The organism is Clostridium sp. AF27-2AA (assembly GCF_003478505.1).
GTDB lineage: Bacteria > Bacillota > Clostridia > Lachnospirales > Lachnospiraceae > Brotaphodocola.
This window is the reverse complement of sequence record NZ_QUFI01000007.1, coordinates 57,672-115,342: the sequence shown is the minus strand read 5'-3', so window position 1 is coordinate 115,342 and position 57,671 is coordinate 57,672. Positions and strand designations below refer to the sequence as shown.

The following is a 57,671-nucleotide window of genomic DNA, read 5'->3' as shown; positions in this document are numbered from 1 at the left end:
ATACTACCTGAACTGCTCTGAGTACAGCCAGTACAAAGCAGATGGTCATAATCCAGTAGAAGTTTGCTACTGGAATCTGTAAAGCCGGGCTGCGCTGTCCGGTCTTTGCGGTAACAGCAATCAGATCAAATCCGCCCTTTACCAGAAGTACAGTGAACGCACCCACGATTACCGTACATACAATGGTGATGATCTTCTGCACCGGTTTGCTGAGCATGGTGGTAAAAGTATCCACACGGATCATAGATCTGTTCCGGATTGTTGCCGGCAAGGAAAGAAATGCGCTGATTGCCAGGCAGTAACAGCAGACCTCATCCGACCAGCTTAACGCATTATTGAAGCAATAACGCATCACAACATTTGTGAATGAAAGGACTGTCATAATTGCCAGTAACACAGACATACAGCAGATTTCAAAATTCTTGTCGAGCCATTTTAAAGCTACCATTTTTTCCCCTCCTTAAGTAGTATTAAAACTGCTTTTTCTCACTTGACTGCATTCTATCATGCGAGTTAAAATAAGTAAAACAGCTAATAACGATACAGTCCAGAAGTTTTTCTTCTTTTTTGTTCATCTTATGAAAATATATTGAGAATTTTTGTGCATCTTGTCTGAAAACAGATCATATTGTAGCATTTGCCAGAAACTTTCAGGAGGGAATTTATTATGAACTTTAAAATACTGGAATACATTGTCGCGATCGCAGAAACCGGAAATGTCACCAAGGCAGCTGAACGCCTGTTCATCTCACAGTCCGGCTTAAACCAGCAGCTTATCAAGCTCGAAACAGAGCTTGGCACCCCTCTCTTTCACCGCTCCAAAAAAGAAATGCGCCCGACTCATGCCGGGCGTATTTATATCGAAAACGCAAGACGAATTTTAAAGATGGCACAGAACTGCGTCAGCCAGATCAATGATCTGTCCGACAATCCCCGCGGCACCATTTCCTTTGGACTTCCCTATGAGCACGGAGCTGACCTATTCATTAATATTGCAAAGGATTTCAGCCATGCTTTTCCCAACGTAGCCATCACTCTGACTGAGCAAAATGTACGGGAGATGGAGGAAAATGTCCAGACTGACCGGCTAGATCTGGCCTTTGTCATGATAAAAGACAAGCCTTCTTCCCGCCATTTTGACTATGTACACCTCTGCACGGAACGGCTGGTTCTCGGCATTCCGCGTAAACATCCCATGGCACAATATGCCGCCCCCACGGGGAAACCATTAAACACAATGGACTTAAAACACTTTAAAAATGATCCCTTTGCCTTCATGTTCTCCGGTTCCACTATGCGAAACGTCATTGATCCGCTGTTTGAGGATGCTGGATATCTCCCGAAGATCCGCTACGAAACCCATATGAACAATGTGCTGTACCGACTGGTCAGCAACGGACTGTGCTGCACCATTATGCCACAGTCCTATGTACAAAATGGCAGCGGCTCCGTCTGGTTTTATCCGGAACAGGAACCATCCTGGGACTGGTATATCATCTTCTCCAAAGATCGTATGCTGACCTCAGCGGACAGGTACCTGATCCAGCTTTCTCAGAATTATGCACAGAAAATAAAGGATTTCTGGGATCACTACGGTGTCGGCTTTCCGCCTGCTCTTCTGCCAGACACTGACTGCAGATGAAAAATGCGGCCTGCCAGCTTTCCCATCGTGAAAGCTGGCAGGCCGCATTTACCATCTGTTTTTATTTCTCATTTGTCTTCACTAGACGGAACTGCGAATAGCTTTTTCCCGGTATCATACCGCCCCGGTAGGATGACAGCTCGCTGACCGTCACCAGCTGGAACCCACGCTTTACCAGTTCCGGGATGATCGTCTCACTGGCATCGCCAGTCGCATCGTAAAGGTCATGCATCAGAATGATATCCCCGTCCTTTACCTTCTCAAGCACTGTCTGGATCGTCTGGGACGCGTCCCGGGTCTTCCAGTCCAGCGTATCAACACTCCAGAGAATCGCCGGCATGGAAATCGCGCCTGCAATGTTCATGCCTTCCACGGTCTTTGCGCCGCCGCAGGGACGCATCAGCACCGGAGAGATGCCGCAGGCATCGGAAACCACCTGGTTTGTCGCCACCAGCTGATTTGCCAGCTCCACCGGTGCCACCTTTGTCATGAGGGTATGGTCGTAGGTGTGGTTAGCCACCTCGCAGCCCTGAGCCACCATCTGTTTTAAGACATCCGGACTTTTGATAACCTGCTTTCCCACCATAAAAAAGGTAGCCCGGCCTCCGTTATCCTGCAGGCACTTTAATATCCGCGGCGTGACTGTCGGCGACGGACCGTCATCATAGGTCAGGGCCACCATGGGCCGGTTCGGATCAATATTTCCCGCGTAAGCCTCGCCTCCGGTCCGCTTCACCACAGAAATCCGCACACCGTCCACATGGAGACCCACGCCAACCGCTCCGGCCTCCGCGCCGTCTGAAGCCCATTCCGTCCACTGGGAATCCTGCAATACACTGTAAAGCACCTCATAATAAGTTGCCAGATCTCCGGTCAGTTCCATGGCAATGCCTTCAAGGGGCATACTACCGGCAGAATCTCCTGCCTCATTGCCATTCTCCTGCCAGTCCAGCCATCCGGTTCCGCTTAAGTTCACCCGGTAGCGGATGGTTCCGCTCATGCCCTCTGGCTGCCCGTTTAAGGTTGCGCGGAGCGCTGTGATGTAGGAATTTGCCGGTGCCATGCTGTAGGAATTGTCCGCAAAGAAATGGCTCCAGCCAACTCCGTTTACGGCAATTCCGTAAATAGCTCCCATATCCGGCAGATTTGCCCGGTACTGCTCAGCCTCCGCTGCTGCCAGGCTTTCTGCCTCTGCCGCGGACGCGCTCATGCTCTCCTGCATTGCCGCTGCCTGTACAGCTGCCTTCTCTGCCTTCCAGCTTCGCACACGTCTGGAAACCGCAGCCACCAGCACACCGGTCAGAACGCAGACCGCAAGCAGGCCCAGAAGCAGAATCCGTCTGCGGCGGCGCATCAGCTTCATCTTCCGTGCCTTCCTCGCCCGCATCTCCCGGATTTCCCGCTCCGAAAGCGGCCGCCCCGCCCTCCGGTCAGGGCGCTGCGGTGCGTTTCCACCTGTATTTCTTCCAGAATCCCTGTTCAAATTCGAATTCTCTCCCCCACGTAACTGACTCATACAATACCCATACTTTCTACAAAACTACTGGATGTTATTTACATATTGCGCAAACAGCACCGCGCATTTGCACCCCAAATCTTCACACAGCCAATACCGCAGGGCATGTAAGAAAACGACTTCCAGTATTTTCAGCATATCAGGTGTTTGCATCTTGAACACAGATGTCCGAATGCAGCGGATGCAAATCCGATGCAGGCGAACATCTGTTGTGAAAGCAAGCAAATAACGATATGTGAAAATATAGGAAGTCGTTTTCTTACATGCCCGGACCTTCTGCTATTACGGTCAGGCTATATTATTTTTTACTCTTCGCTGTCGTCGATGTCAAACACTTCCGGAGCCTCGTCCGCCATGTCGCCATCCTCATTGTCTCCAGACAGCAGGATCTCATCGTCATCCTCCAGAGCAATCTCGTCCTGTGGCTCTACATCTGTGTTGAGCTTTACAGAACGGTAACGCTTCATACCGGTACCAGCCGGAATCAGCTTACCAATGATTACGTTCTCCTTCAGACCGATCAGATGGTCAACCTTACCATTGATAGCCGCCTCGGTCAGAACCTTGGTGGTCTCCTGGAAGGATGCTGCAGACAGGAAGGAATCAGTAGCCAGGGATGCCTTGGTAATACCAAGCATAACCTGCTTGCCCTCTGCCGGCTGCTTGCCCTCTGCGATCAAAGCCTCGTTCATCTCGTTGAAATCCAGAACATCCATGGATACGCCCGGCAGCACATCGCTGTCGCCGCTCTCCTCGATGCGGATCTTCTTTAACATCTGACGAACGATCATCTCAACGTGCTTATCGTTGATTTCTACACCCTGCAGACGGTATACACGCTGTACTTCCTGGATCATGTAATCCTGTACGGCGCGGACGCCCTTGATCTTTAAGATGTCGTGCGGGTTTACGCTACCTTCGGTCAGCTCGTCACCGGCCTCGATCACCTGCTCGTCCTGAACCTTGATTCTGGATCCGTACGGGATCAGATAGGTCTTGGAGTTGCCGGTCTCCGGATCAGTAACCACGATCTCACGTTTCTTCTTTGTATCTTTCAGGGTTACAACACCGCCGAACTCGGTGATGATTGCAAGACCCTTCGGCTTACGTGCCTCAAACAGCTCCTCTACTCGAGGAAGACCCTGTGTAATATCTCCACCTGCTACACCGCCGGTATGGAAGGTACGCATGGTCAGCTGGGTACCCGGCTCACCGATAGACTGTGCCGCAATAATGCCGACTGCCTCACCAACCTGTACCGGCTGGCCAGTTGCCATGTTGGCACCGTAACATTTTGCGCAGACACCGATGTGAGACTTACAGCTTAAGACGGTACGGATCTTTACAGAATCACGGCCCATCTTGTTCAGCGCCTTCATAACAGCAGCTGCACGCTTCGGAGTACACATATGGTTTGCCTTTACAACCACTTCTCCGGTCTCCGGATCGGTAATGGTCTCAGCGATGTAACGGCCGGTGATACGCTCCTCCAGGCTCTCGATGGTCTCTTTGCCATCGGTAAATGCCTTGATCTCCATATACGGGATATCCTTGCCTTCGCAGCAGTCTACCTCACGCACGATCAGATCCTGGGATACGTCTACCAGACGACGGGTAAGGTAACCGGAGTCTGCGGTACGCAGCGCGGTATCGGACATACCCTTTCGTGCACCATGAGCGGAGATGAAGTACTCCAGTACATCAAGACCCTCACGGAAGTTGGATTTGATAGGAAGCTCGATGGTGTGACCGGTTGTATCTGCCATAAGTCCACGCATACCTGCCAGCTGCTTGATCTGCTTATCAGATCCTCGCGCACCGGAGTCTGCCATCATGAAGATGTTGTTGTACTTATCCAGACCGCCTAACAGGTCTTTGGTCAGCTGGTCATCGGTAGTCTTCCAGGTATCGATAACCTCTTTATAACGCTCTTCCTCAGTGATCAGACCACGGCGGAAGTTCTTTGCGATGCGGTCTACAGTTGCCTGCGCGTCTTCCAGAAGCTGCGGCTTGGATGCCGGCACGGTCATATCCGCGATGGATACGGTCATGGCTGCTCTGGTAGAATACTTGTAACCGATAGCCTTGATATCATCCAGGGTAACAGCAGTCTGGGTAGCGCCATGCACGTTGATGACCTTCTCCAGAATCTTCTTTAACTGTTTCTTTCCCACATGGAAATCAACCTCAAGTACCAGCTCGTTGCCCGGAACGCTTCTGTCAACGAAGCCCAGATCCTGCGGGATGATCTCGTTGAAGATAAAACGGCCAAGGGTGGACTCTACAACACCGGTTTTCTCGGTGCCGTCCGGCATGGTCTTGGTTACTCTTACTTTGATGCGGGAGTGCAGGGTCACAGCAGCGTTCTCGTATGCAAGAATTGCCTCGTTCACGCTCTTGAAGATCATGCCCTCGCCGGTTGCGCCCGGGCGCTCCTGGGTCAGATAGTAGATACCAAGTACCATATCCTGGGAAGGAACGGCTACCGGACCACCATCAGACGGCTTTAACAGGTTGTTCGGAGACAGGAGCAGGAAACGGCACTCAGCCTGTGCTTCCTGGGAAAGCGGAAGATGTACTGCCATCTGGTCTCCATCGAAGTCTGCGTTGAACGCGGTACATACCAGCGGATGCAGCTTGATTGCCTTACCTTCTACCAGGATCGGCTCGAAGGCCTGAATACCCAGTCTGTGCAGGGTAGGTGCACGGTTTAACATAACCGGATGCTCTTTGATGACATCCTCAAGTACGTCCCATACCTCGGACTGCAGACGTTCCACCATCTTCTTCGCGCTCTTGATGTTGTGCGCGGTTCCGTTCTGTACAAGCTCCTTCATAACGAACGGCTTGAACAGCTCGATGGCCATCTCCTTCGGAAGACCACACTGGTAGATTTTCAGCTCCGGTCCAACGACGATAACGGAACGTCCGGAGTAGTCAACTCGTTTACCAAGCAGGTTCTGACGGAAACGTCCCTGCTTACCTTTCAGCATATCGGAAAGGGATTTCAGCGCACGGTTGCCAGGACCGGTTACCGGTCTGCCGCGGCGTCCATTATCAATCAGGGCATCGACTGCCTCCTGCAGCATACGCTTCTCGTTGCGGACGATGATGTCCGGAGCGCCAAGCTCAAGCAGGCGGGCAAGACGGTTGTTACGGTTGATGATTCTTCTGTATAAATCATTTAAGTCAGAGGTTGCGAAACGGCCGCCGTCCAGCTGTACCATAGGACGGATATCCGGCGGAATAACCGGAATCACGGTCATGATCATCCACTCCGGCTTGTTTCCGGAATTTCTGAATGCCTCTACAACTTCCAGTCTCTTGATGATTCTTGCACGTTTCTGGCCGCTGGACTCTTTTAACTCACGTTTGAGCATCTCAGACTCTTTTTCCAGATCAATGCTCTTAAGAAGTTCAAGAACTGCCTCGGCACCCATTCCGACACGGAAGTTGCCGTAGCCCCACTTCTCAACCTCTTCACGGTACTCTTTCTCAGAAAGTACCTGCTTATACTGCAGGCTGGTCTGACCTGCGTCCAGAACAATGTAGGACGCAAAGTACAGAACCTTTTCCAGCACTCTCGGAGAGATATCCAGGATGAGACCCATACGGCTCGGGATACCCTTGAAGTACCAGATATGAGATACAGGAGCAGCCAGCTGAATGTGGCCGATACGCTCTCTGCGGACACTGGACTTGGTTACCTCAACGCCACAGCGGTCGCAGATTACGCCTTTGTATCTGATTTTTTTATATTTACCACAATGACATTCCCAGTCCTTGCTCGGTCCGAAGATGCGCTCACAGAACAGACCGTCGCGCTCCGGCTTTAAGGTACGATAGTTGATGGTCTCCGGCTTCTTTACCTCGCCGTGTGACCACTCCAGAATCTTCTCCGGGGAAGCCAGGCCAATCTTGATGGCATCAAATGTCAATGGCTGATAAGTTTCATTTGTCTCAGGCATGAGCGTTACTCCCTTCTATTATTCTTCATCAAAGGAATCATCGGTGTAGTCATCAGATTCCCCTTCGAAATCATCGCTGCTGTCATCGTCGCTCTCGACGCCAACCAGCTCTCCATCCTTGAACTCCTGCTGCTGATAGCCGTAGTCGCCAAAGGACTCGTCACGGTTGTAGCGGCTGTCGCCCTCAATGATGTGACGCAGATCGGTCTCGCCGTAATCTACGTTCTCACCGATTTCAACCTCGGTTCCGTCGTCACGCAGTACGCTTACATCCAGGCCCAGGGACTGCAGCTCTTTTAACAGTACCTTGAAGGACTCCGGAATGCCCGGCTCAGGGATGTTCTCGCCCTTGATGATCGCCTCGTAGGTCTTCACACGTCCGACAACATCATCGGACTTCACGGTCAGGATCTCCTGCAGAGTGTAGGACGCGCCATACGCCTCCAGAGCCCAAACCTCCATCTCACCGAAACGCTGTCCGCCGAACTGTGCCTTACCACCCAGAGGCTGCTGGGTAACAAGGGAGTATGGGCCGGTGGAACGTGCATGGATCTTATCGTCAACCAGGTGATGCAGCTTCAGGTAGTGCATGTGGCCGATGGTTACCGGGCTGTCGAAGTACTCTCCGGTACGTCCGTCACGCAGTCTTACCTTACCGTCACGCTGGAGCGGAACGCCCTTCCACAGCTCACGGTGCTCCAGATGGGAGCCTAAGTAATCCATAACTTCCGGTTTCAGGGTATCTTTGTATTTCTCTTCAAACTCCTCCCAGGAGGTGTTTACGTAATCGTTGGCAATTTCCAGGGTATCCATAATATCTACCTCGTTCGCGCCCTCGAATACCGGGGTGGAAATGTTGAAGCCCAGTGCCTTACATGCAAGGCTTAAGTGCATCTCCAGGACCTGTCCGATGTTCATTCGGGAAGGTACGCCCAGCGGGTTCAGCACGATATCCAGCGGACGTCCGTTCGGCAGGAACGGCATATCCTCTACCGGAAGTACGCGGGAAACGACACCCTTGTTACCATGACGTCCTGCCATCTTATCACCTACAGAAATCTTACGTTTCTGGGCAATGTAAATGCGGACAGTCTGGTTTACGCCAGGAGCCAGCTCGTCGCCGTTCTCTCTGGTAAATACTTTTGCGTCGATGATGACGCCGTAAGCACCGTGCGGTACTTTTAAGGAGGTATCTCTTACCTCTCTTGCCTTCTCACCGAAGATGGCACGCAGCAGTCTCTCCTCTGCGGTCAGCTCGGTCTCACCCTTCGGGGTAACCTTACCAACCAGGATATCACCGGCACGAACCTCAGCACCGATACGGATGATGCCTCTCTCGTCCAGGTCCTTTAACGCGTCGTCGCCGACACCCGGAACGTCGCGGGTAATCTCTTCCGGTCCGAGCTTGGTATCACGGGCTTCTGCCTCATACTCCTCGATATGAACGGAGGTGTAGACATCTTCCATAACCAGTCTCTCACTTAAGAGAACCGCATCCTCGTAGTTGTAACCCTCCCAGGTCATGAATCCGATCAGCGGGTTCTTACCGAGAGCGATCTCACCGTTGCTGGTGGACGGACCGTCCGCGATAACCTCGCCTGCCTCAACATGGTCGTTCTTGTAAACGAGCGGCTTCTGGTTGTAGCAGTTGGACTGGTTACTTCGTGAGAATTTGATCAGATGATAAACATCCTTTGCGCCGTTGTCATCTCTCTTGATGATGATCTCGTTGGAGGCGGAGCGCTCAACAACGCCGGCATGTTTTGCGACAACGCAGACACCAGAGTCAACAGCAGCTTTGCCCTCGATACCGGTACCTACTGCAGGTGCCTCAGTTCTTAAAAGCGGAACGGCCTGACGCTGCATGTTGGATCCCATCAGAGCACGGTTTGCATCGTCATTCTGAAGGAACGGGATCATGGAGGTTGCTACGGAGAATACCATCTTAGGAGATACGTCCATTAAGTCGATGGCTCTCTTCTGGAACTCGGAAGTCTCCTCACGGAAACGGCCGGCTACGTTATTGTTCACGAAATGGCCTTCCTCGTCGAGCAGGGTATTTGCCTGTGCTACGACGAAGTTATCCTCTTCGTCCGCGGTCAGGTATACAACCTCGTCGGTTACACGCGGGTTGGCCGGATCGGATTTATCTACAACACGGTACGGAGCCTCAATGAAGCCGTACTCGTTGACCTTTGCGTAGGTTGCAAGGGAGTTGATCAGACCGATGTTCGGTCCCTCAGGAGTCTCGATCGGGCACATACGTCCGTAATGGGTGTAGTGTACATCTCGAACCTCGAATCCGGCACGGTCACGGGACAGACCGCCAGGTCCCAGTGCGGAGAGACGTCTCTTGTGAGTCAGCTCAGACAGCGGGTTGTTCTGGTCCATGAACTGGGACAGCTGGGAGCTTCCGAAGAACTCCTTCACCGCTGCGGTAACCGGCTTAATGTTGATTAAGGACTGCGGAGTAATGCCGTCCATATCCTGGGTGGTCATACGTTCTCTTACCACACGCTCCATACGGGACAGACCGATGCGGTACTGGTTCTGTAAGAGTTCACCAACGGCACGGATACGACGGTTGCCCAGATGGTCGATATCGTCCGGGGTACCGATGCCGCCTTCCAGATGCATGTTGTAGTTGATGGAAGCAATGATGTCTTCCTTGGTAATGTGCTTCGGAATCAGCTCGGTGATATTCTTATGAACCAGCTTCTTTAACTCTTCCTGGTCATCACCAGCTTCTTCCAGAATAGTTTTTAATACCGGATAATATACTAATTCCGTAACACCGGCTTCCTTCGGGTCGAAGTCCACGTAAGCAGCCAGGTCAACCATTAAGTTGGAAAGAACCTTGTAGTTGCGCTCCTCAGCCTGGATCATAACATACGGAACAGCTGCGTTCTGCAGGGTGGTCGCAAGGTCTTTGTCGATCTTGGTGCCAGCCTCTGCCAGAATTTCTCCGGTGGTCTCATCTACCACATCCTCAGCCAGAATCTGGCCCTTGATGCGGTTCTTGAAGTGAAGCTTCTTATTAAATTTATATCTGCCGACTTTGGCCAGGTCATAACGACGCGGGTCAAAGAACATGCTGTTTAACAGGCTTTCTGCACTATCAACGGATAACGGCTCGCCCGGACGGATCTTGCGGTAGAGCTCTAACAGACCATCCTGATAGCTCTCTGCAGTATCTTTTCCGAAGCTTGCCAGCAGTTTCGGCTCTTCGCCGAACAGATCAATGATCTCCGCGTTGGTGCCATAGCCCAGTGCACGCACCAGTACGGTTACCGGAACCTTACGGGTACGGTCTACGCGAACGTAGAAGATATCATTGGAGTCGGTCTCATACTCCAGCCATGCGCCACGGTTCGGGATTACGGTACAGGTATACAGCTCCTTACCGATCTTATCGTGTCCGATTCCGTAGTAGATGCCCGGGGAACGAACCAGCTGGCTTACGATAACTCGTTCAGCGCCGTTGATTACGAATGAGCCGGTATCGGTCATGAGCGGAAGATCTCCCATAAAGATTTCGTGCTCGTTGATCTCTTCTTTGTCCTTATTGTAAAGTCTTACCTTTACCTTTAAAGGTGCAGCGTAAGTTGCGTCGCGTTCTTTGCATTCTTCGATGTTGTATTTGACTTCATCTTTACATAATGTAAAATCAACGAATTCGAGGCTTAAATGACCTGCGAAATCGGAGATTGGGGAGATATCTTCAAATACTTCCTTTAATCCTTCATCGAGGAACCACTGATAGGAGTCTTTCTGAATCTCAATCAGGTTTGGCATCTCAAGAACTTCTTTCTGTCTTGAGTAGCTCATTCTAACGCTCTTTCCCGATGTTACCGGGCGCATTCTGCTTTTCTCCATTGACGTTTCACCCCTGTTTTCTAATCTAATTTCTGGCATATTTTTGGGCGCAAAAAGCCCAGGACGCCACAATAGTGCACACTCCATAATATCATACGTCTGTCAAGGTGTCAAGTTTTTCCTTGCTTTTTTTTGCGTAAAATGCTATACTTTTTGTACAGGTTTGTCCTGTTACACAAAAGAACCTAATGGAGGTATGCCCCATGCAGACTTTTTTAAACGTTTTGCTGGTAATTCTGGTGATCGCAGTGATTGCTCTTGCAGTTCTGTACTTCCTGGGAAGACGACTCGAAAAACGTCAGGTTGAGCAGCAGCAGCTTCTGGAGATGTCCAAACAGACCGTTTCCATGCTGGTCATCGACAAAAAGAAAATGAAGATCAAGGATTCCGGTCTTCCAAAAATCGTTTACGAGCAGACTCCAAAGTACATGCGCTGGGCAAAGGTTCCGGTTGTAAAGGCGAAGGTAGGTCCGAAGGTTATGACCCTGATGGCCGACGAGCGTGTATTTGCATCACTCCCGGTTAAGACCGAGGCAAAAGTGGTTGTAAGCGGTCTTTACATCACCGAGATCAAGAGTGTCCGCGGCGGAGCAATCCCGCAGGCACCAAAGAAAAAAGGTTTCTTTGCGAGATTTAAAAAAGAAAATTAAGCTTAGGCAAAAAGAAGAGACAGACGGGCAAATTCGTCTGTCTCTTCTTTTTTAGTTTTCCCCAAGTTCCAGCTTCGCACAGCTCTTTGATGTCACATCCAGAACAATACGGCAGTCAGAAACATGGTCATAGTTAATATCGAGGGAATACTCCACCTCAACCTTCAGGTGGTCATCTTCTTCCTCAAAGCCAATCCGGCTGGTGGTCATCTCCACCAGCAGTTCTCCCATGGGAGTGGCATAGTGGGTCTGGGTCTTTTTGTCCACCTCAAATACCATGCTGGCAGACACCGGCCCGCTCTTTTTGATCTCCAGCTTCTCCGGAGTCAGTTTCATGGTATTGCGGATGGCTCCGTCCAGTCCCTCCATCACCTCATCATAGATCAGATAATGTTTGTTATTCTTCCAGAAGTAATCCCCTGCGGTGATCACTTCCACAACGCCCTCGTCGCCCTCCGTGGCCTGGAGGCCGCTTAAGCGGATCAGTACATCTCTTGTCATAATCCTCAACTCTCTTATGGCATATCTTGTTTTCGTCCTGTCCCGGCGCAGGATCAATACTCTTCGATATTGATTTTCTTGGTTTCCGTTACATCCTCCGGCAGGATGGAGCTTGCGAAATCCGTAAACTTCTCAGCCAGGTCGCTGACGAAAAACTGGTGTTTTTCTCCGGCAAATGGCGCAAAGGGATCACGGCTCAGCCCATTCTCCGCAAGAAGTCCGCGAAGCTCAATGGCAGTTTCGTAAGCCGGATTTACCAGCGTTACATCCTCTCCCATCAGACGCCGCATGGTGGAGCGCAGAAGCGGATAATGCGTGCAGCCCAGCACCAGCGTGTCAATGTATTTTTCTTTCAGCACGCTTAAATAGCGGGACGCGACCTCATCTGTCACCGGATCATGAAGCCAGCCCTCTTCCACCAGCGGACAGAACAGCGGGCAGGACTTCCCAAATACCTGAATGCCCGGTTTCATCTTTTTCATAACCTCGGTATAGATGCCGCTGCCAATAGTAGCCTCCGTTCCGATGACACCGATCCGGCCATTGCGGGTAGACTCTACCGCGGTCCGGGCACCGGCATTGATCACGCCGATGATCGGAATGTCCGATTCTGCTGCCACGGTGTCTAAGGTCAGCGCCGTTGCCGTGTTGCAGGCAATCACAATGGCTTTGACTTCTTTGGTGCGCAGAAAGCGGATGATCTGTCGGGAATAACGCAGGATGGTGTCTCTTGACTTACTTCCGTAGGGTACCCGGGCGGTATCTCCAAAATAAACAATCCGTTCATCCGGCAGCTGCCGCATGATCTCTCTTGCCACCGTCAGGCCGCCCACACCGGAATCAAATACGCCAACCGGCGCGTTTCTGTCACTCATGACTTCCTACCTCTCAAACGCCAGGTCAATGAGGCGGTCTACCAGCTCCGGCTTTGAAATACCGGCTGCCTCCCAGAGCATCGGGTACATACTGATGGCGGTAAAGCCCGGCATAGTATTGATTTCGTTGAAGATCACCTCACCGTCGCTGGTGACAAAGAAGTCTACGCGGGACAGGCCATAGCCGTCTACTGCGTTGAAGATCTTCGCTGCTGCCTCGCGTACGCGCTCTGCGGAATCACCCGGAAGCTCCGGTCCAATGACCGTGCGGGACTCTGCATTGTTGTACTTTGCGTCGAAATCATAAAACTCTGCTGCTGCCAGAATCTCACCGACACCGGACGCCTTTACCGGATTCTGGCCGCCGCCAAGAACCGCGCACTCTACCTCATGGCCCACAATGGTCTCCTCCACCAGGATCTTGCGGTCATGCTTTGCAGCCTCTTTCAGGGCCCCGATCAGTTCTTTTCTGGTTTCTGCCTTGTTCACGCCGCGGGAAGAACCTGCGTTGGACGGCTTCACAAATACCGGATACTGGAAGTGAGTCTCTACTGCCGCAACCGCGATATCCATATCCTTTTCCATCTCCCAGCGCATCACCGGAACATATTTTGCCTGGCGGATGCCCAGGGTATCTACGATGATCTTTGTATACAGCTTATCCATGGATACCGCGGAAGCCAGCACACCACAGCCTACATACGGGATCTTTGCCAGCTCGAACAGGCCCTGAACAGTACCGTCCTCGCCGTAAAGGCCGTGGAGCACCGGAAATGCCACATCGATCCTCTCTTCTCTGGTCACGCCGTTCTCCGTAATGAGAGCGCACTTCTTTGTTGCGTCCGGGGAGATAACAACCTCCACGCTGCTCTCTCTCCAGGCTCCGGAACGGATATCCTCCACGCTCTCTGCCTTCACCCAGTGTCCCTCCTCGGTAATGCCGATGAGGAGCAGGTCATACTTTTCTTTATTTATCTGGTCAATCACATTGGCCGCAGACACGCAGGATACTACATGCTCTGAGGATTGTCCGCCGAACAGGACTGCGATTTTCTTTTTGCTCATAACGATTCCCTCTCTTTTCCAAAATATCTGATTAATTATACCATATCTGTCAACACTTAAGAAGTGACAGGGTATACAAGAATAGATCTTTTCCCCTGGCAGAAGGAGGCTTTTTCCATGAAATCAAAATCCGGCGCCGCCACATGGCCACGCACTCTGGACCATATTCCTGAGATTTACCGTTCCCTGTTTCCAATTCTGCTTCTGCCACTTCTCCTGCTCTGTCTGCTGTTTTCCATGGACAGCCTGCAGAAAAACCGGGAGTCACTGGCAGAGCGTATTGCGCCCTCTATCCTGCGCTTCCATATTCTCGCCAACAGTAATTCCAGAAAAGACCAGAACGTAAAACTGGAGGTGCGCAGCTTTCTCTTAGATTACATCCAGGCCCGGCTGCCTGAAAGCGCAGACAGTAAGGAGGCCATCACCAGCTGGCTTTCCGCTCACAAAAGCAGCCTAGAATCTGTCTCCAGCCAGTTTCTGGCCCAAAAGCAGATGCCCTACTCCGCAAGTCTCTCCCTCGAGCGCGCCTGGTTTCCCACCCGGGTCTACGATAACCTGGTAATTCCCTGCGGTACCTATGACGCAGTCCGAGTCATTCTCGGAAAAGGGAAAGGGCACAACTGGTGGTGTGTCCTCTACCCACGCTTCTGCTTTCTGGATGAGACATGCAAAGAGATCCCGGAGGAGAGCCGGAAAGAGCTTCAGGATCAACTGAATCAGGGCGATTATCCCCTGCTCGAGGATCACCGCCCTGATCTGAATATCCGTTTTTTCTTTTTTCCTGAATTCCGGCCAGTGCTGCCATCACACAGCACCGGCTGATTTTGCTTTGGATGTTTACTCTACAGCCGCCAGCCCTTCAATGCCCCAGTCATAGGCATTCATGGCAGTCCACAGATCCAGCTCCGCGGACTCCTTTGCCGCCTTCTTCTGGTTGTAGCTGATCTGGGTCCCCACATACTGCATCTCGGAAAGCAGACCGTTCTGATACTGTCTCTGGGCAGCTCCATTGCTCTTTTCCGCCGCCTCATAGCCAGTCATGGCTGCCTCATAGGCTGCCTTTTTATCCAGCACATCCTGATACAGGCGCTGCATTTCAATGGTCAGCTTCTGTTCCCCTTCTTCAATGGTATTTAATCGCGCCGCGATCTGGGCATTGGTCTCTCCCTTGGCAGAGGTTCTCTGACCAATGAGTGTATAGTTGTTGCCGATGGCCTTCTTCGTATCTGCCTTCAGATTCATGCCATCCAGGCGGCTCATGTCAAAGTCCGGAAGATTCCGGATCTCCACGCCGCTGTCCGTATCATAGCCCAGAAGCAGGCAAAGGGTACGGTATACACTATCCTGCTGGGACTGCAGGGAAGCCAGCTGAGACTTTGCCCCGATGAGGGAGGTCTGCGCGCTGACTACATCCGTCTGGTTCGCAAGTCCCAGAGCGGCCATCCGCTGGTACATGTCACACTGCTTCTGATACAGGTCTACCATAGTCTCCAGTGTAGCCTTGTTGTCCACAATGGTATTGTAACCGATCATGGCACTCTGGGCACCGGAGATCACCTGTTTTTCATACTGCCGGATCTGGGAAGTATTACGTTTGCTGGTATCCCAGTTCGTCACCGTATCGCGGATTCCCTGAACCAGGCTGTGATAACCGCTCTTTAACGATGACATCTGTTTTACCGTTCCCTTTAACTGCGGCATCAGCTTCTCTGCCTGCTTCAGCGGTTTCAGCACCGCGTCAATATTGTCCATGGAATCATCGTAGGTGCTTTCCAGCTCCGTCAGCATATTCTGGTAGTCTTCCTTGGACTCCCCATATTTTCTCCAGGCCTCTGAGATATTCGGATTATATTCCCGCACCCGCAGGGCAAGCTCGTCGTACTCCAATACGTTATCCTGCAGTTTCGACAGCGTTGCCGCGTCATATTTTTCAGGCTCCGGCTCCGCTCCCGGTCCGGTAGGCGCGTACCCGGCAAAAGCCGGGACCGCGGATGCCGCCGTAAGAACCGCCGCAAGCCCCAGAGCCAGGATCTGATTTTTTCTTCTCATCTCACACGCTCCTTATGAGGTACTTGCAAGGCCATTCACAGCCCAGTCGTAAGTCTCCATGGTCTGGAACAGAGTCAGGTCCGCAGTTTTTAAGGAAAGTTCCGCATTCTCAACGGTAATCTGCTGGTTCTCCAGCTGGTTTCTGCTGGCCTTTCCCTGAGCAAACTGCAGCTGCAGACTGTTCAGATTCCGCTTTGCCAGTTCCAGATTTGCCTCCGCCTGGTCATAGGCCAGCTTCGCGGTCAGCACATTCTGGTAATTGGTCACCAGAGCGGAACCAATCTTTCTCTCATTATCCTCAATGGTTTTCTGCAGGCTTTCTTTGGTGTTATCGCTGGTGGCGTTGGCCAGTTTCTTTTTATTTACTTTCAGCGTATAGTTGTTTTCCAGTGCCTGATCTTTGTCTGCAGCCGGGTCCATTGCCGCGATCCGGCTCATATCCGATGCCGGAACTTCGGTAATCTCCGGGGTATCGTTGTACTTCCAGCCAAGCATGACCTGCAGCTTCTGGCGCACATTTTCAATGGCCGCTTTGGAAGATTCCACGTTTCGGTCCGCGTTCTGAATGCTTTCCTTCGCGTTCAGCACATCCACCTCGGTACTCATGCCAAGAGAGGCATGGGTCTGGGTGGAGGTCAGGGCAATCTCCGCCTGCCGCTTTGCCAGCTCCGCCTGTTTTAAAGCCAGCTGGTCTTTTTCATAACTGATCATATTGGACTGGGCTACCGTTACCAGAGTCTTCTCCGCGGACTTGTAGTTCAGATAGACAATTTCACTGTCCTGCAGGTTATCGTCTGCCTGCTGCTCCATATTTTTTGCCTGAACCTCTGCCATCACCACAGAACCTACCATCATTCCGTAAGTCATTTCATCACTGTCCGGATAGGTAATGCTGGAATAAATCTCATCTGCCATATCACGGTATTTGGAGGAGACATCATCCTTGGTGTCTCCGTATTTGCGCTTGAACTCTGCCAGATCCAGATTGTTGGTCTGGACCGTGGCGTTGTATTCCTGGATCAGGCCTTCCAGTTCATCATACTCAATGGTATTGTCGCGAAGCTTCGCCCACTCCTCTGCACTGCGTGAAAACTCCGGGCTGGCAGCAAACGCCGTGACCGGCGCTGCTGTCATCATCACTCCGGCCATTCCCAGAGATAATGCCTGTTTTAATCGTTTCATCTAACATCCTCCGAAGCCGTCTGGCTTATTAATCGTAATGGGGTTCTGGTTTCTTTTTCGGGCTCATAACCTCATAGTAGATCGGCAGCATTAAGAGTGCCAGCACAGTGGAAGCCACGAGACCTCCCACATCTACCAGGGCCAGGCCCTGCATGCTCTTACCGCTGTCACCGTAGGCCAGCGCCATCGGGATCATGGATACAATGGTCGTTAACGTTGTCATCAGGATCGGGCGCAGACGGGTCGCGCCGGCCTCGATCAGGGCGGTGTCGCGGTCCATCTCAATGCGGTACTGGTTTACGGTATCGACATACAGGATACCGTTGTTTACTACGGTTCCGACTAACATCAGGAATCCCAGCAGGGATACCATACTGATCGGGCAGTCCGCCAGGTATAAAAGTCCGAAGGAACCGATCAGGGAGAACGGAATGGTGGTCATGACCATCAGAGAGAACTTCGGTGACTCGAACTGTGCCGCCATGACTACGAAAATCAGGAAAATTGCCGTGATGATCGCGGTGCCCAGGTTTCCGAACTCCTCCTTCATGCTCTCATCCTGGGAGTTTAATCCGCGGGTGATGGTCGAAGTTAAATGCTTGCTTACTACTTCATTATATAACTTATTCTCGATCGCATCGATCTGGCGGGCATCATCGGTCGGAACATCACCGGTGATGGTTACCTGATACTGCTTATCCTTTCTGGTAATGGTGTTCGGGCTGTCCTGGAAAACAATATCTGCCACATCTGCCAGTGCCACGGAGCCGCCTGCGTTTCCGGTCAGAACAATGCCCTTCAGCTTGTCGATGGTGTCGTACTCATCCTCCGGGTACTCGACCATAACACTGACATCATCGCCATCTACGTTTAAGGTGGTTGCTTCCTTGCCGCCCAGCATGCTGCTGACGGTGCCTGCGATCTGAAGCGGAGTGATATTCTCCGCGTTTGCCTTCACAGCATCAATGTTCAGCTTGACAACCGGCGCCGCATTCTCCAGGGTACTGTGCACCTTGGAAACCTCCGGACGTGCAAGCAGCTCTTTGGTAATCTGGTCAGATGCGCTTTTGAGCTCATCGTACTGGGTACCCTGTAAAATATACTCAATACCGCTGGTGCTGCTAGTCATCGTAGACGAGGACGCGATGTCCATGGAAATGTTTGCGCCTGCGATCTGGTTTAACAGCGGCTTCCACTCCTTGATGACCTCATTGGTCTCACGCTTTCTGTCATCCTTTAAGTAAGCAGTCAGCGTTGCGCCGGAGCTGGTCATGGCAGACATACCGCTTCCACCGGAGGTTAACATATAGGAATCCAGGTCTTCATCTGCGGTAACGATCTTCTCTACCTGCTCGTAAATCCTGTCTTCCTCCTCCAGGGTCAGACCCGGACGGGTTTCAATGCTGACAGAGATCTCACCGGTATCATCGGAAACCATCAGCTCCATGCGCAGCTGAGAAGCCATCCAGAAGGCAGCCACCAGCAATGCAACAGAAGTGAAGAGGACGGTTTTCTTTTTCTTCAGCAGCACCTTCATGATGCTGCGATAGCCATTCTGCATGGCACGGATCAAAGCACCGACCGGAGATTCCTCCTTCTCCTGCGGGCGGTAGAAGCAGTAACAAAGCGGAACGATGGTCATTGCACTGATGAGGGATGCCACCATACAGAAGATGATCGTAAAGCCTAACGGCTTGAACATCTGGCCTGTCAGGCCCTGAAGCAGAGCCAGCGGCAGGAATACAACACAGGTGGTCACGGTACTTCCGATAATGGACTGCAGCACAATGCCGCTTCCCTCCAGGGCAGCCTCCCGGTATCCCACAATGCCTTTTCCCTTGGTGGAACGGAAGCAGCTCTCCAGCACTACAATGGAGTTATCTACCATCATACCTACACCAAGTACCAGGCTCGATAAGGTAACTACGTTTAAGGAGAAGCCCATAACCTGGATCAGGATCAGGGCAGCCAGGATGGAGATCGGGATGGAGGTACCAACGATCAGGGATGCCTTGATCTCACCAAAGAACAGGAAGATGATCAGCATGGAGACCACAACTGCCATCACCATGGTCTGCATAACGCTCTTTAAGGAAGAGTTGATCTCATCACTGGTATCACTTACGGTGATGATCTCCAGATTCTCATCTGCATCGGTCAGATTCTTGATGGTCTTCTTGACTGCCTTAGAAACATCCACCGCAGAAGCGCTCTGCTGCTTCTTGATACCGATGGAAATGGTATCCTCACCGTTATAACGCGCAATACTGCTGGCATCCTCTTTCGCCATCTGAACGTTTGCGACATCAGACAGGTAGATCACATTGCCATTTCCGAGATTTAACGGAATGCTCTTTAATAATTCTTCTGTGTCATACTGGGTTCCGGCACTGACGGAAAGCTTCTGGCCTCCCACAATGGTGTCACCGGCCGGATAGGTAAAGTCTGCGCTGCCGATGGCAGTAGCCACAGAAGAAAGGTTTAAATGATACTGCTCCAGCTTCTCCGGAATCAGCTGTACCTGAATGTACTCCTTCTGTCCGCCGCTGATGCTGACATCGGTAACGGTGGTGATCTTCTCAAACTCCGGAACGATCTTGTTGTTTACATAGTTGTAAAGGTCGGACTGCGCCTTGTTATTGACCGACAGGGACACGGTATCCATCTCGTCAATATTCATCTCCATGATAACCGGGGCATTGCAGTCGTCCGGGAGATCTCCCTCCAGGGCATCCATCTTCTTCTTTAAGTCATCGTATGCTTCATCGATGTCTTTGCCATAATCATACTGGATGATGACCAGAGATACGTTTTCCATGGAGCGGGACTGAATGGTATCAACACCGCTTAAGGAGCCTATCTCTTTCTCGATCTTCGTACTTACCAGATCATTTACATCCTCCGGGCTGGCTCCCGGATATACGGAATACACGATAAGTACCGGCATTTCCATGGTCGGCATCAGCTCCAGCTTTGCGCCAAGAACAGACTGAAGACCGAACACGATCAGGCACAGGATTACCATAACAACGGTAACCGGCCGCTTCAGGACTGATTTTGTTAATCCCATTGATGTTTTCCTCCTTCTGCTCTCACACTAGTTGCCGCTTGTCTCTTCGCCGGAAGCCTCTGTGCTTTCTGCATTGTCTGCGCTCTGCGCATCAGCAGAGGTCTCTGCCGATGCATCTGCTGCCTGGGTATCTGCTGCCGCATTCGGGTCTGCCTTCTGTACCTGGGAACCCTCGTACAGCTCAGAGCTCCAGGTGGTGATCACTTCATCGGATGCATTGATGCCGGAAAGGATCTGTGCCTTCTGGGAATCGTATAAGCCAACCTCCACCGGAACGTAATGAACGGTTCCGTTATCGTATGTATACACATAAGCATCTCCGCCGGAATAGTAAACCGCGTCAACCGGAATGGTCAGCACGTTGTCCGCACGGTCGGAAATAACGGAAAGCTTAGTGGTGGAACCGGTTGGGAGCGCATCGCCGTTCTCCACGGAGGCCTTTACCTTAAAGAGTCCGGTGGAATCGTCGATCATGCTGCTGACCTCATTAATGGTGCCCTGATAATCGGTACCATTCTTATCTACGCTGATCGGATCGCCTACATGCAGCTCGGTTACCACCTTCTCCGGAACAGAAAAGGTGATGGACTTACTGCCAGCGCCGGAAATCACGGCCAGAAGCACCTGGGAAGCCACGTTATCGTGCACCTCAATGTTGCAGGTCTCCACCTTGCCGGAAATCGGTGCAGTCACGTTTGCAAACTCCACCTGATAATCATAGTTCAGCTTTGCGGAATCATAGGCGATCTGGGCATTCTTGGCCTGAGTCTGAGCCTGCTCAAATGCCACACTTGCGATATCACCTGCCGCGAACAGCGCCTGCTGACGTCCCAGATTGGTATTGGCGTCATTCATAGCCTGCTGCGCGGATTCCATCTGGAGTCTTGCTGCCTCTACCTGCTTGGTATCGATCTTGCAGATTGGCTGTCCCTCCTGTACCATATCACCTGCTTTTACGAACACATCGGTGATCTCACCGGCTGCCTTCGGATAAATGTAAACCACATCAGACGGCTCTACCTTGCCCACCAGGCTGCGGTACAGTTCAATACTTCCCATCTGCGGGTTCTCTACATTCACCACCGGAATAAGGGTTTCCTCCTCCACCGGCTTTTTGCGCATTGCGCTGATGCCGGCCGCAACCGCAATCACCGCTACGACCACTCCTGCAATTACCACTTTCTTTTTCATAGCTGTCTCCTCTTATTTTCCACTTTTTATGATCGTGATTCTTTCATACTTATTACGAAATCAGGGCTCCATGCTTAATCACTTCCAGGGAATCCAGATAACGTTTCCGGATCTGATCCAGCTGATCCGGCTGCTCATAGTAAAAGCGCACCGCTAAAATCAGGGATGTAACACCAAGCTGCAGCACAACATCCAGTTCCTCCTCCGAACGTCTTGCAAACCGCTCCATACGGATCCGTTTTGCGAGCCACTGGGTCGTTTTTTCTTTTCCCGGGCTTCCCATGGGCGGTCTGTATCCGATTTCAAAGCCCATGGCCCTGGTATTCTCCTGGTAGGAGCAGACATTACGCACCAGCTGTACCATCTCCTTCGACTCTTCCAGCTTGCGGATCGTAAACTCAAACAGCCATTCCAGCATGTCGAAGAGATTACCGTCATTTTTGTCCAGCTCCCTTTCGCAGCATTCCTGCATCTGTCTCGCATTGTCCTCAAAAATATAGCGGACCACATCCTGCTTATCTTCAAAATAGGTGTAAAAGCTTCCGCGGGAAATATCCGCGTTCTGTATGATCTGGTTGATGGAGGCCTTCTCAAAGGGAACTCGCGCAAATTCCTTGATGGCGGCCTGCCGGATCACCTGCTTTTTCGCTTCCGGAAGACGATAAAATCGTTCCGTAGGCATGTTAAGCACCTCCTTCCCGTTTCTCTTTTGTAAAAATATTTCATTTTGTTTATTTTATGACAATCTGTCACTTTTTAGTGTGACAATGTGTCATATTATAATGACAGCCTGTCACATTGTCAAGTGTTCCGGAAATATTTTATACTTTCTTTACAGTTTTTTAACGCCTTCTGTTAGAGTTCCGTTAAGATTTTACTCTCCCGACGCATTTTCTTATTTTACTGTTACAATAGAATCGGAAATTTATTTCTGAAATGGAAAAATCAGAAGAATAACACACGGAGGATGTCCATGGACACCAGACAAATCGAATATATTCTGCAGATCGCAGAAGAAAACAACATCACCAAAGCAGCAGAAAAGCTGTTCATTACCCAGTCTGCCTTAAACCAGCAGCTGTTAAAGCTGGAACGGGAGCTTGGCACGCCTCTGTTTCAGCGCACCAAAAACAAGTGGTGCCTGACCGATGCCGGGCGCATCTATGTGGAGGGCGCCAGAAAAATGATGCAGATCAAAAAAGATACTTATAATCAGCTCTACGATGTTTCCCTCCTGCGCAAGGGACTTTTAAACATTGGTCTCTGCCCCGGACGCGGGCTTGATATGTTCACCGCCATCTACCCGGAGCTTCACCGCTCCATGCCAAACCTCACCATACGGCCTCTGGAAATGCGGGTAGCCCCCCAGCAGGCTGCCATTGCCGCCGGAGATCTGGATGTCGGCTTTCAGGTCCTTTCCAGATCCGACTGGCAGAAAAACCAGTATGAGGTACTTGGGAGCGAAGAACTGATCGCCATCATCCCGGCCGTCCACCCGGTGGCGCAAAAAGCTGCCCCACCGGGAGAACCCCTGGCCACACTGGATTTAAACGAGATCCGTTACGAGCCCTTTGTACTGATGGACCGCAATTCCACGCTGCGCAGCCTCTGTGACCAGATCTTTGCCCGCAGCGGTTTTCAGCCAAACGTCCTGTTTGAAAGCAACAACACCGCCGGTATTGTATCCCTGGTAAAATCCACCATCTGCTGCGGCATTGTTCCCTGGTACTATACAAGGATCCCATCGGATGAGCTGGCCTGTTTCCGTCTGCCGGGACATCCCTCCTGGGACATTACCGTCAGCTATCCCACCACCGGCTACTTAAGCACCGGCGCCCGGGAATTCATCCGGCTCGCCAGTGAGTGGTGGAAAACGATCCAGCCGGATCAGATCTGAGCCTGATTCTCTTTTAACCATAAAGGCCCCGCAAAAGCCGCCATCTCCGGCGTGCTTTTACGGGACCTTTGCTTCTGTTTTTCTGGATCAGCGGTTACTGGTCGATGCTCTGTTTTTTGATCTTGTAAGCTTTTAATTCCTTCATGACGGTCCATACCAGAACTCCGATGGCAACAAAGAAGAATGCATCAAAGATCGGTCTTGCAAAGAATGCGCCAAAGGACTTGTACTGCATGATACCTCGTCTTAAGTAGGTTTCCAGCATCTCACCGATCAGGAAGCACAGAACAAACGGAGTAGTCGGCAAGCTGAATTTATGATACACATAACCTACGATACCGAAGATCAGGATGGACTGTACATCAAAGATCCGGTTGTTGGTCGCATACGCGCCGACACAGCAAAGAACCAGGATCAGCGGAAGCAGGATGTGCTTCGGAACCTTTAACACCTGAACGAAGCCCTTGATACAGGTCCACTCAACTACCAGCATGATCACGGTACACAGCATGCAGGCTGCGAAGATTCCATATACAACATCTGCATTTTTCACGAAAAGCAGCGGGCCTGCAGACAGGCCATGGATCAGGAAGCCGCCTAACATCATTGCGGTAACGCCGTCACCCGGGATACCAAGTACCAGAAGCGGGATCATAGCGCCTCCGATGGTCGCGTTGTTGGCAGACTCAGTTGCTACAACACCGTCCGGGCAGCCCTTACCAAACTCCTCCGGATGCTTGGACATGTTCTTTGCAGTTACGTAAGACAGCATACCGGAGGTAGAACCGCCGATACCCGGCAGAATACCGATACCGGTACCGATCAGCGCGGAACGGAAGAAGTTCGGCAGATGATACACAAATTCCTGCCAGCTAAAGCCAAAGCCTTTTACCTTCTTGATCGGAATGGTTTCTACACGTCCGCCCTTCATGCTCTCCGCGGTAACCAGGATATCCGCGATCGCAAAGATACCGATCAGAGTCGGAAGAGTGTCAAAGCCTGCCATCAGGTTGTGTGAACCGAAGGTGAATCGCGGTGTTCCGTCAATCGGAGCCATGCCGACCAGGGTAAACATCAGGCCGAACAGACCGGCCAGCAGACCGCGGATCATGTTACCGGAAGAAAGGATCGCTACCATCGTCAGTGCGAAGAAGCAGATACCGAAGTTCTCAGCCGGAGTAAATTTCAGGGCAACATCTGCCAGAAGCGGTGCACAGAAGGTTAAAATCAGGAAAGAGAAAATGGAACCAAGAGCCGAGAACACAATACCAAGTCCCAGAGCCTTCATGGCTTCACCGCGTTTTGCCATCGGATGACCGTCAAAACAGGTCGCAATGGAAGATGCCGTACCCGGCATATTTAACAGGATCGCAGAGATCAGTCCGCCGGAGATACCTCCGATATAAACCGCTACCAGTGTATTAAGTCCCATAGATGGTGTCATACTGAAGGTAAGCGGCAGCATCAGCGCTACTGCCATGGACGCGGACAGTCCCGGGATAGAACCAAATACAATACCAATCGCAACACCGGCAATCATCATAAGGATGGAGGCCGGATGTAAAATACCGACAAACGCACTTCCTAAAAGTCCCAATGCCTGCATAATCTTTTGTCCTCCTTATTATAATCGAATCGTAAAAATACCTGCCGGCAGCACGATCTTGAAGCCATAACGGAACAGGAAAAAGACTGCCAGGGTAAACACTACATTGATCACGGCCAGACGGATGATGTGCTTTCCGTCACGCTCGTCATCCGGTGACAGAACCACCATCTGGAACATCAGATACAGCAGAGTCGAAATGATAAATCCGATCGGCTGAAGGATAAACACATAGATCAGGACCAGAATAATACTGGAGATTACACGCTTGTAATCACAATCCGGGATTTCCGCATGCTCCAGCTCCTTCCCATGCATTTTGAAATTTTTGATACTTAAAAATGTCAGGATTGCTGCCAGGATAAAGGTAACTGAACCAATTACCGTAGGCATGAAATCCGGTCCGATCTCCATGACTTTGGATTTCGGAAGTGCCTGAGCCAGGATGACCAGCAAAGCTCCCAGCACCATGAAAAATACGCCAACTACGATGTCTCCGTACTTTTTAAAAAACATACCTCTCATCTCCTTCTTCTTATTGAACTGCGTTTATTCTCTTTCCCAGCTTCTGTCCGGTACTCGTTTCGCACCTCTTACCCGGATTATAACAACGCATGATTCAAAATGGAAATTCGCCAAACTGCGATTTTATAAAGTTTTTCTAATAGTTTAATTTGTGTTAAGAACCATGAATTTCCATATAATTTTCGTTATCAAAGCGTAAAAAATCCATATAGAAGCAAACAAAAGATGTATATTTTTCTATGCGCATCAAAAAAGGTTTATAAATTCAGAATTCTCTGAATTTATAAACCTTTTATTTTTCTTTTATCTTATCGCTCTTTTTTATCTGGCCTATGCCTGCTCCGGTGCGTCTGCTGCCGGTGTTTTGGCCGCCGGTACCTCTGCTGCAGACGTTTCTGCTTCCGGTACCCCAAGCTCCCCTCGCATGTATTTGTCCATAGCTTCTGCCACCTGCTTCGCATACGCAGTTGCCTGCACTACCGTCTTTGCACCTAATACCACATCACCGGCAGCGAAAATACCAGGATGCGTCGTCTCTCCGAAGCTGTTGGTCACAAGAAGTCCGTTCGCGGAAGCCTTCAGGCCTTCTGTCGTATTGACCAGCTTGCTCTTCGGTCCCTGACTGATCGAGATGATCACACTGTCCGCCTGTACCTGAACCGGAGTCGGATCCATTCCGGTCTGATTTCCATCTTCGTCAAACAGGACTTTTTTAAACATCGGGCCATCATCGTTGATTTCCACCGGCTGCCAGCCAAATGCCAGCTCCGCACCGTCCAGCTTTGCGTAGGCTGTCTCATGCTCACTTGCCTGGCTGGTCAGTCCGCGGGCATACAGCGTTACATGACGGCTGCCCTTGCGCAGAGCAGTTCTTGCCACATCCATGGCAGAATTGCCCATGCCGATGATCGCCACATGATCACCCAGATCATAGGAATCCGGATTTGCCAGATAATCAATCGCAAAGTGTACATTTCCCAGAGACTCACCTTTGATTCCCAGCGTTTTCGGTCTCCATACACCGGTTCCGATGAAAATGCTCTGGTAACCATCCCGGAACAGATCCTTGATCTCCAGCGCGCCGCCGATGGTGGTGTTCGGGCGGATCTTAATACCGATCTCGCGCAGTTTGTTCTTATACCGCTCCAGAATAGACTTCGGCAGACGGAACGCCGGAATACCGTACTGCAGCACACCGCCGATCTTATCCCGGGAATCAAAGATCGTCACGCCATAGCCCTTCTTCGCCAGCAGAATGGCGATGGTAATACCTGCAGGGCCAGCACCGATCACAGCAACCTTCTTGCCATTCTTCGGCTGGCACGGAATCTGCATTTTATCAAAATAAGTATCGGAAACATAATTCTCAATGCTGCTGATATGCACCGGCTCCCCCTTGCGGCCCAGCACGCAATGCCCCTCACACTGGTTCTCATGGTTGCAGACCAGGGAACAGATCATGGACATGGGATTGTTCTCAAACAGCATCTCCCCCGCCTCATTTAAGTTTCCTTCTTTAAATGCCTTGATCATCATAGGGATCGGGGTATGGATCGGACAACCCTGCATACACATCGGTTTCTTGCAATTCAGACAACGGTTTGCTTCATTAATTACATGTACTGCCATAACTTACTCTCCCTTTTTGTTCCGGCCGTTTCTCAGACAGACCGGTTTTCTTGTTTTCATTTCACTTTTTCTCAACTACGACTTTATTTTACATCTGTTGTATGCTGTATACAAGTTAAGTTAAAAAGCAAACAAGTATTTTTAAATTTCGTACAATGTGCGGATTCCCTATACCGGACATGCACGAAAAAATGGCTTAAATCCGTGGGATTCAAGCCATTTTATAAGTTTCTGGTATAACGTGTGGGGTTGTTAATTAACGAACGCGCTTCACTTCCTGCTCTGCCGCATACAGAAGCCCCTTCATATATCCAGTGGAATATCCGTACGCACCCGCCATTCCTCCGAATTCCGGAACGCCGTGGGATGCGTGGTCTACCGAAATCAGGGCGTCGCAGCCGCAGCGCACCAACTGCTTCATGATCTCATACATGTCTGCGTAGCCATCTTCCAGAAGTACTTCCTCAAAATATGGCATCGGAGCACTTAAGTTGCGGAAATGGACAGCCAGCACCTTGCCCTGCTCCACAAAATAACGGATGTCTTCCATCAGGTTGCCAAACTGCTCCCCTGCTTCCAGCCAGCAGCCCACGCAAAGTTTCATGCCCAGATACAGGCTGTTTCCAGCCAGTTCAAATGCACGCTTAAAGCCATCGCTGTTGTAAATGAGGCTCGGTACTCCCATGACACAGGCAGCTGGCGGATCATTCGGGTGAAGCGCCATCTTTACACCGGCTTTCTCACATACCGGGAGTGTCCGGTCCAGAAAATATTTGAAATTATCCCAGATTTCTTCTTCCGAATAAACCCGTCCATGGCTCGCCTCCCGCTTTGCGATCTCCTCCATGTCTACGATCCCGCTGACAGAACCGCGGGTATGTTCTCCTACCCTCTTGTAGGAACGCACTGCACCGTCCGGCTGCCATGCCAGGGAGCAGACCGGAATCTTACACTGTCCCATAACCGTAGTAAACTGGTTATAGCGCGCAATCTGCTCGTCCCGGCCTTCCAGTCCCAGATGAATGATCGGGTTTTTAAACACGGAAAAGCTTCCTGCGTCCGTAATCTTCAGATCAAACTTTGCCATGCGCTCCTGCAGGCGGGACACACGCTCATAATCCCAGTCGTTTTCGTGAAACATGACCGAGATATACTCCACGCCCATCTCCCGGTAAAACTGAAGTTCTGCATCGCTGGCAGTTGACCACATCGGTACCTGTACTTTCATCATATTTCTGATCCTCTTCTTTCTTTTTGGGATTTGCTTTTTTACTCTGTTACAATCTACTTTTTGAAAAAGCCGACTCTGTTGTTTTGTGCAGCAAAGTCGGCTTTGAAACTGTCATGTTTTAGATTTTATTTCAGATTTTTATCAAAGAACGCACAGATAATCTCCTTGGTCTCCGGCTGGAAGAACTCTTTGGTTCCATGTCCGGCGCCTGCAAGAATGTAAAGATCTGCACGGTCCTCCATACCTGCCTCCACGATCTTATCATAGAATTCCTCACTGATGGAGCACGGAACCAGCTTGTCGCAGTCTCCATGCAGGATCAGCATCGGACACATCTCTTTGGTCAGAATGTACGGCGGGCAGAACTCTTTGGAACGCTCTCTTAAGGTTGCCGGGTCTCCGCCCATCAGTGCTCCCTCATGCGTCTCCGCCATGGATTTCCAGCGGAAATTCGGGTTGGTGGCAATCTCATGCTCATCAATCTCAATCAGCTTTAAGAAATCAACCGGTCCGAACATATCGCAGCAAGCCTGCACTTTGGAAGAATAGCCGCTCCACTCTTCACTCTCATACAGATCGGAATTCATGGCAGCCAGTGCAGAAAGATGTCCGCCTGCAGATCTACCGATGATACCGATGCGGTCCGGATCAATCTCATACTCATCTGCATGGGCACGCAGGAAACGGATCGAAGTCTTTACGTCGATGATCTGGGAGGGCATATGTGCTTCGGCACTGCTGCGGTAATACATGGAAGCAACCACGTATCCGGCATCTGCTAAAAATGCCATCTCCGCTACCATCAGGTTCTTATCGCATCCACGGTATCCGCCGCCCGGAACCCACAGAATTGCCGGCTTCGGAGTCTTGTCGTCTGCCTCATCGTCATGTCCGGATGCCAGACGCATCTCGCTGTTTCCGTTCTGCAGCATGATGGACATCTTCAGCTCCATCTCATTGCCTTCGAGGTCTTTCTGTCTGGAATATACGATATTATCAATAAAGTTAATGCTCTTTCTTGCCCTGCCCGGTTTGATTACTTTTTTCATAATTCCGGCTCCTTTCTGCCTGCCTCACTTATGCTTACATCATTTTATAAATCTTAATATTGACACCACGGACTCCGTCTACGGTGCTTCCGGAAAGACTTCCGACATAGACACCATAGTTCAGCCACTCATATTTTCCTCTTGGCGCATGGAAGGATGGACGGGTCTGGATGACGCTGTTCTTCTCCTGGTCTGCATATTTATAGCCAAGGTTTTCGATGGCAATGTAAACACCGTCATCGGTCTGAAGCAAATATTTTGCGAATACGGTTCTGGAGCTTACGGTATCCTCCGTGTCTCCGCCGACTCCCATATTCCAGTCTGCACCGCCCGGTACAACACGACCACGGAGCTTCTCGCCCTCAAAATGGCCGCCTTTGATCTGGATCACCTTTAAATATCCCCAGTCATTGCCTCCGACAACCAGTCTGTCCTCCTCCGGACAATCTGCACGAAGCTCCATAACCAGTTCTGCATCTAACTGAACGTTCATCGATTGTTTCCTCCATTCTACAGGGATGCCTGTTTGATCGTATCAATTACGAGCTGCTGTCCTTCTTCCCACTCATCCGTGCAGTGAACGATGAAGCCGTGGTAAGAATTTAAGAAGCATTTCTGGGTAACTTTTACTCCGGCCAATACCAGACGTCTTGCATAATCCGCATCCTCGAAACGGAAATTATCATGTCCGGCACTGGTGATCAGCGCTTCCGGAAGCCCTTTCAACATCTCATCGGTTGCTAAAAGCGGGCTGCAGTACGGATCCTTTAAGGTTTCCGGATTCCCGTCGGTGTAAGCAAGGCTGAACATTCTGCCACGCTCTACCGGGATCATGTTGGTTGCTGCCTCCGGCTTGTCTGCCGGGTCAGTTACCATATCGAATGCGCCATAATCCAGAACCTGCAGGCAGAACTGGAACTCTTTGGTCTGGTTTGCCTTTAAGCAGACAGCGGCAGTCAGGTTTGCACCTGCGCTGTGTCCTCCCATGGATACGCGTTTGCTGTCCGCATCCCAGTGCTCCAGCATGGAAAATACCCATCTGCATACTTCATAGGTCTCGTTGAATGCCTTCGGGTACGGATACTCCGGAGCCAGGCTGTAATCCACATCCACAACGATTCCCTGGATCGCATCTGCCACCTTTGCAGAGTAGATCTCATCTCTCAGCACATGCGGGCGTACAAATCCGCCGCCGTGTACGTTGATGTGTACCGGACAGTTTTTGGTACGGTTTTTCGCTGTAAAGATATAGCACGGAACCGGTCCCTCGGAAGTCGTCACTTTGACTTCTTCGCGCTCGGCCAGGTCCAGGTTCTTTTTGTATTCCTCGGTAATGTTCTCTTTTGCCACACTCTTGCCGCGGAGTGCCGCGATCATGGTCTCTTTTTGTTCCTGTGTCAGCATCACTTGTCCTCCATTCATGTCATTCAACGTATTCTGATTTCTGATTTATTCTGTCTTTCTCAATTTTTCTAATTTTCTTAACGATTTTCCGATTTTTGGCAGTAAGAAAGCCGAAGCCTATTTCTAGCTCCGGCTTCTCACCTTATCTCACTGCTGTTCTAAAAACAGTTTGGTTTACATCTCTTGTTGCCGACCTATACCGACACCCATTCTGCCTAGTTTGCTGCTGCTTTCCGTTTCTTCAGCATTTTTGTGATGATCGGTCCAACCACACTGTAAACAGCGATCAGGATGAAGATCAGGGAAATCGGACGGGTTACGAAAGAAGTCATATCGCCTCTTGCGTAAGAGCAGCCCATACGGAAGTAACTCTCAATCTTGCTTCCCAGAATGAATGCAAGCATTAACGGGGTACCCGGCATCTTGAAGAACTCCATCAGGATACCAACGGCACCGAATACCAGTACCAGGTAAACACTGAACATCGAGGTAGATGCGGAGTAAGCACCTAAGAAGCAGATCATGAGGATCGCGCTGTAAAGGTAATGGTACGGAGCCTTTAACAGCATTGGGAACCAGCGTTTGGTAAACAGCTCGGTTACAAAGATGAGGATTGCAGATACCAGTACGGTTGCAAAGATCAAGTTTGCAAGGAGCGGGTTGTTCTTAATGAACATCGGGCCTGCCTGCAGTCCGTGAATGGTCATGGCAGACATTAACAGTACGGTGGTTGCATCGCCAGGGATACCAAGAGCGATCATCGGGATGATTGCGCCGCCGACACCTGCGTTGTTTGCAACCTCGGTTGCCCAGATACCTTCATCGATACCGGTACCGAACTTCTCCGGATGTTTGCTCATCTTCTTTGCCTGACCATAAGCGATCAGGTTGGAGATACCGGAACCCATGCCCGGAAGGAAGCCGATCCACAGACCAATGAACAGGGAAGTGATAATAGTCTTTAAGTTTGCTTTGAAATCTTTAAAGCTAAGTCCAAATCCCTTTAAGGAACCTGCATCTACTTCCGGCATATCCAGATTGTTCTTTGCGTAGCTGGTTGCTACCTGCTGCAGTGCGAAAGTACCCATCAGAAGGCAGACAACGTTGATACCGCCATACAGGTTGGTATTCTTAAAGGTGAAACGAAGCTGGTTGGTAACCATATCGGAACCAATGGTAGAAAGCCACAGACCAAAGAATGCAGCTAACAGACCTTTGAAAATGGAACCGTTGCTTAAACCAACTACCATGGTGATTGCCATCAGGCAAAGGCTGAAGTACTCCCACGGTCCAAGCATCAGGGCAACATCTGCAATGAAGGTAGAGCAGAGGGTTGCAACGATGATAGAAACCAGGGTACCGATAAAGGAACCGGTGATACCGATGGTCAGCGCACGTGCTGCCTGACCTTTCTGGGTCATCGGATAACCATCATAACAGGTACCGATGGAAGCTGCGGAACCAGGGATTCCGACTAATACTGCTGCGATGAAAGAACCGGATACACCGCCGACATACATACCAAGCAGCATTGCAAAGCTTAAGTTTGTGTTTAATGCGAACGTCATCGGCAGAATCAGGGTGATACCAAGACCGCCGGAAAGACCAGGGATTGCACCAAGTACACAACCGACCAAGGAACACAGGTACATCATGATGAAGTTCATCGGCTGGAACAAAACGCCAAGTGCTGAAAGATAACTAGCCATTTTCTATTTCCTCCTTCTTGCTTACGGCATCTTAATGCCAAGGGAACTCCAGATCAAACCCTTCGGAAGCGGGATGTTGAAGCCCTTGGTAAATCCGAAGTAGCACAGGCTGCCCAGTGCAATGCTGAATACGATTGCAAATACAAGGTTGATCTTCTTGTCCACTTTCAGGGTCATGATGAACATCATCATGCCAACCATGGCAGTGATCCAAAAACCAATTACGTTCATGGCTACGCAGAATACGATACACTCAACCATGATCAGTGCCAGACGTTTCCATCCTGCTGCATCCAGGTAAGGAGCAGCGCCATTTTTGTTATCTTCTGCTTCTTTTTTACCATCGAAGATCATGGACAGAACTGCCATGACGATCATGCCGATCGCGGAAATGTACGGGAACAGCTTTGGTCCCGGCTCGTTGGAAACCAGTTTTTCCGGAATCTGTGTGGTCTGGAACAGAACCCACAGAGCCAGAATGATAAACACAATACCCATGATATAGGTACGATTCAATTTTTTCATAGGAAATCTCTCCTTAAAAAGAAATCCGGCTGCCCGTAAGGACAGCCGGACATGTTTTTTAGTTTCGTTTCTGTTCGGTTTTTTAGCGAACCTTCAGACCCATGGAAGATACAAGGCCATCCTGGAATGCCCACTCGTCATCCAGAGCTTTCTTGGTATCCTCATAGTTTACAGCTGCAATGTAGGTAGCCATGGAGTTGTTGCCATCGATGAAGGACTGAACTTCGCTGGCTTTGCACAGAGCCTCGTTGATTGCCTCGCAGATCTCATCCGGAGTATCCTTCGGAGCCAGTACATAGTAGTTGGAATCCCAGGTTACATCGATACCCTGCTCCTGGGTAGTAGCGAACTTCTCATCCAGCTCAGTACCAACCAGCTCACTCATGTTCTCAAGGGTTGCTACTTTCGGTCCAAGGCTTCCCAGTACGGTAATCTTGTTGTCAGCATCGTAAGACTCTGCGTTCGGGATAGAGCAGTTTGCAATATCGATAGAACCTGCTGCAACGTTGGTCAGCTTATCAGCCTCGGAAGAGCACTGTACATAGTTTACGGAGTTTGCATCACCGGTCAGAGCCTCAACCAGGGAAGTGAAGAGCACCTGGGTGGTACCGCCTAAGGAACAACCGATAACTACCTGACCTGGGTTAGCTTTGATATAATCAGCCAGCTCTGCAAAGTTTTTGTACGGAGCGCCCGGTTTTGCGATGATGGCCTGCGGACCGCCCTGGTTCATGATACCAACAACCTTTAAGTCATCTTTGATGTTAACTTCAGAAGAACCAGCAAGATACTGGATGATAGCGCCGCCGTGGCAGGTAACCAGGGTTAAGCCGTCTGCTGCTGCGTTCTTGGTGTGCTCCATACCAACTTCACCGGTATCGTAGTTGGTTACAACGAAGTTTACGCCTGGGCAAACCTCGCCAAGAGCCTGGGTTAAATAACGGGTGTACAGGTCAGTACCGCCGCCTGCTTTTGCCGGAACGTCGATGTAAACGTTGTCGCCGGATTTCCACGGACCTACTGCATCGCCTGCTGCTGCGGTATCGCCGCCCTCTGCTTTGCTCTCTGTTGCTGCAGCGGTCGTTGCTGCTGCAGTGGTCTCAGAGCTTGAGGATGATCCGCATCCTGCAAGGCTTACTGCGGTCAGACATGCTGCCATAGCTGCTGCAAATAATCTGTTCTTTTTCATAGTGTTTTCTCCCTCTCCTTTTTTCTAATTCATAACAAATAATTATAGTTTTTCCCGATTACCTGTTATGAAAAAATTTACGATTTTGTTTCTGATGAGTCAATCTGTATTTCTTTTCTCATCTATGTCTGTATTATAATACACAATATGACGATTGACAAACAGGTTAATTTTATATATCATATAAGTAAAAGTTATACATTGTTGCTCCTGCGTTTTGCACACAGCGATGCTTGTTATGGAGGCTGTCACATGAATACCAGACAACTTACTTATGTGCTTTCGATCGCCGAAACCGGCAATCTGTCTGCTGCTGCCAAAGAACTCGGAGTATCCCAGCCGGCGCTCAGCAAATACCTGGCAGAACTGGAAGATGAACTGGGAACGGAATTATTCCTTCGTTATAAAAAACAGCTGTATCCAACCGCTGCAGGGAAAATCTATCTGGAAGCCGCTACCCGTATCATCGGTGTGAAAGAGCAGACATATCAGATTATTTCCGAGCTCTCCAACGGTTACCAGAAAACCTTGCACATTGGCGTGACTCCGCTGCGCGGTTCCATCGCCATCGCCCAGATCTTCAACCAGTTTCACCGCCGTTACCCCAATGTAAAAATCGAGATGAAAGAACGTTATATGGCAGGACTGCGCCGCGCCATCCAGGACCACAGCGTCGAACTGGCACTTGGCACCTGCAACGACCCGGACGAACCCGATATCATCCATACTTCTTTCCATGAAGAAGAACTGGTTCTTTTCGTTCCTTCCTTCCATCCTCTTGCCTACCAGGCAAGCCAGGACCTCGATCACCTGACCGCGATTGATATCCGTAAATTTCAGGACACCCCGTTCCTGCTCGCTACGGAAAATTCAACCATACGGCAGACTGCGGATATGATTTTTCAGCAGAACCAGATGCAGCCGACCGTTGTTTACGAATCCGACAACAACCTGATCTTAAAGCACATGGCAGACCAGGGCGCCGGTGTAGCGCTGCTTGGACGCGGTCATGTGGAGCCTTCCAAAAACCTGGTCTACTTTTCTTTGAAACCGTCTTATTCCGTGCATATGACCATCATGTCCGCTCCCGATCACATTCTGAGCGAGGAAGAACGTTTCCTGATCTATTTAAACTATCTGCAGGAAAGCAAACGGGCAAATTACCGTTTCAATCCGAATGCCAATGCCAAAAGACTTTTAAAAGAATACGAATTATATGATACGGAACGGAGAACCCACACATGGACACCAAAATCTTAGAATATGTCATTGCCATTGCAGAAGAAAAAAGCCTCAGCAAAGCAGCCGAGCGTCTCTATCTTTCCCAGCCAGCACTCAGCCAGCGGTTAAAAAAGCTGGAAGACGAGCTTGGAACCCCGCTGTTTTTGCGGGAAAAAAATGGACTTTCCATCACCGATGCCGGGAGAATCTATATCAATGGGGCACATTCTATCCTGCAGATCAAGCGGGAAGCCTTAAAAAAGATTTCCTCCATGAGTCGCAGTAATAAAAACACGCTCCGTTTTGCCTGCGCGACCTCATCCGCCATCGAATGTCTGCCTGCATTCCGCGAACTATATCCGGACATTGAAATCCTGTCCCAGCGCTGCAACAGCCCAAAGGCCAAGGAAGATCTGATCATGGGCAGGGCAGATCTTGGGATTGTGCTTACGGCCTCCTTAGAGCACACCGTTTTGGAATATCTTCCATTGTGGACCGGAGAACTTCTACTCGCTCTCCCGGATGGTCATCCGGAAGTCTCCCAGGAAGAGATCCATGCCGGTAATTTCGAAAAACTCCGGGATGATTACTTTGTTCTCACCCACGCCCCCTCTTTTGCCCGTGACAGTGAAGAACAGATCCTCCGCGCGATGCAGCTGCAGCCCAACGTCATCTGTGAGGTCGAGGATAATGTTTCCCGCCGCTATATGTTAAACAAAGGACTTGGAAATGCGTTTGTACCAGGCGATTCCCACCACGAGGGGGACACCTTCCGCACGTATTCCCTCAATCCTCCGTTTACCTTTTACATTGTAGCCGCTTACCCAAAGACCTGTACGCTTTCTGAGCCTATGAAGCAGCTGATCCGGCTTCTGCTGACGCATTTTGAACATTCCGCACTGTAAAAAAGATTCCAACGGCTTCTACGTCTATGCCAAACCTAATCTTTGCGATACTAAAACAGTCACCAAATATATCAGCCGCTATCTTGGACGCCCTGTCATTGCCTTAAACCGCATTGATTCTTATGATGGTAAAAATGTTACTTTCCATTATCATCGCCATGAAGACAATGCTTTTGTTAAAAAATGTATCCCTGCACTGGATTTTATTTCTTTGCTCATCCACCAGAAGGTATGACAGCAAAACTCGTTAAGAACATGTCGGATTCAGACCTTTTGGATATGCACTATTTTCTAACTGAAGATGATGACTGGGATGGTGAAGAACCCGAAGAAGGTTTCTATATCGACTTCTTTCAGTAATCGTCTTGTTTTGGTGCCCGCATAAAAGCGGGCATTTTTAGTATGACTTCCTCCGAGTGGAGGAATTTCCTATCATACGAAAAAATGGCTTAAATCCGTGGGATTCAAGCCATTTTATAAGTTTCTGGTATAACGTGTGGGGTTGTTAATTAACGAACTTACTTTAAATACTTATCAAAGAATGCAATCTGCAATTCCTTCGTGGCATCCTGGAAAAACTCTCTCGTTCCATGACCTGCGCCCGGAATCACATAGTAATCCACTTTATCTTCCATACCGGCAGCCACAATCTTCTGATAAAGCGTCTCACTGCTGATCTCTACCGGAACAAGTGGGTCATTATCACCATGAAGGATCTGAATCGGGCACATATCCTGATTTACCATATTGACCGGACTTGCTTTCGCACCGCGCTCCTTCATCGTTGCCGGATCTCCTCCCAACAGACATCCTCCATGGGTTTCCTCAACACTGTGCCAGCGTGCAGACGGATTTGAAAACTGCTTTTCTTCATTTTCCATCAACGCCTTGATATCAACCGGTCCGAACATATCACAGCATGCCTGAACCTTAGAGGAATAGCCGCTCCATTCCTCACTGTCAAAACCATCCTGATTCATAGCTGCTGCTGCTGACAGATGTGCACCTGCCGAACGGCCAAAGATACCGATCTTCTCCGGATTGATCTCGAACTCCGCTGCATGAGCACGCAGAAAACGGATTGCCGTTTTCACATCGATCAGCTGATCCGGATAATGCCCCTGAGCACTGCTGCGGTAATAGATCGAAGCAACCACATATCCGGCATTTGCAAATTCTGTCATCTCCCCCAGCATCATATTCTTGTCTGTGCCTTTCCAGCCGCCGCCCGGTACCCATACCAGTGCCGGCTTCGGACTGTGATCCTCCTTCGGATCATCTTCCCCCATTGCAGCACGCATCTCACTGTTTCCGTTCTGGAGCAGAACCGAAAGCTTCAGCTCCAGCGGATCCCCGTTTAAATCTTTTACCGTGGAATACACTACATTATCGACCAGAGTCAGTGTTTTTTTCTTTGTTCCCGGATTAAATATTGTTTTCATGACTTTTATCTCCTTATTTCCCTCTCTTAACCGTAAATCGGGAAGAAAATATTAATGCCGATGATCAGTGCGATCAAGGTAAGAATCAGAAGCGGTAAGGTAAACTTAAGCGTCTTCAGCGGATTCTGATTACCGATACCAAATGCCATCATCGTGCCGGAGCAGCCGGTCGGCATTACAAATGCCAGCCATGCAGATACGCAGCAGCAAAGCACGACTGCTTTCACATTCATGCCGCCTGCCAGCGCGGTAGAAGCTGCGATCGGACTCATCAGCGCCATGGTACCCATGTTAGACATAAAGTTTGTCATCAGTGCACATGCCACACAGAAGACAATACTTACAAACAATCCGCTCGGATGTCCACCCAGGATATTTAAAACCTTCTGTCCGATCAGTTCACCGACACCGGTCTTGGAAAGTGCGGTTGAAACTACACTCATTCCTGCCACCATCCATACCATATCACAGGTAAGGGTCTTCATCACTTCCGGAATCTCCAGAACCTTAAACACGATCAGAACCAGAAGGCCTGCTGCCGGAATCACGTTGGTAATATCACTTCCAAGCTGCTTGGTAAACATAAAGCCCAGCATGATTGCTGCAAATACACCAAAAATAAAATATTCATCTTTTCTGGAGATCGGCGCTGCATCCTTAACATCTTTCACCTGGGACTTATCAATCGTTCCGTTCGGAATCAGCTTATAGAAGATCAGGCAATAAATGACGCCCACGATCAGCGGAAGGATTCCAGCCTTGCAGAAATCAGCAATTCCCAGATAATCCTCCGGACCAACAAGTCCCTGATAGTAAGAAGTGATCGTGCCTGGCATCGTAGCACCCATGCCGATCGGGAATTTGGAAGTTGCCAGACAGTTTACCGTTGCAACTAAAAACAGCAGTCTGGACGGGGAATACTCACTGTCATCATCAAAGGTCTGGATAAACAGAAGCATAACGGAAATACATGCGACCTGTCCCATCAGCTGAGACAAAAGAATTGTCATGCCACATAAACCAAGAACCAGCATAGCTCCGCTTTTTCCCTGAAGCTTGCCCATCACACCTCTGAGACGGTGGATCAGGCTTGTCTTGCCAAGGGCAGTCGCAACTACGATCATTGGTGCGATCATCAATGTAGTACTGCTGGAAAGGCCGGAAAAGGCCGTCTTTAAATCTAACACTCCGGTAAATACAAAAAGGACACAGCAGATCATTCCTGTGACACCATATGGAAGCACATGGGTCAGGAGCATTACTACCATAAATACCAGGATGCATAATGCCATTATCATCTGTACATTCATCTCAATTTCTCCCTCATTACATTTTTTGATAAAAAAGTCTGGACTTCCGGTACTGTTCATGATAATCGGCCTACCATTACACACCTGAAGCTTTTCTATCTTTCTTGTTTATGGTGAAATTGTATCATTTTGCCATAGAATGTACAATCCATGTTTCGCTATATATACTATTACAAAAAACTATATATCATTGATATTCTTCAACAGATATATTATACTCATTCTATAGGATATCCATAAAAGGAGGATTCTCCAGTGCAGATCAAAAATATGTCTTACATCATAGCGCTAGCAGAAGCCGGCACCCTTTCCGCTGCCGGAAAACAGCTTGGCATCTCTCAGCCAACTCTAAGTGTTTTTCTGTCCAATCTTGAACAGGAACTGGGCATCGACCTTTTCCTTCGCGATAAAAAAAAGCTGATCCCGACTCCGGCAGGGCGGATTTATCTGGAAGCAGCCAGACGCATTCTTGCCACACAGGAGCAGACGCTTCAGTCCATCCGTCAGCTCACGACTGCTCCGCCCATAGAGATTCGTATCGGTGTCACCCCACTGCGAGGTTCTGAGGTGGCCTCCAAGATCTTCGCCCGTTTCTCTGCCAGGTACCCGAATATCCGTCTGCGGCTTCAGGAGGGCTACATGCAGGAACTGCGCAATATGGTACAAAATGGAATGGCTTCCTGCTCTCTCGGCACCTGCTTTGACACGGAATCGGCAGATTTTGACTATATCACTCTCTTTCGGGAAGAGGTCATTGTCGCTGTCCCGGCCTTCCATCCGCTGGCGCACCGCCCCAAAAACACCTCCATGGAATTCCCGCAGGTTTCACCAGAGGAGCTGTCCGACTCTCCCTTTATCCTTATGAGTCCGGGCAGTAGCATCCGGACCATCTCGGACTATATATTCCATCAGGCCGGTTTTTCTCCTACCGTGGTATTTGAAAGCGGTAACAACCTTGTCATACGCAACATGGTCCGAAATGGCTCCGGCATTGGTTTTCAACCACGTTCTACCGCACTCATGGATGATCCGGATATCGCCTACCTCTCCCTTTCCCCGCGTTACTATCTGAATCTGTGCGTAGTGACAAAAAAAGGAACGGTATTATCAGAAAGTGAACGGTATTTTATCTACCTGATGATACAAAATGACTTTCATGTTCCCTACTATACTCCGGATTTTAACGAAGCCGCACGGAATATCTGGGATGAATTTCACACAGAAGGAGGTTCCTTATGACCTTTCAGACACTGGATTATATCATTGCGATTGCCGAAGAGAAATCCATCTCAAAGGCTGCAGACCGTCTGCTCCTCTCTCAGCCTGCGCTGAGCCGACAGTTGAAACGGGTCGAAGAAAGCCTCGACACAAAGCTCTTTGCACGTGAACAAAACGAAATGCACCTGACTGATGCCGGAAAAATATATGTAAACGGTGCTCGCTCCATCCAGAACATTTATGAGCGCGCACTGAATGATATCCGAAAGCTCTCCCAGTCCGGCAGGCATCAGATCACCTTTATCTACAATAATATCCTGCTGCCAGATTTTTCCACAGAGATTCTGCCGGATTTCCGCAAGCTGCACCCGGATATTGTACTCAGCACCATCAACGGAAACGCATCTGCTGCAAAGGATTATCTCTCCAACGGCATGGCCGATCTTGCTGTCGTTGCGACTGGGGAAGGCGGTCACAGTATGCTGGAATTTCTTCCTCTGCGCGAAGAAGAGCTGATGCTTGCCATTCCGGAAAACCATTCGGTTATTCCTGATTTTGAACAACATGGTGCTGATTTATCCATGCTTTCCGGAGAATCCTTTATCCTGAACCAGCACAACAGCTTCTTTCACAGCCTTGAACAAAACATTCTGACCGGGCTTTCTTTTCTGCCGGACATTCTGTGCGAGATCAGTGATATCAACGCATCCGGAAACATGGTTGCAAACGGAAAAGGCATTGCCTTTCTCCCGCGTTCTGCGGGTGGGCAGCTCCATGGCTGCAGGCTCTTTTCTCTCAAGCCACAGGTTACCTTTCAAATTGCCATTGCTTATCCCAAAAGCAATGCTTTAACAAGGCCGGTACGTGATCTGATCCTGCTGCTTTTAAAGCAGGCCGAGAACCGGCAAACAGCATAAACTTGCTTATCTGTATAACGAAAAAGCGGGCCGTGTTTCCTTTCGGAAACACGGCCCGCTTTTTCGTATTTATTGCTTTACACGAACAATTTTCAATCTCAGAAATTACTGCTGAAGGCTATCAGCGATCTCTTTAATGGTGTTGTAGATCTGCTCATCGTTCTTAGCAGAATCCTCTGCGTTTAAGTAGTACGGCATCATATCTACGTTAGCAACACCCTCAGCTGCAGACGGATCTGCAAGAACTTTCTGAACAAGATCCTCATAGTAAGCGATCACATCATCAGAGGTATCTGCCGGGAAGTAGAAGGAGAAGTCGCAGTCCGGATATACCAGATCTACACCCTGCTCTTTCAGAGTCGGGATATCTTTGATGAGATCATATCTTTCCTCGGTCGGAGCGCCAATGCAGTTGAACTGTCCGGACTCAAGGTAATCCTTACAGTTGATGTATGCACCCGGCATTAAGTCTACCTGACCAGACAGCATAGCTGCGATCTTATCGGAGTTAGAACCTACGTCAACCAGATCCAGATCGATATCTGCTGCTTTCTCAAAAGCAAGCAGCTCATAGTAGGTGTAAGCACCAACCTCGGTACAAGCCTTTAACTGTCCCGGTGCTGCCTTAGCTGCCTCGACAAATGCGTTCAGATCTGCATATTTCTCAGCGCTTACATATAACTGCTGTGCCGGATCCTTTGCGAAGGTCGGGCCCAGTTTGAATGCGGTATAGTTGTAATCAGTAACGCCTGCGATGTTAGCAACGTTTACAAGGTTGTGGCCATACAGGAAGGTATGTCCGTCAGCAGCTGCTGCCAGAACCTGGTTTGCTGCTACAGAACCTGCTGCACCGCTTGCATTAACAACGATGAAATCATGACCGGTCAGCTCTTTTGCATACTGAGCAAATACACGAGCAGAAAGGTCAGTGTTTCCGCCTGCACCTGCCGGAACTACGATAGAAACAGTGGTGCTCGGCTCCCATGCAGAACCGCTCTCAGCTGCTGCTTCTGCCTTGGTCTCGCCGTCTGCTGCTGCCTCAGTCTTGTCTGCTGCCGGAGCTGCAGTGGTCTCTGCCGGCTTGCTGCCGCCACATGCTGCGAGGCTTAATACCATGGTGCCTGCCATTGCTGCTGCAAAAAGTTTTTTCTTCATAATAATACGTTCTCCTTCTTTCCGGGTGTTTGCCACCCTGTTTTTCCCTTATATATATCCCCGTCCGCTCCGGACGGGGCATATACCATATTAATATAGAGGTAAAAGATTGTAAAGTTCAGATCTCTTTATGCTGCCTGTTTTTTCGCTTTGTAAGCCTTTAACTCCTTGGTTACGGTCCATACCAAAACACCGATTGCGATAAAGAAGAATACATCGAAGATCGGTCTTGCAAAGAATGCACCAAAGGACTTGTACTGCATGATACCACGTCTTAAGTAGGTCTCCAGCATCTCACCGATCAGGAAGCACAGTACGAACGGAGTCGTCGGCAGGCTGAACTTGTGATAAATATAACCTACCAGACCAAAGATCAGGATGGACTGTACATCGAAGATACGGTTGTTGGTTGCGTATGCACCGACACAGCACAGAACCAGGATCAGCGGAAGCAGGATGTGCTTCGGCACCTTCAGTACCTGTACAAAGCCCTTGATACAGGTCCACTCAACCACCAGCATGATCAGGGTACATACGATACATGCAGCGAAGATTCCGTATACAACATCACCATTCTTAACGAACAGCAGCGGACCAGCAGACAGACCGTGGATCAGGAAACCACCTAACATCATAGCAGTAACGCCATCACCCGGGATACCAAGTACCAGAAGCGGGATCATTGCACCACCGATGGTTGCGTTATTTGCAGACTCGGTTGCTACGATACCTTCCGGATTACCCTTACCAAACTCCTCCGGATGCTTGGACATATTCTTAGCAGTTACGTAAGACAACATACCGGAAGTAGAACCACCGATACCCGGAAGGATACCGATACCGGTACCGATTAAGGAAGAACGAAGGAAGTTCGGCAGCCAGGAAATGAACTCCTGCATGGTAAAGCCAAAGCCCTTTACTTTTTTAATCGGAATGGTATCAAGCTTGCCGCCCTTCATGCTCTCTGCGGTACACAGGATATCTGCGATCGCGAAGATACCGATCAGGGTCGGAAGAGTATCAAATCCTGCCATCAGGCTGGCATTGCCGAAGGTGAAACGCGGAGTACCATCGATCGGAGCCATACCGATTAAGGTGAACATCAGGCCGAACAGACCAGCCAGAAGACCGCGGATCATGTTACCGGAGGAGAGGATTGCTACCATCGTCAGAGCGAAGAAGCAGATACCGAAGTTCTCAGCCGGAGTAAATTTCAGTGCAACATCTGCAAGCAGCGGTGCACAGAAGGTCAGGATGAGGAAAGAGAAAATGGAACCCATTGCGGAGAATACGATACCTACGCCAAGGGCTTTCATAGCCTCACCGTTTTTTGCCATCGGGTGTCCATCGAAGCAGGTTGCGATGGAAGATGCGGTACCAGGCATATTCAGCAGGATTGCGGAGATCAGACCACCGGAAATACCACCAATATAAACTGCTACCAAGGTGTTCATACCCAGGGAAGGGGTCATGCTGAAAGTCAACGGCAGCATCAGTGCTACTGCCATGGAAGCTGACAGTCCCGGGATGGAACCGAAAATAATACCAATTGCTACGCCAGCGATCATCAGAAGGATGGACGCCGGATTTAAAATACTTGCGAATGCACTACCTAAAAGTCCTAATGCCTGCATATTCTTACGTCCTCCTTATAAAGTAATGGTAAAGATACCAGCCGGCAGCACGATCTTGAATCCATAACGGAACAAGAAGAATACCACCATAGTGAAAATGATGTCGATCACTGCCAGAATGATAATGTGCTTTTTGTCACGCTCATCATCCGGAGACAGAACCAGCATCTGCAGAAGTAAAAATACCAGGGTAGAAATGATAAATCCTACCGGCTGCAGCGCAAATACATAGATCAGGACCAGAATGATACTGGAAATCACGCGCTTATAATCGCATTCCGGGATTTCCGCTCCCTCCAGTTCCTTTGCGTGCATCTTGAAGTTTTTAATGTTTAAAAATGTGAGGATTGCTGCCAGGATAAAGGTAACAACACCAATTACCATCGGCATGAAATCCGGTCCGATCTCCATAACCTTGGATTTCGGAAGCATCTGTGCCATTGCGATGAGGCATGCGGATAATACCATGAAAAACACACCTACGACAATGTCCCCATACTTTTTGAAGAACATACCCTTCATCTCCTTTTCTTTTTGTTTATATCCTACCGCCAAACCCTTTCGGGATTGAGCCAACCTCAGAACCGGCACAGCCCGCTGCAGGCCGTGCCGGCAGTTTCAATCCCGATTCGGGATTTTCTTACCGTACCAGTGCCGGTTTCTTGGAATCGAACTTCCAGTTCGGAATTAAATACTGCATAGCCATTGCGTCGTCACGGTCGTGAGTCGGCAGGGAATTGTACAGCTTGTTTGCCTCCATGACGCGGTCCATATTGATGGTAACGCCAAGGCCCGGCTTCTTCGGAACCTGCAGATATCCGTCTACGATCTGCGGAGTATCATTTAAGAGGTTCTGACCATCCTGCCAGATCCAATGGGTATCCAGCGCGGTCGGGTTGCCCGGTGCTGCTGCTGCTACATGAGCAAATGCAGTCAAGGTGATATCAAAGTGGTTGTTGGAGTGGCTGCCCCAGGTCAGGCCCCAGTCATTTAAGATCTGAGCCATGCGGACGCTTCCTCCGAATCCCCAGAAGTGCGGATCTGCAAGCACGATGTCTACGGACTTCAGTGCTGCTGCATGATAGAACTGTCTCCAGTCGGTTGCGATCATGTTGGTTGCTACCGGCAGGTTTACCTTGTTCTTGAACTCAGCCATGATCTCACGGCTGCTGAATCCGGACTCCGGACCACACGGATCCTCGATGTATGTAAGAACGCCTTCCATCGGCTTGCACAGCTCAATGGCCTCTGCCAGGCTCCATGCGCCGTTCGGGTCGATGTTGATACGTCCGTTCGGGAATGCTTTTTTCAGTGCGCGGATTGCTTCCATCTCCTCAGAGCCCTTCAGCACGCCGCCTTTTAATTTGAAGTTGCGGAAACCGTACTTCTCGTGAAGAACCTGAGCCTGCTCCACGATGCGCTCCGGGGTCAGCATTTCCTGACGACGAAGCTTGAACCACGGGTCAGAGCTGTCGCTCTCATCTAAGTAGTTCAGCTCCTTTGCCTTGTTCTTGTCGCTGACATAGAACAGATAACCAAGAGTCTCAACCTGGTCTCTCTGCTTGCCGTCGCCTAACAGCTCGCACATCGGCAGGTCTAAATACTGGCCAAGTAAGTCAAGCAGTGCGCACTCAATCGCCCACTCTGCTTTTACTACGAATTTCAGCTTGCTGATATCCAGGCTCTGGATACCCTCGCCGTCATCCTCTTTTGCTCTCTTGGAAGCTTTGTGGATGCTGTCCAGAATAGAACGGTACTTGCCGACCTGCTGGCCGACTACTAACGGAATGCAGCTCTTTAATGCTTCGCAGGTATAGTCGCCGCCATGGATCTCACCGATACCGGTGTGGCCTGCACTGTCCTTTAAGATAACCAGGTTTCTGGTAAAGTACGGTGCATGGCAGCCGCTTAAGGTCATGAGCATGCTGTCATAGCCTGCTACCGGAATTACCTGCATCTCAGTTACTGTAGGGGTACCCTTGTTCATATTTTCCTCCTCTTGCCGGAGCTTAACATTTTTCTGTCATCCGTTTCTCTGTTTCATGCAAATTTTTAACGCAGGATGTAAAAAAAAGCTCCCATGCAATTTTTCTTTGTTCATTGTTATACTCTAATGATAAAAGTTTCTGAGGAATCTGTCCAATATTTATAAATGATTGCTGTAATCATTTTTTCTAATAGCAGTTCGTGTAAAATCTTATCGGACTCGCAATTGAGATTGTATCTCATTTAGTACGGTAAGTAAAATTAATTATATTTCGAATATTCTTACTTATATTAAGTCGTTGTCCTGTTTTTATTAAGACAGGAAACCTCCTGTTCACGATCGATTTGGCTCTGCAATCAGAGCCTTGCTGAACTTATTATATATAATAAAAGTCTGTTTTTCAATACTTTTTACCTCAAAAAGCCTCGATTTCTCGAGGCTTTTGGGCATTTTTCACATTTTCTTTATTATCGAAATCCGGTCAGATCCGGGTCAGCAGAGCTCCCTGCTCGTCAAATTCCAGTTCCTGCGGCTCATCCAGTGCAGTAACCCCCGGATATCTTCCGTTTTTCACATCCTCATAATATGCCTCCGAAAGCATGATCTCGCCGATGTGAAGCGTATTCTTGATCCGGACGATCCGGGCATGCTCCCGGTCAATCTGATTTGCCGTACGGATGCAGGCCTGGATGGCTTCTTTATCATCATAAACAACCGGCGGCATCATGCCGGAGCGTAAAACTGTGCTGGTAAAGCAATTCGTATAGATTACATCCAGATCGAGTTTATCAAAAATCCGCTTTGTAATTACATCTGCCAGTCCCATTCCATTTGCATTTCCGTGAGAACTGTCCCGCAGGTCCAGAAAGCAGGTCCGTTTCACCTGCAGCCCACCTTTTCCGAATTCTGTGGACCAGGTACCGGAAATGTTCGGGTCCACGCCGGTTCCGCTGAAATTCTTTCCGATCTCATTTACAACCAGGACATCTGCTTCCTTCACGAGGATGCTCGGCATATTGGAAAATGCGATTTTCAGAAGCTCAGGCTCCCGCTCAAAGATTTTTTCTGTCGGGATCGCCTCAATTAGTGCAGTCTCGTCATAGGCATTCTCAACACAGGGAATCGCAAATAAAATATTGGAATTTTCCACTACCACCTTCGCATTTGCCGGAAGATTCCGCGCCATATTTCCGAGTCCGTCACTGTGGACGCTTTCTGCGCCCTTCTGCTTGCCAAGTCCGACTACCATCATCTTGCAGACACCGCTCTCATAAGGACCGCGGAAAGCATTGTGGGGCTTGATCCGACAGGAAACAATGATTCCGTCGGCTTCATGCGCATTTTTATCCTGATAAACCGGTTTTCCATACTCAGAATATCCCAGGAGCACCGTTTCCATGGAGGATCTGATCGGGCATCCCATTGCCTCCTCTGTAATTCCGTAACCGGCAAGAAGCTCTTTCTGGCTCTCTGCCTTTGCTCCTCCATGGCTTCCCATGGCCGGAACGATAAACGGATATGCTCCCTTTTCTTTCACATAATCAACAATCGCGCGGGTAATCACATTTACATTGGCAATACCCCGGCTTCCGGCCGTGATCGCGATATTCATTCCCGGCTGGATCCTGGAGCTGATTTCCGGTCTGGAAAGCTGTTCTCTCACAACTCCGGGAATCTGCTCCGGCTCAATCCGGTCTTTCTTAAAGCTCTGCTCCGCCCGGAACATTTTGGGGATTGGAATATCCTTCAACAGATTTGAGATACTTCCGCCTTTTACTGGTCCCATATGATATTGCCTCCTGTATTCATCGTTATTTCATCTAACCCTCTCTATTTACTATATCAGCGCCCATTCAAAAAGTAAATTTAAACTTTTTTGTCTTTCCTTTAGTTTTTCTAAATGTTATACTAAAATCATCACGAAATCCGGATCAGAGGAGCTCCGTATGAATTTAAAAGAAATCGAATATATCGTTACTCTTGCAGAAGAAGGAAAGCTGGCTCGCGCCGCGCAAAGACTTTTTATCACCCCATCCGCACTGACCCAGCAGGTCAGCAATCTGGAGCACGAGATCGGTCTTCCGCTTTTTGAGCGTTCCCGAAGCGGCTGGTCCCCCACCAGGGCCGGTCAGATATACTTAAGCTCTGCCCGCCAGATCCTGCAGATCCGCCAGGAAACCGACCGCAGGCTTCAGGATCTGTCCGACTCCCAGAAAGGAAATTTAAGTATTGGTGTTACTTCCGAACATGGAACCACAACCTTTACCCATATTTATCCGGCCTTTCACAAACAGTTTCCGGAAGTGACCATCAATATCTACGAGGCCAATGTACGCGCCCAACAGCAGATGATCCGTACCGGCAAGCTGGATCTCGGAATCCTGACACTTTCAGAAGAACAACAGACAGAGGATCTTTATATTCCTCTGGCTCAGGAAGAAATCCTCCTTGCCATTCCCAGCCTGCATCCGGCCTGTGGCAAGGCTGTCCCAACTGAGAAAAGCCCCTATCCGGAGCTGGATCCAAATCTTGTCCGGTATGAACCCTTTGCCATGATGTATAAAGAATCTACCATGTATGAGGTGATCTGCCAGGCATTCCGGATATACGGCTTTTATCCGGAAACCCTGTTTTTCGCACAGCGTTCTGCCACAACACTGGAAATGGTGTCTGCCGGGATCTGCTGCAGCGTCGTTCCAAGCTATTTTGCCGCCAGCAGCCATCCGCATGTTTTTGAACATGTTTCCTACTTTTCCTTTCCCTCACATCCGGTCTGGAATATCTGTGCCAGCCGGAAAAAGGGAAGCTATCTCTCAGCAGCAGCAGACTGTTTCATCCGGCTGTCCCAGGAATACTGGGGAGAGCTTATCCTGTGAAAGCTTTTTACTTTCTTTCTCATTTAGGGTATAATAAGAAGCAGCTCATGAATTGCACAACGTACAAATGGAGGTTTTCTTTTGGATGTCAAATACTTAAACTATATTCTGGCCATTGCCAACCGGCACAATATGACGAAAGCGGCAGAAGACTTGTTTGTCTCTCAGTCCTCTCTGAGCCAGTATCTTTCCAGACTGGAGCAGGAACTCGGCACACCTCTTTTTATCCGGTCCAAAGGTGAGTTGAGCCTGACGTCTGCCGGTGTGCTGTATGTAGAAGCTGCCCAGAAGGTTGTAAAGATCCAGAAGGATCTGTATCAGAACATTGCGGCACTGAGCCAGAAAGGCCGTATCCGTGTCGGAGTCACCTCGAACTGGGGACTTCGCATGCTGACCGAGATCATCCCGTTATTCCGGGAACAGTATCCGGGAATCACCATTGAAATTACAGAAACAAGCCTGCCTGCCTTCAAAAAGGCACTGACTGAAGGTACTCTGGATGTCGGCCTGGCCTCTGACGTAAGCACTATTCCCTACGGAAGCCTTGTGCAGGTACTTCGCGAGGAAGAAGTATTCCTTGCCATATCCATGTTTCACCCGTACGCGCTGACGCATCCATCCGGAACACCGATCACTGCAGAGGAAGTAAAAGCAAACTTTGCAGGCGACAACCTTTTATTATCCAAAAAGGGGGCCTCCCTGCGCATGATCGGCGACCAGTTCTTCGATGCCTGCGGGTTTGAGCCTGTTGCCGTGTGTGAGACCAACAACATTTCCGCCACACGCAGTATGGTAGCCCAGAATGCCGGTGTCGCATTTATATCCGAGTCCTGCTCTGTCAACCGCAACCACATTGCCTACTACCCGCTCTCCCCGGCCATGAAGCGCTTAAATCTGGTAGTACGCCAGAAGGACTGGGTGTTAAACGAGCCGGAACAGGCCTTTATGGATCAAATCTTAAATTATTTCAAACAGAACACCGAACACCCTTATCTGGCAGAGAAATATTCTATTTCTTTCTGACAGCAAAAGGCTCCATGAAAACCGCAGACAGCATTTGCTTTCATGGAGCTTTTTCATGTCATATTCTGATTTTCTCCGTTGCCATCACGACCCTGCACTTCTTCCTGCTGCATGCAATTCCGTATTTCAGGATCTTATGGATCCCATCCTGCAGGAGGGATTCTTCATACTGCTTGTCAATGATCTGCCTCAGTGCCTTCTGGCATTCCTGTTCCTCGCGTCCCGGTTCCGCATACTTTACCTCTATCACTATTCCGAGATCGGCATCATCAATCCGAATGGAAATATCACTGAATCCATCTCCTGACTCCTGATTTGAGCGGACAGACCAGCCGCCTTTGAAGCTCAGAATTCCCAGCAGAATTCCATGATAAAAGTTTTCCTTTGCCGGTTTCCGCACAAAGGTATCACGGACACTGATGGTTTTCTTCAGATACTCTGTCAAGACAGATTCCACGGTTTCCGGATTTCCGCAGAGCAGCGCATTGCAAAATTTATTTACCATTCCGCCATCCTGCTCCACGCTTTCCTGAAACAGCTCCAGCACCTGACGGATCATGATTTCACGGACTTCACGGTTGGGAATAGCCAGATTATAACGGTTTCCATCCGATTTTCCACGCTGTGTCAGGTATCCGGTCATAAACAGAGTGCTCCACAGATTGTCCATAGAAGAATACAGATCCTGATAGGTCAGTTCCTGGTTAATTTCCTTCTGGACCGTATCTCCACTGATCAGACTTTCCAGCTCCAGCTTCGTCAGTTTCTTTTCCGTTCCCATGTCCTCAATAAAATGCCGCAGGATCGTATTTCCACTGGTATTGATCCAGTAATTCTGCGGTGGAAAATCCGGTTCCAGCCGATGATCGCTGCAATAATTGATTACATCCCACGGACAATAGACCTCTGTATTTCCGAACTGATAACCATCATACCATAACTTCACGGTTTCATAATGCTCATCCAGATCATAATAATGAAGCATTGCCGCTACTTCTTTATCCGTAAAACCAAAAAATTCATCAAAGGCCGGATTGGTAAACGGATATACTTTAAAATTGTTCAGACCGGTAAAAATACTTTCCTTCGCAATCCTCAGACACCCGGTCAGAACTGCAAATTTGAGGTTTTCATTGGTTTTCAGTGCATTTCCCATAAGTCCGCGGATCAAAGATACCATCTCATCATAATAACCATTCTGAAAAGCCTTGTCAAGCGGTACATCATATTCGTCTACCAGAAGAATGACCGGAATTCCATAATGCTTCTTTAAAAGTGCGGACAGAAGTTTTAAGCTTGCTGTCAGAAGATCTTCCGACATTGCATACATGTCGTTCCCAGCCTGACCAATTTCAATCAGTTTTTCATAAATCTGCTTTTCTTCCAGCGTCAGCTGCTCACTTTGCTTCAAAAAGGAAAAGCGCATTGCCTCATTTCCAATAATGATCTTAAGCGCAGCCCGGGCTGCCTCAAACGTGCTTCCGTCTACACTCTTTAAGCTGACAGAAATGACCGGATATTTTCCCATGTACTGCTCACACAAATCCGTTTTCCCGGCAATATTCAGTCCTTCAAACAAAATCCGGTCACAGCCAAGCTCAAAAAAGCTCTGCAGCATGCTCATGTTCAGCGACTTGCCAAATCTCCTTGGGCGCGGAAACAGATTCACGGCACTGCCAAGATCCAGAAGCTGGGCGATCAGCCCGGTTTTATCAACATAGTAATAATTCTCCCGCCGGATCTGTTTAAAGCTTTCCAGTCCAACTGGAAGTTTCATCTTTCCTGCCATAGCTGCCTCCAATCCTACTTTTTAGTCTTTATACTCATTATACCATCGGTTCCCAGGTCCCACAAGCACCGAAAGGAGCCGCAAAAGCGGCTCCTTTCGATAAAGCTTTCTCTTCTGTTATTCTGCTTCCACCGTTCTGGTCACAATGACATTACTTCCCAGTCCCAGCACATTTTCAATCACGACCTCGCCCTCATGAACCGGCGCGGTGCGTTTCACTTTCCGGATCTCATTCATAACGTCAAAGATCTTAGCCTTCGGGATCGGCGCACTCAGGCGGACGCTGGCCAGCGGCATCTCACCGCCCTCCACCAGAATGGAGGTTGCTATATTCCGCATCGGGTTTACCAGTTCCTGCTCTACATATTCATGGCCGCGTTTGCACTTGTTGCCGGTGATGGAATACGGCGCTTCGCTGCCCTCCGCGGTAATCTCACAGCCCTGAGGGCACATAATACAGGTAAAGGTTCTTAACATACCACTCTCACCTCCAGGTTATCCTTCTCATTCAGTTCTTCCGGCTTTAAGCCAATCTGGATCATCTCTGCCGGGAGAGCCTTCGGAAACTTCTTCTGTTTTACCAGATGGTCACCCTGCCACAGCTCTACGGTGCAGTTTCTCACCGGTTTTCTCATACGGAAGGACACCGTTACATTTCCGGTACCGCTGAAGCGGGCCGGGGTCAGCTGTCCTACCATACTGTCTCCTGTAATGGCAAGGCCGCAATCCGGAAGCGCTCCCTCTTTGATGTAGCGGGCTGCTCCGTCTGCCAGTTCCTCTGCCTCCATGGAAACAAAGTCTACCAGATCATGTACGTGAAGCACGTTTCCTGCCGCGAATACGCCCGGAACGGTGGTCTGGAAGTTTTCATCTACAGACGCGCCCTTGGTTCCATCATCCTGCTTTGCGCCGGCCATCCAGGTCAGCTCATTTTCCGGGATCAGGCCCACGGAAAGGATCAGGGTGTCACACGGATATTCCTTCTCAGTTCCCGGGATCGGCTGCAGCCTGTCATCCACCTCAGAAATGACGACACTCTCGAGACGGTCCACGCCGCGGATCTCCGTTACGGAATGGCTTAAATGCAGTGGAATCTGATAATCATTTAAGCACTGTTCAATATTTCGCGGCAGTCCGCTGGCGTATGGCTGAATCTCAAACACGCCCAGCACCTTCGCCCCCTCCAGGGTCATACGTCTTGCCATGATCATGCCGATATCACCGGATCCAAGGATCACGACATTCTTTCCCGGCATGCGGTTCTTTAAATTGATATAAGCCTGAGCCACACCGGCAGTGTACACACCGGCCGGACGGGTTCCCGGAGTGCTGATGGCTCCGCGGGTACGCTCCCGGCAGCCCATAGCCAGGATCACTGCCTTTGCCTGGATCTCCAGCAGTCCCTCCGGGGATGCCGCAAACACCTGCTTGTCCGGTGTCAGCTCCAGCACGGTGGTATCGGTCATATACGGAATACCCAGCTTCTTCACCTGCTCTGCGAAGCGGGAGGCATACTCCGGTCCGCTTAAGGTCTCACCGAAACGGGTCAGACCAAAACCATCATGGATGCACTGGCGCAGGATTCCGCCCAGTCCCTTTTCTCTCTCCAGGATCAGAATATCATGAATGCCCTTTTTCCAGAGCTCCAGCGCAGCCGCCAGTCCGGCCGGGCCGCCGCCAATAATTACAACATCTACATTTTTCATTTTATGTCCCTGACCTTTCCTGTGAAAATATAAGAATCCCGTTTGGAGTACCGAACCTCTTCCGGCGCAAGGTGCTTCTCCTGCTCGATCATCTCGGTAATGCGGGTCTCGCAGTAGCCGCCCTGGCAGCGTCCCATGGTGGCACGGGTACGGTTCTTGATGCCGGTCACGGTACAGACGCCCAGCGGATTGCGGATCGCATCCAGGATCTCGGCCTTAGTCACGGTCTCGCAGCGGCATACCACCTCACCGTACAGCGGATTTTCTTTGATGGCCGCCATCTGCTCCTCATGGCTCATCTCATGGAAGCGTTTCTTTACCGGACGCACCGGATCAAAGCCATCATTCTTCTGCGGATGCTCCTCTTTCACTAATAATGCCACAGCACGGCGTGCCAGCGGCAGTGCGCAGGTCACACCCGGAGACTCAATGCCAACCAGGTTTACGGTATGCGGATGTGCACCATCGGACTCTAACAGGAAATCCAGGATTTCTCCGGTTTCCGGATTATAGCGTTTCCAGCGGATGCCTGCAAAGTTCCGGATAAAGTACTCACGCTTCATTTGCTTGAACATCTTGCTGCCGTCGCGGAACAGACCGTCCATATGCTCCTTGGTTACAACATAATCCTCGCGGTCTTCTGTTACATAGGAATCCGGTCCTACCAGCACATTGCCGTCCACTGTCGGAGTTGCATGGGTGGAGAAGCCGCCCTTATCATTCGGAGCCGGGTAAACCGGGATGGAAAGGAACTTTCCGGCCTTTTTATCCAGCACATAGTACTCACCCTTAAAGCCCTTTACCGGGTAGTTCGGGTAGCCGAGCATCTCGGAAATCTCCGATGCATACATACCGGCACAGTTGATGACCCATTTTGTCTCAAAGGTATCCTGCTCCGTCTTTACTACCCAAACATCCTTCGCCTCGTCCCGGGTAATGCCGGTCACCTTCTGGCCAAAATGGAATTTAACACCATTCTGGCAGGCATTCTCTGCAAGACCGATGGTGTACTGCATCGGATCCAGAATGCCGGAGGACGGCACATACATGGCAAACTCACCGCCTGCATTCGGGTCAATGCGGTTGATCTCATCTTTGTCGATCATGCGCATGCCCTGGACACCGTTCTGCTCGCCAATGGCCTTGTATTTTAAAATGTTTTCCCGGTCATGGTCGGTAAAACCAACTACCAGCTTTCCGGTACGCTTAAACGGCACGCCAAGCTCCTTTGCCACCTGGTCAAACTCCTGGTTTCCCTCTACGGCGCACTCTGCCTTTAAGCTTCCCGGCTTATAAGTAAATCCGGCGTGGAGCATGCCGGTATTGCGGCTGCTGTTTCCGCACGCCACATCCAGCTCCTTCTCCAGCACCGCAGTCTTCAACTGGTAACGGGATAATTCCCGCGCCACGGCCGATCCGACAACGCCGGCGCCGATCACGATCACATCATAGGACATCATTTTGATCCATCCTCCTCATTTCTCCTGTGAAACTTGTCTTATTGATAATCACATTGTATAATAGCTCTGTACGTCAGTCAAATTTATATAAATAATATTTATGTTAGTTTTTCTAACATTTATTTCAAAGCACGATTCCGGTATTACATAGCATTCTTATGACAGGAGGGTTTTCGGTTGGATACCAGACAAATGGAATATATCATACAGATCAGTGAAGAACGCAGCATTACTAAAGCTGCAGAGAAACTTTTTATCACCCAGTCCGCCTTAAACCAGCAGCTGCAGAAGCTGGAAAAGGAGCTGGGGCTCCCGCTCTTTGTGCGGACCCGCTCCGACTGGCACCTGACTCCGGCGGGCGAAATTTATATAAATACGGCAAGACAGATCCTGAACCTGAAAAAGGATGCCTACAGCCAGATCCAGGATTTAAAAGAAAGCGGGAACCGGCGTATCAGCCTGGGGCTTATTCCGGAGCGCGGCGTCAATATGTTCACTGCCATCTACCCGGAATTCCACCGGAAGTTCCCGGATATCCGGATTGAGCCGGTGGAGTGCAACGTCCGGACCATGCAGAATCTCATCACACGCAATGAGTTGGATCTTGGTCTTATCACACTGGTGGAATCCCAGAAGGACGACAATACCTATCTTTCCATGGCAGAGGAAGAAATTTTTCTTGCTGTTCCCGCCTCCCATCCGCTGGCCTGTCTGGGAAGTACACAGGCTGAGGATGCGCCCGAGGTCAGTCTGTCCCGTTTTCTGGAGGATCCGTTTATCCTGATCACCCGCCGGTCCACCATGTTCCAGCTGGAGGAGGCTCTCTTTCGCGAAGCGGGGTTCCAGCCCCAGGTCCTCTTTTCCACCAGCAGCAACGTCAGTAAATACCGCATGGTGCTGGCTGAGGTAGGCTGTGCCCTGCTGCCGCGGATTTTTGCAAAGACAGCTCCAGGTGTTGTCTATTTCCGGCTGGAAGGACAGCCGCGCTGGGAAGTGACCATGTGCTGTCGGAAAGGAGCCTATCTGAGTCATGCAGAGCAGTATTTTCTGGAGCTGTGCCGGGAGTACTGGAGAAAATGACACGTTCCCGCCGCTTAGCTGACATATCATTTCTGATACTTTTATTATATACAGCTGCAAAGAAGCCATCTTCCTACAATCGTCGGAAGATGGCTTCTTTATTTATTATGAAATATTCAATTACCGAACCATGCACGGTTTCTTGTTATCGAAGGTCCAGCCCGGGATCAGGTACTGCATACCAACAGCGTCGTTACGAGCGCCCTTGCCGTAGCACTTATCCATGTAAAGCTGATGAGCCTTCATGATCTGGTCGCGATCAACCTCTACACCAAGACCCGGCTTCTTCGGCAGCTCGATGCATCCGCCTACGATCTGCATCGGCTCTTTGGTCAGGCGCTCACGGCCCTCCTGCCAGATCCAGTGGGTATCGATACCGTTCATCTTGCCCGGGATTGCAGCTGCACACTGTACAACCATAGCCAGGGAGATATCGAAGTGGTTATTGGAATGGCAGCCCCACATCAGACCGAAGTCGTTGCACAGCTGGCCTACACGTACAGAACCTTCCATGGTCCAGAAGTGCGGATCTGCTAACGGGATATCTACGCTCTGCAGAGCGATTGCATGGCACATCTGACGCCAGTCAGTGTTGATCATGTTGGTAGCGGTCGGCATCATGGTTGCTTTTCTGAACTCAGCCATAACCTCACGGCCGGAGAAGCCATCCTCTGCGCCACACGGATCCTCACAGTATGCCAGAACCTTCTTTAAGTCCGGAGCAACTTCCAGAGCCTCTTTTAAGCTCCAGCAGCCGTTCGGGTCAAGGTCTACACGTGCGTTCGGGAATGCTTCCTTGATTGCGGTAACAGCCTTTACCTCTTCCTGAGGAGCTAAAACGCCGCCCTTTAACTTGAAGTCTTCAAAGCCGTATTTCTCGTTGGTAGCCTTTGCCAGTGCCACGATTGCTTCCGGAGTCATAGCCTCCTCGTGACGCAGACGGTACCAGTCGCACTCTGCATCCGGCTCTTCCTCGTACTCAAGATCGGTTTTCTTACGGTCTCCAACATAGAAAAGATAGGACAGGAAACGAACCTTATCTCTCTGGATTCCGTCACCCATCAGGGCAGCAGCCGGAACGTTTAAGAACTTGCCAAGCAGGTCAAGAAGCGGAGCCTCTACTGCGGTAACTACATGTACGCCTACACGCAGGTCGAAGGTCTGAAGACCACGCTTGTCATCTTTGATGTTTGCAGACAGCCATGCGCGGATCTTGTTTAAGGTCTGCTTGTAATCACCGATGCTGGAACCGATTACGAGATCTTTAATCTGCTCTAATGCAGCAGTGATCTTCTCACCGCCCGGAACCTCACCGATACCCTCGTTACCGGTGCTGTCGGTCAGGATCACGATGTTACGGGTGAAGTACGGAGCGTGCGCACCACTTAAGTTCAGCTCCATGCAGTCATGTCCTGCAACCGGGAAAACTTCCATCTTAGTAATTGTAGGAATTGCGTTCATTTGAATACCCTCCTTGAATAATATATAAATGATATTTTGAAGTTCTTTGTATCTCTTACTGATGCTATCATAGCACCTTTATGCAAATAAGTAAAATTAATAGTTTTTATATTTCTCTTAATAATTTTTCTTGTTTAT

45 protein-coding genes (1 of these 45 only partly in view) are annotated in these 57,671 nt (G+C 49.8%); 11 read left to right on the top strand and 34 right to left on the bottom strand.

The window, feature by feature from the left end; all coding sequences use genetic code 11:
- On the bottom strand, positions 1 to 448 hold the 5' portion of the coding sequence (locus DWY84_RS05870) for a TRAP transporter small permease subunit (RefSeq protein ID WP_118531695.1). Its footprint begins 1,064 nt before the window's first position; only the first 448 of its 1,512 coding nucleotides appear in the window; the start codon lies at positions 446 to 448; its stop codon lies beyond the left edge, outside the window.
- Between the two features lie 219 nt (positions 449 to 667).
- On the opposite strand from DWY84_RS05870, the gene DWY84_RS05865 reads away from it, so the two are divergent.
- Complete coding sequence (locus tag DWY84_RS05865; protein ID WP_118531693.1) at positions 668 to 1,642, top strand: LysR family transcriptional regulator; 975 nt, start codon at positions 668 to 670, stop codon at positions 1,640 to 1,642.
- 61 nt (positions 1,643 to 1,703) lie between these two features.
- On the opposite strand, the gene DWY84_RS05860 is transcribed toward DWY84_RS05865, so the two are convergent.
- The 3 genes from DWY84_RS05860 to DWY84_RS05850 all read right to left on the bottom strand — a co-directional run bounded on the left by DWY84_RS05860 (position 1,704) and on the right by DWY84_RS05850 (position 11,002).
- Positions 1,704 to 3,125 carry a polysaccharide deacetylase family protein gene (locus DWY84_RS05860; RefSeq protein ID WP_178716321.1) on the bottom strand — a complete coding sequence of 474 codons (1,422 nt, stop codon included), beginning with the start codon at positions 3,123 to 3,125 and terminating at the stop codon, positions 1,704 to 1,706.
- A gap of 338 nt (positions 3,126 to 3,463) precedes the next feature.
- A complete protein-coding gene (gene rpoC, locus DWY84_RS05855) occupies positions 3,464 to 7,126 on the bottom strand; it encodes a DNA-directed RNA polymerase subunit beta' (RefSeq protein ID WP_118531689.1) in 3,663 nt (1,220 codons plus the stop codon).
- An 18-nt stretch (positions 7,127 to 7,144) separates the two neighbouring features.
- Positions 7,145 to 11,002 carry a DNA-directed RNA polymerase subunit beta gene (locus DWY84_RS05850; protein ID WP_118531687.1) on the bottom strand — a complete coding sequence of 1,286 codons (3,858 nt, stop codon included), beginning with the start codon at positions 11,000 to 11,002 and terminating at the stop codon, positions 7,145 to 7,147.
- Positions 11,003 to 11,205: 203 nt separating this feature from the next.
- Here DWY84_RS05850 and DWY84_RS05845 point away from each other — a divergent pair, with 203 nt between their 5' ends.
- The gene (locus tag DWY84_RS05845) at positions 11,206 to 11,652 is read left to right on the top strand and encodes a hypothetical protein (protein ID WP_118531685.1); all 447 of its coding nucleotides are present in this window, start codon (positions 11,206 to 11,208) and stop codon (positions 11,650 to 11,652) included.
- Positions 11,653 to 11,703: 51 nt separating this feature from the next.
- Here DWY84_RS05845 and DWY84_RS05840 read toward each other — a convergent pair whose 3' ends face one another.
- The 3 genes from DWY84_RS05840 to DWY84_RS05830 are packed head-to-tail and all read right to left on the bottom strand — an operon-like array spanning position 11,704 to position 14,093.
- Complete coding sequence (locus tag DWY84_RS05840) at positions 11,704 to 12,153, bottom strand: DUF1934 domain-containing protein (RefSeq protein WP_118531683.1); 450 nt, start codon at positions 12,151 to 12,153, stop codon at positions 11,704 to 11,706.
- A gap of 53 nt (positions 12,154 to 12,206) precedes the next feature.
- Entirely contained in the window at positions 12,207 to 13,028 is an 822-nt protein-coding gene (murI, locus tag DWY84_RS05835) for a glutamate racemase (protein WP_118531681.1), read from the bottom strand.
- A 6-nt stretch (positions 13,029 to 13,034) separates the two neighbouring features.
- Positions 13,035 to 14,093 carry a D-alanine--D-alanine ligase family protein gene (locus DWY84_RS05830; protein WP_118531679.1) on the bottom strand — a complete coding sequence of 353 codons (1,059 nt, stop codon included), beginning with the start codon at positions 14,091 to 14,093 and terminating at the stop codon, positions 13,035 to 13,037.
- Positions 14,094 to 14,210: 117 nt separating this feature from the next.
- Between DWY84_RS05830 and DWY84_RS05825 the strand changes: the two genes are divergently transcribed.
- Positions 14,211 to 14,915: a stage II sporulation protein R gene (locus tag DWY84_RS05825; RefSeq protein WP_118531678.1), complete on the top strand. Its 705-nt coding sequence runs from the start codon at positions 14,211 to 14,213 to the stop codon at positions 14,913 to 14,915.
- 15 nt (positions 14,916 to 14,930) lie between these two features.
- Here the strand turns inward: DWY84_RS05825 and DWY84_RS05820 are convergent, their stop codons facing one another.
- The 5 genes from DWY84_RS05820 to DWY84_RS05800 are packed head-to-tail and all read right to left on the bottom strand — an operon-like array spanning position 14,931 to position 22,267.
- Positions 14,931 to 16,142, bottom strand: a complete 1,212-nt coding sequence (locus DWY84_RS05820) for a TolC family protein (protein WP_118531676.1) — start codon at positions 16,140 to 16,142, stop codon at positions 14,931 to 14,933.
- Between the two features lie 12 nt (positions 16,143 to 16,154).
- Positions 16,155 to 17,324 carry a TolC family protein gene (locus tag DWY84_RS05815; protein WP_118531674.1) on the bottom strand — a complete coding sequence of 390 codons (1,170 nt, stop codon included), beginning with the start codon at positions 17,322 to 17,324 and terminating at the stop codon, positions 16,155 to 16,157.
- Positions 17,325 to 17,352: 28 nt separating this feature from the next.
- Positions 17,353 to 20,394 (bottom strand): efflux RND transporter permease subunit, encoded by a 3,042-nt coding sequence (locus DWY84_RS05810; RefSeq protein WP_118531672.1) that lies wholly within the window; start codon positions 20,392 to 20,394, stop codon positions 17,353 to 17,355.
- Positions 20,395 to 20,421: 27 nt separating this feature from the next.
- Positions 20,422 to 21,585: an efflux RND transporter periplasmic adaptor subunit gene (locus DWY84_RS05805; RefSeq protein WP_118531670.1), complete on the bottom strand. Its 1,164-nt coding sequence runs from the start codon at positions 21,583 to 21,585 to the stop codon at positions 20,422 to 20,424.
- Between the two features lie 52 nt (positions 21,586 to 21,637).
- Positions 21,638 to 22,267: a TetR/AcrR family transcriptional regulator gene (locus DWY84_RS05800; RefSeq protein WP_118531668.1), complete on the bottom strand. Its 630-nt coding sequence runs from the start codon at positions 22,265 to 22,267 to the stop codon at positions 21,638 to 21,640.
- A 291-nt stretch (positions 22,268 to 22,558) separates the two neighbouring features.
- Between DWY84_RS05800 and DWY84_RS05795 the strand changes: the two genes are divergently transcribed.
- Positions 22,559 to 23,482 (top strand): LysR family transcriptional regulator, encoded by a 924-nt coding sequence (locus DWY84_RS05795; protein ID WP_118531666.1) that lies wholly within the window; start codon positions 22,559 to 22,561, stop codon positions 23,480 to 23,482.
- A gap of 94 nt (positions 23,483 to 23,576) precedes the next feature.
- On the opposite strand, the gene DWY84_RS05790 is transcribed toward DWY84_RS05795, so the two are convergent.
- From DWY84_RS05790 to DWY84_RS05745, 10 genes are all read right to left on the bottom strand, one after another.
- On the bottom strand, positions 23,577 to 25,088 hold the full coding sequence (locus DWY84_RS05790) for a tripartite tricarboxylate transporter permease (RefSeq protein WP_118531664.1): 1,512 nt from the start codon (positions 25,086 to 25,088) through the stop codon (positions 23,577 to 23,579).
- 18 nt (positions 25,089 to 25,106) lie between these two features.
- Entirely contained in the window at positions 25,107 to 25,604 is a 498-nt protein-coding gene (locus DWY84_RS05785) for a tripartite tricarboxylate transporter TctB family protein (protein ID WP_118531662.1), read from the bottom strand.
- 339 nt (positions 25,605 to 25,943) lie between these two features.
- Complete coding sequence (locus DWY84_RS05780) at positions 25,944 to 27,242, bottom strand: NAD(P)-dependent oxidoreductase (protein WP_118531660.1); 1,299 nt, start codon at positions 27,240 to 27,242, stop codon at positions 25,944 to 25,946.
- A 256-nt stretch (positions 27,243 to 27,498) separates the two neighbouring features.
- A complete protein-coding gene (locus DWY84_RS05775) occupies positions 27,499 to 28,473 on the bottom strand; it encodes a mannonate dehydratase (protein ID WP_118531658.1) in 975 nt (324 codons plus the stop codon).
- Positions 28,474 to 28,598: 125 nt separating this feature from the next.
- Positions 28,599 to 29,522: an alpha/beta hydrolase gene (locus DWY84_RS05770; protein WP_118531656.1), complete on the bottom strand. Its 924-nt coding sequence runs from the start codon at positions 29,520 to 29,522 to the stop codon at positions 28,599 to 28,601.
- Between the two features lie 34 nt (positions 29,523 to 29,556).
- On the bottom strand, positions 29,557 to 30,015 hold the full coding sequence (locus tag DWY84_RS05765; RefSeq protein WP_118531654.1) for a DUF3237 domain-containing protein: 459 nt from the start codon (positions 30,013 to 30,015) through the stop codon (positions 29,557 to 29,559).
- A gap of 17 nt (positions 30,016 to 30,032) precedes the next feature.
- Complete coding sequence (locus DWY84_RS05760) at positions 30,033 to 30,926, bottom strand: alpha/beta hydrolase (protein ID WP_243024774.1); 894 nt, start codon at positions 30,924 to 30,926, stop codon at positions 30,033 to 30,035.
- A 215-nt stretch (positions 30,927 to 31,141) separates the two neighbouring features.
- Positions 31,142 to 32,635, bottom strand: coding sequence for a tripartite tricarboxylate transporter permease (locus DWY84_RS05755; RefSeq protein ID WP_118531650.1), 1,494 nt, complete (start codon positions 32,633 to 32,635; stop codon positions 31,142 to 31,144).
- Positions 32,636 to 32,656: 21 nt separating this feature from the next.
- Positions 32,657 to 33,160, bottom strand: coding sequence for a tripartite tricarboxylate transporter TctB family protein (locus tag DWY84_RS05750; RefSeq protein ID WP_118531648.1), 504 nt, complete (start codon positions 33,158 to 33,160; stop codon positions 32,657 to 32,659).
- Between the two features lie 82 nt (positions 33,161 to 33,242).
- Positions 33,243 to 34,349: a tripartite tricarboxylate transporter substrate-binding protein gene (locus tag DWY84_RS05745; protein WP_118531646.1), complete on the bottom strand. Its 1,107-nt coding sequence runs from the start codon at positions 34,347 to 34,349 to the stop codon at positions 33,243 to 33,245.
- A 252-nt stretch (positions 34,350 to 34,601) separates the two neighbouring features.
- On the opposite strand from DWY84_RS05745, the gene DWY84_RS05740 reads away from it, so the two are divergent.
- Both DWY84_RS05740 and DWY84_RS05735 read left to right on the top strand, forming a co-directional pair.
- Complete coding sequence (locus DWY84_RS05740) at positions 34,602 to 35,609, top strand: LysR family transcriptional regulator (protein WP_178716319.1); 1,008 nt, start codon at positions 34,602 to 34,604, stop codon at positions 35,607 to 35,609.
- On the top strand, positions 35,591 to 36,475 hold the full coding sequence (locus DWY84_RS05735) for a LysR family transcriptional regulator (protein ID WP_118531643.1): 885 nt from the start codon (positions 35,591 to 35,593) through the stop codon (positions 36,473 to 36,475). The genes DWY84_RS05740 and DWY84_RS05735 overlap by 19 nt, the downstream gene beginning before the upstream one ends.
- Positions 36,476 to 36,993: 518 nt before the next feature.
- On the opposite strand, the gene DWY84_RS05725 is transcribed toward DWY84_RS05735, so the two are convergent.
- Together DWY84_RS05725 and DWY84_RS05720 are read right to left on the bottom strand one after the other, a co-directional pair.
- A complete protein-coding gene (locus DWY84_RS05725) occupies positions 36,994 to 37,917 on the bottom strand; it encodes an alpha/beta hydrolase (protein ID WP_118531642.1) in 924 nt (307 codons plus the stop codon).
- A gap of 26 nt (positions 37,918 to 37,943) precedes the next feature.
- Positions 37,944 to 39,227, bottom strand: coding sequence for an SLC13 family permease (locus DWY84_RS05720; RefSeq protein WP_182434925.1), 1,284 nt, complete (start codon positions 39,225 to 39,227; stop codon positions 37,944 to 37,946).
- A gap of 255 nt (positions 39,228 to 39,482) precedes the next feature.
- Between DWY84_RS05720 and DWY84_RS05715 the strand changes: the two genes are divergently transcribed.
- The gene (locus DWY84_RS05715; RefSeq protein ID WP_118531639.1) at positions 39,483 to 40,466 is read left to right on the top strand and encodes a LysR family transcriptional regulator; all 984 of its coding nucleotides are present in this window, start codon (positions 39,483 to 39,485) and stop codon (positions 40,464 to 40,466) included.
- A complete protein-coding gene (locus DWY84_RS05710; protein WP_118531637.1) occupies positions 40,463 to 41,362 on the top strand; it encodes a LysR family transcriptional regulator in 900 nt (299 codons plus the stop codon). Before DWY84_RS05715 ends, DWY84_RS05710 begins: the two co-directional genes overlap by 4 nt.
- A 105-nt stretch (positions 41,363 to 41,467) precedes the next feature.
- Here DWY84_RS05710 and DWY84_RS05705 read toward each other — a convergent pair whose 3' ends face one another.
- From DWY84_RS05705 to DWY84_RS05685, 5 genes are all read right to left on the bottom strand, one after another.
- Positions 41,468 to 42,517 carry a tripartite tricarboxylate transporter substrate-binding protein gene (locus tag DWY84_RS05705; RefSeq protein WP_243024772.1) on the bottom strand — a complete coding sequence of 350 codons (1,050 nt, stop codon included), beginning with the start codon at positions 42,515 to 42,517 and terminating at the stop codon, positions 41,468 to 41,470.
- A gap of 128 nt (positions 42,518 to 42,645) precedes the next feature.
- Positions 42,646 to 44,151, bottom strand: coding sequence for a tripartite tricarboxylate transporter permease (locus DWY84_RS05700; RefSeq protein WP_118531636.1), 1,506 nt, complete (start codon positions 44,149 to 44,151; stop codon positions 42,646 to 42,648).
- A gap of 15 nt (positions 44,152 to 44,166) precedes the next feature.
- Positions 44,167 to 44,664 carry a tripartite tricarboxylate transporter TctB family protein gene (locus DWY84_RS05695; RefSeq protein WP_118531634.1) on the bottom strand — a complete coding sequence of 166 codons (498 nt, stop codon included), beginning with the start codon at positions 44,662 to 44,664 and terminating at the stop codon, positions 44,167 to 44,169.
- A 127-nt stretch (positions 44,665 to 44,791) separates the two neighbouring features.
- The gene (locus DWY84_RS05690) at positions 44,792 to 46,138 is read right to left on the bottom strand and encodes an enolase C-terminal domain-like protein (protein ID WP_118531632.1); all 1,347 of its coding nucleotides are present in this window, start codon (positions 46,136 to 46,138) and stop codon (positions 44,792 to 44,794) included.
- Positions 46,139 to 46,619: 481 nt separating this feature from the next.
- Positions 46,620 to 47,924 (bottom strand): lactate racemase domain-containing protein, encoded by a 1,305-nt coding sequence (locus DWY84_RS05685; RefSeq protein ID WP_118531631.1) that lies wholly within the window; start codon positions 47,922 to 47,924, stop codon positions 46,620 to 46,622.
- 160 nt (positions 47,925 to 48,084) lie between these two features.
- On the opposite strand from DWY84_RS05685, the gene DWY84_RS05680 reads away from it, so the two are divergent.
- The gene (locus tag DWY84_RS05680) at positions 48,085 to 49,014 is read left to right on the top strand and encodes a LysR family transcriptional regulator (protein ID WP_118531629.1); all 930 of its coding nucleotides are present in this window, start codon (positions 48,085 to 48,087) and stop codon (positions 49,012 to 49,014) included.
- Positions 49,015 to 49,095: 81 nt separating this feature from the next.
- The gene (locus DWY84_RS05675) at positions 49,096 to 50,037 is read left to right on the top strand and encodes a LysR family transcriptional regulator (protein WP_118531628.1); all 942 of its coding nucleotides are present in this window, start codon (positions 49,096 to 49,098) and stop codon (positions 50,035 to 50,037) included.
- A gap of 58 nt (positions 50,038 to 50,095) precedes the next feature.
- Here the strand turns inward: DWY84_RS05675 and DWY84_RS05670 are convergent, their stop codons facing one another.
- The 4 genes from DWY84_RS05670 to DWY84_RS05655 all read right to left on the bottom strand — a co-directional run bounded on the left by DWY84_RS05670 (position 50,096) and on the right by DWY84_RS05655 (position 54,992).
- Positions 50,096 to 51,826, bottom strand: coding sequence for an AAA family ATPase (locus tag DWY84_RS05670; protein WP_118531627.1), 1,731 nt, complete (start codon positions 51,824 to 51,826; stop codon positions 50,096 to 50,098).
- Positions 51,827 to 51,943: 117 nt separating this feature from the next.
- Positions 51,944 to 52,303 (bottom strand): DUF1667 domain-containing protein, encoded by a 360-nt coding sequence (locus DWY84_RS05665; RefSeq protein WP_118531625.1) that lies wholly within the window; start codon positions 52,301 to 52,303, stop codon positions 51,944 to 51,946.
- Positions 52,297 to 53,532 carry an FAD-dependent oxidoreductase gene (locus DWY84_RS05660; protein ID WP_118531624.1) on the bottom strand — a complete coding sequence of 412 codons (1,236 nt, stop codon included), beginning with the start codon at positions 53,530 to 53,532 and terminating at the stop codon, positions 52,297 to 52,299. Before DWY84_RS05660 ends, DWY84_RS05665 begins: the two co-directional genes overlap by 7 nt.
- Positions 53,529 to 54,992: an NAD(P)/FAD-dependent oxidoreductase gene (locus tag DWY84_RS05655; RefSeq protein ID WP_118531623.1), complete on the bottom strand. Its 1,464-nt coding sequence runs from the start codon at positions 54,990 to 54,992 to the stop codon at positions 53,529 to 53,531. The genes DWY84_RS05660 and DWY84_RS05655 overlap by 4 nt, the downstream gene beginning before the upstream one ends.
- A gap of 177 nt (positions 54,993 to 55,169) precedes the next feature.
- On the opposite strand from DWY84_RS05655, the gene DWY84_RS05650 reads away from it, so the two are divergent.
- Entirely contained in the window at positions 55,170 to 56,072 is a 903-nt protein-coding gene (locus tag DWY84_RS05650; protein WP_147354283.1) for a LysR family transcriptional regulator, read from the top strand.
- 120 nt (positions 56,073 to 56,192) lie between these two features.
- Here DWY84_RS05650 and DWY84_RS05645 read toward each other — a convergent pair whose 3' ends face one another.
- A complete protein-coding gene (locus DWY84_RS05645) occupies positions 56,193 to 57,533 on the bottom strand; it encodes an enolase C-terminal domain-like protein (protein WP_118531620.1) in 1,341 nt (446 codons plus the stop codon).
- Positions 57,534 to 57,671: the final 138 nt, after the last annotated feature.

Bases quoted from the DNA above. Each gene is read 5' to 3' on its own strand.
- DWY84_RS05865 (WP_118531693.1), top strand. From the start codon at position 668: ATGAACTTTAAAATACTGGAATACATTGTCGCGATCGCAGAAACCGGA.
- rpoC (WP_118531689.1), bottom strand. From the start codon at position 7,126: ATGCCTGAGACAAATGAAACTTATCAGCCATTGACATTTGATGCCATC.
- DWY84_RS05850 (WP_118531687.1), bottom strand. From the start codon at position 11,002: ATGGAGAAAAGCAGAATGCGCCCGGTAACATCGGGAAAGAGCGTTAGA.
- DWY84_RS05845 (WP_118531685.1), top strand. From the start codon at position 11,206: ATGCAGACTTTTTTAAACGTTTTGCTGGTAATTCTGGTGATCGCAGTG.
- DWY84_RS05840 (WP_118531683.1), bottom strand. From the start codon at position 12,153: ATGACAAGAGATGTACTGATCCGCTTAAGCGGCCTCCAGGCCACGGAG.
- murI (WP_118531681.1), bottom strand. From the start codon at position 13,028: ATGAGTGACAGAAACGCGCCGGTTGGCGTATTTGATTCCGGTGTGGGC.
- DWY84_RS05830 (WP_118531679.1), bottom strand. From the start codon at position 14,093: ATGAGCAAAAAGAAAATCGCAGTCCTGTTCGGCGGACAATCCTCAGAG.
- DWY84_RS05825 (WP_118531678.1), top strand. From the start codon at position 14,211: ATGAAATCAAAATCCGGCGCCGCCACATGGCCACGCACTCTGGACCAT.
- DWY84_RS05820 (WP_118531676.1), bottom strand. From the start codon at position 16,142: ATGAGAAGAAAAAATCAGATCCTGGCTCTGGGGCTTGCGGCGGTTCTT.
- DWY84_RS05815 (WP_118531674.1), bottom strand. From the start codon at position 17,324: ATGAAACGATTAAAACAGGCATTATCTCTGGGAATGGCCGGAGTGATG.
- DWY84_RS05810 (WP_118531672.1), bottom strand. From the start codon at position 20,394: ATGGGATTAACAAAATCAGTCCTGAAGCGGCCGGTTACCGTTGTTATG.
- DWY84_RS05805 (WP_118531670.1), bottom strand. From the start codon at position 21,585: ATGAAAAAGAAAGTGGTAATTGCAGGAGTGGTCGTAGCGGTGATTGCG.
- DWY84_RS05800 (WP_118531668.1), bottom strand. From the start codon at position 22,267: ATGCCTACGGAACGATTTTATCGTCTTCCGGAAGCGAAAAAGCAGGTG.
- DWY84_RS05795 (WP_118531666.1), top strand. From the start codon at position 22,559: ATGGACACCAGACAAATCGAATATATTCTGCAGATCGCAGAAGAAAAC.
- DWY84_RS05790 (WP_118531664.1), bottom strand. From the start codon at position 25,088: ATGCAGGCATTGGGACTTTTAGGAAGTGCGTTTGTCGGTATTTTACAT.
- DWY84_RS05785 (WP_118531662.1), bottom strand. From the start codon at position 25,604: ATGTTTTTTAAAAAGTACGGAGACATCGTAGTTGGCGTATTTTTCATG.
- DWY84_RS05780 (WP_118531660.1), bottom strand. From the start codon at position 27,242: ATGGCAGTACATGTAATTAATGAAGCAAACCGTTGTCTGAATTGCAAG.
- DWY84_RS05775 (WP_118531658.1), bottom strand. From the start codon at position 28,473: ATGATGAAAGTACAGGTACCGATGTGGTCAACTGCCAGCGATGCAGAA.
- DWY84_RS05770 (WP_118531656.1), bottom strand. From the start codon at position 29,522: ATGAAAAAAGTAATCAAACCGGGCAGGGCAAGAAAGAGCATTAACTTT.
- DWY84_RS05765 (WP_118531654.1), bottom strand. From the start codon at position 30,015: ATGAACGTTCAGTTAGATGCAGAACTGGTTATGGAGCTTCGTGCAGAT.
- DWY84_RS05760 (WP_243024774.1), bottom strand. From the start codon at position 30,926: ATGCTGACACAGGAACAAAAAGAGACCATGATCGCGGCACTCCGCGGC.
- DWY84_RS05755 (WP_118531650.1), bottom strand. From the start codon at position 32,635: ATGGCTAGTTATCTTTCAGCACTTGGCGTTTTGTTCCAGCCGATGAAC.
- DWY84_RS05750 (WP_118531648.1), bottom strand. From the start codon at position 33,160: ATGAAAAAATTGAATCGTACCTATATCATGGGTATTGTGTTTATCATT.
- DWY84_RS05745 (WP_118531646.1), bottom strand. From the start codon at position 34,349: ATGAAAAAGAACAGATTATTTGCAGCAGCTATGGCAGCATGTCTGACC.
- DWY84_RS05740 (WP_178716319.1), top strand. From the start codon at position 34,602: ATGAATACCAGACAACTTACTTATGTGCTTTCGATCGCCGAAACCGGC.
- DWY84_RS05735 (WP_118531643.1), top strand. From the start codon at position 35,591: ATGGACACCAAAATCTTAGAATATGTCATTGCCATTGCAGAAGAAAAA.
- DWY84_RS05725 (WP_118531642.1), bottom strand. From the start codon at position 37,917: ATGAAAACAATATTTAATCCGGGAACAAAGAAAAAAACACTGACTCTG.
- DWY84_RS05720 (WP_182434925.1), bottom strand. From the start codon at position 39,227: ATGAATGTACAGATGATAATGGCATTATGCATCCTGGTATTTATGGTA.
- DWY84_RS05710 (WP_118531637.1), top strand. From the start codon at position 40,463: ATGACCTTTCAGACACTGGATTATATCATTGCGATTGCCGAAGAGAAA.
- DWY84_RS05705 (WP_243024772.1), bottom strand. From the start codon at position 42,517: ATGAAGAAAAAACTTTTTGCAGCAGCAATGGCAGGCACCATGGTATTA.
- DWY84_RS05700 (WP_118531636.1), bottom strand. From the start codon at position 44,151: ATGCAGGCATTAGGACTTTTAGGTAGTGCATTCGCAAGTATTTTAAAT.
- DWY84_RS05695 (WP_118531634.1), bottom strand. From the start codon at position 44,664: ATGTTCTTCAAAAAGTATGGGGACATTGTCGTAGGTGTGTTTTTCATG.
- DWY84_RS05690 (WP_118531632.1), bottom strand. From the start codon at position 46,138: ATGAACAAGGGTACCCCTACAGTAACTGAGATGCAGGTAATTCCGGTA.
- DWY84_RS05685 (WP_118531631.1), bottom strand. From the start codon at position 47,924: ATGGGACCAGTAAAAGGCGGAAGTATCTCAAATCTGTTGAAGGATATT.
- DWY84_RS05680 (WP_118531629.1), top strand. From the start codon at position 48,085: ATGAATTTAAAAGAAATCGAATATATCGTTACTCTTGCAGAAGAAGGA.
- DWY84_RS05670 (WP_118531627.1), bottom strand. From the start codon at position 51,826: ATGGCAGGAAAGATGAAACTTCCAGTTGGACTGGAAAGCTTTAAACAG.
- DWY84_RS05665 (WP_118531625.1), bottom strand. From the start codon at position 52,303: ATGTTAAGAACCTTTACCTGTATTATGTGCCCTCAGGGCTGTGAGATT.
- DWY84_RS05660 (WP_118531624.1), bottom strand. From the start codon at position 53,532: ATGAAAAATGTAGATGTTGTAATTATTGGCGGCGGCCCGGCCGGACTG.
- DWY84_RS05655 (WP_118531623.1), bottom strand. From the start codon at position 54,992: ATGATGTCCTATGATGTGATCGTGATCGGCGCCGGCGTTGTCGGATCG.
- DWY84_RS05645 (WP_118531620.1), bottom strand. From the start codon at position 57,533: ATGAACGCAATTCCTACAATTACTAAGATGGAAGTTTTCCCGGTTGCA.